This is a genomic window from Desulfitobacterium chlororespirans DSM 11544 (assembly GCF_900143285.1).
Taxonomy (GTDB): Bacteria; Bacillota; Desulfitobacteriia; order Desulfitobacteriales; family Desulfitobacteriaceae; genus Desulfitobacterium; species Desulfitobacterium chlororespirans.
The window spans coordinates 1-57,671 of the sequence record NZ_FRDN01000006.1 but is presented as its reverse complement, the minus strand read 5'-3'; the positions used below and the strand labels follow the sequence as shown (position 1 = coordinate 57,671).

The window sequence follows — 57,671 nt, the reverse complement described above, 5'->3', positions numbered from 1 at the left end:
GCACAAACCGGTTCTCAGGGATATTAACTTCACCCTGACAGACGGAGAAGTTCTTTGCCTGCTGGGCGCAAACGGTGTCGGAAAATCGACGCTGTTTAAGTCCATGCTGGCTCTGATCCCAATCCTTGGCGGTACCCTCAGTATCGACGGTGAAAACATCCTGCGCTGGTCCCGGGCCAAAATCGCGCAAAAGATCGGCTATGTCCCTCAATCCACGAACCCGCCCTTTTCCTATTCGGTCATGGATGTCATCCTGATGGGACGCGCTGCCCATCTCGGCATGATGTCTTCCCCCAAGAAGGAAGATGAAGAGATTGCCGAATCCGTTGTGGAACGTCTCGGCATTCAGTATCTGGTCAACAAGCGGTACCTGGAACTGTCCGGGGGCGAAAAGCAACTCGTATTGATCGCCCGGGCTCTTACTCAGCAGCCCCAGCTGCTGATCATGGATGAGCCAACCACCGCTTTGGACTTTGGCAATCAGCAGCTGGTTCTAAATCAGGTCCATCAGCTCTCCCAACAAGGTCTGGGCATCATTATGTCTTCTCATTTTCCGGATCATGCTTTCCTTTACTCACACAAGGTCCTGATGCTCAAAAATGGCGGGATCTATGCTATGGGTGCTCCTGCTGAAGTTATTTCCGAGCAGACTTTACGCGATCTGTACCGGGTGGAAACCAAAATCATTGCCACCGGAATTATCTCCAATACCACAGGGTCTGAAATCAAGGCCTGCATTTCGATCACCTAAAGGAGGAACGATTGCTTTGCAAACATGCGATCATCCCTGCAGCGCTTGTCAAAGCCGCTGCCACCGGCAGAACACTTCGGCAGCGACCAAAAAAGACGCTTTAGCCAAGCTCGCTTTGGCGGCTGATTTTTCCCTCGGCGTGGAACAGGTTCCTCTAGCCGAGGCCCTTCACCGGGTTATAGGCCAGGATGTTCTGGCGGCCTGGGACTCTCCCGTTGCAGATTATGCAACCCATGATGGGATTGCCATAGTTCGTGAAGAGGCGGGTGCTTCAGTCTCCGCCCTTCTTGCGCCTGACCGCTTTCAGATCGTAGGGATGGGCAATGTTATCCCTGAGCCTTTTGATACGGTGCTGGCCTACGAACTCTGTTCCTTTCAAAGTGATGGCAGTGTCCGGCTGCTGGGCCTATCCGAAAAAGGGGAAGGCATCATCCGCCGCGCTTCCAGCATTCGCAAGGGCGAGTTGGTTTTGGGAAAAGGCTTTCTTCTTGAGCCGCGCCATCTGGCGATTCTCCGCTACAGCGGGATAGAACAGGTTTCTGTATATTGCAAGCCGACCGCAGCCATCATTCCGGTGGGAAGCGACCTTACCCTTCCGGGAATAACGCCTGCCCCGGGGCAGTACCCGGAAGCAGACGGCATACTGGTGGAGTCTGTGATCCGTTTATGCGGCGGTACAGCCAGGCTGAGGCCCCCTGTCCAAGACGATATCGCGGCATTGAAAGGTGCTATCCAATCCGAACTAACCGCCTGTGATATGGTGGTGCTGATCGGCGGCGTTGGCCTGGGAGGAGAAGGTTACCGCGATTTTTCCCGGGCTGCTGTCGAGGATTTGGGCTCGGTTCTTGTTCATGGCCTATCCTTCGGCCCGGGTGGCAAAGCAGCTCTCCTTGGTGTCATCGACAACAAGCCTGTTATCGGAATTCCCGGTCCTCCCCACGCCGCTATCTTGGTGACGGAGGAGCTTATTCCGCCGATTATGGAGCTGTTTTTGGATATTCCCTGCTATGAACGGCCTGTTATTACCGCCGAGGCGGGAGTTGATATTTCCGCTAAAAGGACAAGTGACTTTTTTCCCCGCGTCCGTTTGAGTTCAGACAATGGACGCTATATCGCAAACCCCGTCCGTATGGGAGACAACATCGAGACCTTTGCCCGGGCTGAAGGCATTGCCCGCTACCGGCGGGGAATGGAATATCCTAAAGGTTCTCCTGTAGAGGTAGAGTTGCTTTATAGCGAAAAACAGCTCTCCCGGCAGCTTACAAAAGAATAAGAAGAGTGCCGGACTATGCCCCAACGGTAGTTTTGCAATGTGTTATTTTTAGGGGAACAGATTGCTTAACATATAAAATTTTAACAAAGAGGAGATTAAACATGTTAAAGAAGATGAGAAAGAATGTCGCCTTGTTGCTGTCTGCTGTTTTGCTGCTTGGGTATCTCACAGGATGCTCCGGCACCAAACCTGCCAACCCAGCCGAGACCCCTGGAGCCTCTACCCCGGCCGCTACCCGTGAAATCGTTGACATGCAAGGCAATACCGTGACCATTCCCACCGAGGTGAATAAAATCGCCGTGACCTCGTGGAAAGGGGCTTTTGGCTCCCTGATCCTGCTGGGCCAGCTGGATAAAGTCGCTGTTATGGCGGATGTCGCCCGTTATACATGGCTGAACCAAGCATTTCCTCAGATCAAGGATATTCCCAACTATGGCTCATTTAATGATGTCAACGTTGAGGAGCTTCTTGATGCCAACCTCGACATCATTATCTCCCCTGAACAGGCCGCCGATGCCAACAAAAAAATGCAGGATCTCAAGATGCCTGTTTATGTGGATGGTATTACACCTGCTGATGATAAATCTGTCCTGGCCGTGGCCCAGGCGGAAATCAATGCCATGGCCGATGTGACCGGAACCAAGGATGTTGCAGACGCCTACTATAAGTGGCAGAACGATCTGCTGGCCGAGATCGAAAAACGGGTGGCCACGATTCCCGAAGGGGAGCGCAAGACGGCTTTAGTGGTGCGCACCACCATGGATGAAGTATTCTGCGAAAACATTTCCCTGGGCTATGGCGTCATCCTGGCCGGCGGCAAGCTGGCCACGGAAGGCATCAATCAATACTACACCAAGGTCGATCCGGAAGAGATTGTTAAATGGAACCCCGATTTTATTTTCCAGCAGATCGTAACCAGCCCTTATGGAGAAGAAATGGCCCAGTTCTACAACAACTGGAAAAAGGATGAGCGCTACAAAAATCTTACTGCCGTTAAAAATGGGGATTGCTATATCATGCCGATGGGCATTGTTCAGTGGTCCGGCGATATTGAATTTGCCCAAGGAGTATTGTTGATGGCTAAGATGATGTATCCTGAGGTGTTTGCTGACATGGATGTTAAGAAATACGCTGAGGAGTTCTATCAAAAATTCCTGGGCTATACTATGACCGACGCCGACTGGAAGGTGATGGCGCCTAACTTCGCAGGGGCCAAAACAACAGGTCTTTCCCAATAGTTTGTTTAAAACGCGCCCCCGGCCCTTTGGGCTGCGGGGCGCTTTGGCTTCAGGCTGCCGGCTTTTGTGCAAGGAGTGTTGTGATAAAGGAGTGCTGTGATAATGAAACAAAATATAGTGGTCCCCCCACAAGCCTGCGTTCAGGGCTGTCATAATTGTTCTAATGAATGTGAGCAAAAAGAGCTTGGGGTGTTATCCCCCGTAGCGGCTATGGATCAACTGCTCCTGGCCATCGCCGGGCAGGTGGTTGACAGTGAAATAATCCCCTTGGCGGAGGCCTTGGATCGGGTTACAGCTGAATCGGTTTCTGCTCAGTTTGATATTCCGGTGGCAACCTGTGCGATGCATGACGGCATTGCCGTTGACTGGGAAAACTGTTCCCGGAAGTGGGAGCGGGGAGAAAAGGTTCTTGCTGCCGATGAGTTTTTACACTGCCCTATGGGCAGCGTCATCCCTGCTGAGTTTGATACCCTGCTCCATGCCGAACAGTGCCGCATACGCAAAGACAATACGGCCGTTCTGCTTGCCCTGCCTATCCAATACCAAAGCGTCCAGCTGCAAGGCTCTTCCGTGGCGGAAGGGGAGAAGATCAGCGAGGCAGGTGAAAAGCTTACACCTTCCCACCTGGCCATGCTGCAGTATGCCGGAATAACTCAGATTCCGGTCAAACGCAGGCCCCGCATCTCGATTGTGGCCATCGGCAATGATCTGCGCAGTCCGGGAAGCCGTCCCGGACCTGGCGAGAACATTGACTGCGATAGTATCTTTATTCAAGCCATGGCCCGCCAATGTGGAGCCGAAGCCTTTGTCGCCCCGATCGTTCCCGATTCGGAATCTGAAATCGAAGCAGCTGTGGAGCGTGAGCTTAAACAGTGCGATATCCTTGTTGTGATCGGCGGCGTTGGCCGGGGTGAACAGAATTATGGCGACTTCACCGTAAAAGCGCTGCGCAAGCTGGGAACGGTTTTGTGCCATGGTGCCAGCATCAGTCCCGGCGGCAAGAATCTCGTGCTGGCCTGTGCGGAAGGCAAGCCGGTGCTCGGTATTCCCGGCCCTCCCCATGCGGCGATCATCATGACGGAACGGTTTCTTCCTCCCCTAATCGAGCATTATCTTGGCTGCCTCTGCTACGAGCCACAGGAGATTGAAGTCACTCTGGAAGCAGATCTGCGCCCTCGGGGAAGCAGCATATGGATTCCCCGCCTCTATGTCTTTAAGGGTGATTCGGGATATACAGCCCGGATAGTTGACCGTCTCGGTGATACCGTGGACAATTTTATTAGGGCTATGGCCTCCACCACTGTCCATGGTGATCCGGAACAGTATAAAAAGGGCCGGAAGGTTAAAGTGCGCTTGCTCTACGGTGAAAAGACCTTAAAGCGCAAAGCCCGCAAAATGCTTGAGCAATAGAAAGAGGGTTTCTGGCATTTGCCTTTGCTCCTCTGACGTCTGCCCAGGTGGAATTGCTGCAAATGGTGAAAGGAAAAGTAAAGGAAGTAGGAGCTTTCGGCGGCAAGCAGGAAGAGTACTGATAAGCGCTTAGGCCGGAGGATTAAAACCAACCCCAGGATACTCCCAGTTAAAGGGAGCATCCTGGGGTTTCGCTTACTTGACCCATGATCCCGCCGACTCTCCCCCTAGCCTTGGAGAGGGTCGAACATGTCATCGATGGTCGTCCCGACGATGCGAATATCTCTCTTGCCCGTCAGCTCTCCGCTGGGGGAAAGAAAAATGTTCCGTTGAATCATCGTCTCCATAGCTGCTTCAATCTCATTTGCGGTCAAGCCCGGCTTCGGATCATCCAGGCTGAGGGCAAATGTTTTATTTCCCGTTGTATTAAACGTCAGCCGCAGGACAGTTTTATTCGTAATAGCCATCTCTTCACCTCCTTTCTGCTAAGTGTTGTAAAGATTATTCCTTGACTGAAGGTTTATTAACGTTATTCATCGATCAAATCGTAATTCTTCCTGAGGATGGTCTGGATGACCACACGCTCGCTCAGGCCGAAAAAAGCTGCCGCCACATCATATATATCCTGATCTGTGGCGTCGGCTTTGACGTTGTTCAGGCTTTTTTGCCTGATGATCGGAGCACCGGAAGGGTTTTCCCCAACCTGGTATCGAATGACCACTGTCGAGCTCAGTGGATGCGCAACTACCGCCATGTGTGTTCACCTCCTTTACGCTGTAGTGCATTGACGGCCGGGGGGACCCGTCCCGTCCCTTTATCCTATGGACTTGCTCCTGGGAAGGTGACAGGGGGAGAGCCGTTTTTATAAAAAATAATTATTTTTGGGTATATTGGTTAAATTTGTAACCTTTAGGACCTTGACCACATAGTCTATGAGTAGATCAATCGAAAGGGACGGGTAATGATGATCACGTACTATGCTTTTCCGGCGCTCATGGAGTGCAATGCTCTGTCGGGCCGGTATATCGTCGTTTTCCCGGATTTGCCGGACCTTATTTGCCAGGGGGAAACTCGGGAGAGCGCTTTTCATGATGCGGAGATTTCTTTGGGGCTTCATCTGTATCATATGGAAAAGGACAAGATACACATCCCGCACGCTTCCAATCCCGCCAGCTGGACGAAGGGGGAGGGGGCCGAAGTCATTGAGCTGGAGGCCGATACACTGAAGGTTCGGCAGGTCATTGATAAGAAGAGGGTTCCCAAATGTATCATGATTCCGAAATGGTTAAAGGATTTGGGGGAAGAACACGAGGTGAATTTTGTCCAAATTCTTATGGAGGGGTTAATGGAAGAGCTGGGTATACCTGATTAAAGGCAGGGAGCTATCATGGAAGAGTTGAGTGGGGAACGCACCCCCCTTTTAATAGCTGCTGAAATCAATACAATCAAGAATCAAGTAGGCAAAGTGCTTCTCTACAGTGCTATCGAGATCGGCCGCCGCCTGGCGGAGGCGAAAAGTCTGCTCCCTTATGGGGAATGGGGCCGCTGGCTGGAAGAGTCGGTAAGCTACTCCCATAGAACGGCGACCAACCTGATCCGTCTGTTTGAGGAGTATAAATCCCAGCAAACTGATTTGCCAGATTGGCAAGCGCTTGCCAAACTAACCTATACCCAGGGGATCATTCTACTGGGGGTCCGGGAGGAGGAACGGGCACAGCTTATCGCCGAGCTGGATTTGGAGAACTTATCGACCCGGGAGCTGCAAAAGGCGGTTCAGGAGCGGAATCAGGCCGCAGCGGAGCGGGACCGGGCTGTGGAGGAAAAAGCAGATCTTCAGCAAGTCCTGACAGATCAGGAAGAGCAGCTGACCAGATTGAGCGGCGAACGGGATAATCTGCTGAGCAAAGTGGATGAGCTGAATCAGGTTAAGGAGAAGAGCGAGGCCAGGGTGGAAAAGCTGAGCCTGGATCTGAAAAGCCTTAAACAGGAGACCTCCGCCCAGGCTATCAACCGGATGAGCAGCAGGTTGGATGAGGCCTATCACAAGACTAAGGCCAACAAGGTCGCCTTTTTATATGAAAGCATGGATCGCACCTTCCGGGAGCTTTTGTGGGAGATGAAGGAGTTTGCCAAGCAGGAGCCGGAGAGCTATAAGGTCTACAAGGACAAGATCGTCAACTTTCTGACTGAGAGTTTAAAGAAGGAAATGTAATCAGGGAATATAAAATAATGGAACAATGAGATGATAAAATAAAAGACCCTTGATCCGAGTGGTATACCATCCGGGCCAAGGGTCTTTTCCCGCACTTTCAGAAAATATAACGACCTTGCATACTTTCCTCCAGCATAAGTGCAACCTACGGCTTCGCCTTTCTGGATGTGTGATTAAAAGGCAAACAAGTGGGTCGACAGTGTCTTCGGGCGAAGCAACAAAGTGCGAAAGCAGTGCTTTCGGGGTTTTCTTTATGAGAAAGTAAAAGAAACTATGCACATAGCGAGAAGAGAAGACAAAGTTGTGGTAAACTTATATAAGAATATTGAGAAAATTCGAAATAAAACATTGTAGGTTCACGGCAGACCAACTTGATCAGGAAAGGATGTTTAGTGATGATTGAACAAGTATACCCGGATATTTTTAAAATCCCCATCATTCTTCCCAACAACCCTTTGAAAGCCACCAATGCCTATTATATTAAAGGGAAAGAACGAAATCTCCTGATCGACACCGGCTTTAACCGGAGCGAATGCAAGGAGTCCATGGATCAAGCACTGGCTGATCTGGGTATTGCTATGGAGAATACGGATATCTTCATAACTCATCTGCATGGGGATCATTCGGGTTTAGCCGGTTATCTGTCCCGTCCGGATAACACAATCTATACCGGCAAGTATTGCGCCGATACGCTGCTGGGGTATGCAGGGGCAGGGCTGCATGGCTTCTTAAATGAGCTGCTCGCTCAAAGCGGACTGACCAATATCACGATGTCCCACCACCCCGGGTATACTTATGCCAGCGACATCATCGAAGAGGCAACAAACGTACAGGATGGGGATATTCTTCAAGTTGGCGAATTCAGTTTCCAGTGTATTGAAACCTCAGGTCATGCGCCGGACCATTTTTGTCTTTATGATCAGGAACGAAGAATCCTTTTCTCCGGCGATCACATCCTGGGAAAAATTACTCCCAATAATACCATTTGGGCGCCGCCGGCGACAATCACCAGGGATTATCTGGGCGAATACCTGGAAAGCCTGAATAAAATTGCCGCACTGGATATCAAGGTGATTTTTCCCGGGCATCGGTTTGTGCTTGAGGACGGATATAAACGGATCGAAGAACTGAGAGATCATCACCAACGGCGGCTGGAAGACGTTATGAAGATTCTTGGTCAAAAGAGCATGACGGGAGCCCAAATGGCCGGCCAAATGCAATGGGATCTAACCATTAGGTCCTGGGAGGATTTTCCGCCGGCCCAAAAATTATTTGCCACTGGAGAAGCACTGGCTCACCTGACCCATCTGGTCTTGCAAAACATGGTGGTCAGGGAATTAAAAGACGGGGTGGTTTATTATACAAGGGTATAGCAGACTGGTTTGGTTTACGGAGACCGCATTCTTGCTGAAGGCGGTCTTTCTATTTTTCATGCTGTGTGGCCGGCTGTCTCCTTGCCGCCAGCCATGGTTTTTCCCTGGCGGCTTCCATAAATCCTCACCGACATATGCTATAATATAGAAATGAATGCAAAAAGAGGGGAAATGAGATGGGGTTGTACAGAAAAATAACGATTGTTAAAATAGCGATTGTTTTTCTGCTGGTAGTTATAGTGTTTTGGGGCGCTCGTTCTTCCCAAAAAGAGCTCACTAAGGCTTTCGCTGTCTCATCAGGAGGTGGAAAGGGGTTCACTATTTTGTCAAGTAGTGAAAATGTGGACTTAGAGCCGATGCTGCGCGAGTTTGCCCGGAAACATAAAATAAACTTGAGATTTGAGTATGCGGGCTCAGTAATGATACCTGATATGATCAAATCATCGCCCCAGGATTATGATGCCGTCTGGTCTGCAAACAGTGTCTGGAATGCGTCAATCCCAAGAGATCTTCTGAAAAATTCCAAATCCATCTTCGTTAGCCCCGTCATCTTTGCGGTCAAGGAAAGCAGATATAAAGCCTTGGGATTCAGTAGGGATACGGTTGTCAATGACTTGGCAGAGGCGATTGAAGCAGGAAAATTAACGTTTATGATGCCTTCAGTTATGAAAACAAACAGCGGAGCCTCGGCTTACATAGCCTTTTTAAACGGCCTGACGGGTAAGCCCCTGGTGTTGACTGAGGAAGACTTAACATTACCGGCGCTTCAGGAAAGAGGAGAGAAGATCTTTAAAAAAGTGGTGAAAAATTACGGCGGTGATGAGCATTTAATCGATATCTTCCAGGCAGGGGACTACGATGCCCTTGTGAGCTACGAATCCTCCCTGATCGAGCTGAACAAGCAGCTGATCGCCAGCAACAGAGAACCTTTGCGGTTTATCTATCCCTCGGACGGAGTCTCCGTCTCAGACAGCCCTTTTGCCTATATAGACAATAATGACAGTGAGAAGCTGGAGATATTTAATAAGCTGCAGGATTTCTTATTATCCGCGGATACCCAGCAAAAGCTTGAAGGGTTGGGGAGAAGAACCACCTACGGAGGTCTGGTATCCAACGTTGAGGTGTTTAAAGAGTCCTATGGAATTGACGGAACTGCTTATTTGTCCCCTATTAAATATCCAGCGGTTCCTGTGCTGAAAAGGGCCCTGGCCCTTTACCTGGATATGTCCCGAAAGCCGGCTGCCGTCGTTTTCTGTCTGGATCTTTCAGAACACATGAAAGGGAAGTCCCATAAGCAGCTTGCTGAGGCCATGGAGAAGATATTAATCCGTGAACTGCTGTGGAGGAGCTGATCCAGTTTTCTGAAAAGGATAAGATATTTGTTATTCCCTTTGGCTATGTTCCTGAAAAGGTTTATTCAATTCAATCCGCTGCGGATGCAGAAGCCTTGATTTCCGGGATAAAGGGTGCCACTAAGAGATTTGGAGCGGATATATGCGAACCGGTGGAGCTTGCTATTGAGATATTAAATGATGTTGATTCTGAAATCTATACAAAATCGATCATCCTGATAACCAACGGTCTATCCCGTGATGGCAAGTTCAGTCCTGATATATCCTACGATATTCCGGTATTTTCAATTGTATCAAGTTACCAAATTCCTGAACAGCTGGATGAAATCAGCAGGCTTACAGGGGGTAAGGTATTTAATGAGGACACGGATATTATTGACGCCTTTAAGGAGATAAGAGGATATAATTAGGGGAGATTGCCATGAAAGAAGTATTCATTGGTGCTGCAGCGGCTGCAGCAGCCCTTGCTGTCTGGCTGATCGGGGGCAATATTGTAATATCTGTCTTATGCAGTTCGGCTTGCCTGCTAATAGCTGTGCTGACAATGGAGGCTCTGCAAAAGGAAAAGAACATAGGGATTGAAGTAAAAGGCGATGAGGGAGCCTATGGCAAGGTTTATCAATCGATTCTTGATCACAGCTCCGCTATCGCGCGGTATATGGACAAATTGCAAGAACTGAACGTGGAGAAGGACGTCATAGTTATGTTGGCCTCAATCCATAAGACCTGCCTGAAAATAGCTGAGGCCCTGGAGGAGGACAATTCGCTGTATACGAAGCTGAATGATTTCTCCTTATATTATCTGCCCGGGCTGATTAATATTTTAAATACCTATGAGAATTTGGCTGAAGGCTCATTTAAAACAGAGGAAGCCCAGAAATTTGCTGCAGAATTTTCCCTCTTTTTATCGCAAATAGCGGACGCCCTCCATAAAAAGTATTACAGTCTGTTCTCCAAGGATGTGTTGGACAGCAAGGCTGAAATGATTGCCATGACGGCTGTATTTAAATCAGAAGGACTCATAGACAATCAGGATTTTAAGGGAGGAGGTCTACCCAAAAGCGAGTCCGCGCTTTAGGCGAACGGACTCGCTTTTTTTGTTGTACACGGACAGGTTGTCGAAGGTCAGCATAGCATAAATTCCTTTCCCTTCATAATCTCTAATGAGATGCACAGAAAGCATCTCCAGATGACAAAGGCAGACCAGGCAACCAAATTTTCCTGTCGGCTTTAATAAATCCTTGTTGACATATGTTATAATATATAGAAATAAATGCGAAAAGATGGGAAGTGAGATGGTTTTGTACAGAAAAATAGGGGTTGTCTTTTTGCTGGCAGCTTTAGTGTTTTCTCTGTGCGCCTGTTCTCCCGGGAAGGGGGGAGCAGGGGACGATGGGTTCACTGTTTTGTCAAGTAGTGAAAATAAGGACTTAGAGCCGATGCTCAGCGAGTTTGCCCGGGAAAATAACCTAGAATTGCGATTTGAGTATACGGGCTCTCTGAATATACCTGCCCTGATCAAATCATCGCCCCAGGATTATGATGCCGTCTGGTCCTCAAACAGCATCTGGAACGCGTCTATCCCAAGTTCTGTTCTGAAAAACTCCAAATCCATATCCGTTAACCCTGTCATCTTTGCGGTCAAGGAAAGCAGATATAAAGCCTTGGGATTCAGCAGGGATACCGTTGTCAATGACTTGGTGAAGGCGGTTGAAGCAGGAAATTTAAAGTTTTTGATGCCCTCGGTGACGCAAACAAACAGCGGAGCTTCGGCCTACATAGGTTTTTTAAACAGCCTGGCGGGTAACCCTCCGGTGCTGACAGAGGAAGACTTAACCTCACCGGCTCTTCAGGAAAGCTTAAAGAAGCTGTTTAAGGGCGTGGCACGCAATTCCGGCAGTGATGAGTACCTGATCGACATCTTCAGGGAAGGGGACTACGATGCCCTGGTCAACTATGAATCCTCCCTGATCGAGCTGAACAAGCAACTGATCGCCAGCAATAAAGAACCGTTGCTGTTTATCTATCCCTCGGACGGAGTCTCCGTTTCAGACAGCCCCTTTGCTTATATAGACAATAATGACAGTGACAAACTGGAGGTTTTTAATAAGCTGCAGGACTTCTTATTATCCGCGGATACCCAGAAAAAGCTGGAAAGTATGGGGAGAAGAACCACCTACGGAGGTCTGGTAGCCAACCTTGAGGTGTTTAAGGAATCTTACGGAATCGATAAAAATGCTTATTTGTCCCCGATTAAATATCCGGCCAGCCCAGTGCTTAACATGGCCCTGACCCTTTATCAGGATTTATTCAGAAAGCCCTCAGCGGTGGTCTTCTGCCTTGACTATTCAGGCAGCATGTACGGGGAGGGCAATGAGCAGCTTGTGGCGGCTATGGAGAGGATACTGAATCATGAACTGGCCGCGGAGGATCTGATCCAGTTTTCCGAAAAGGATCAAATAGTGGTCATTCCCTTTGCCGGTGATCTGAAATGGGTGGATTCAACCCACTCCGGCACGGATACAGCAGCTTTGCTTGTCAAGATCAAGGCTACTGAGACAGGAGGCGGAACGGATATCTACAGACCGGTGGAGCAGGCCATTAAACTGTTAAAGGAATTTGATTCCGAAACCTATACCAAATCCATCGTCCTGATGACCGACGGTGAATCAGGCGGCAGATTCAGCGCCGGCACAGCCTACGATACCCCCGTATTTTCCATTATGTTCGGAAAGGCCAATCCGAAGCAGCTGGATGAAATCAGCAGGCTGACAAGGGGCAAGACCTTTGACGGCAAAACAGACCTTATTAACGCCTTTAAGGAGATAAGAGCATATAATTAGAGGAGATTGCTATGAAAGAAATATTCCTTGGTGTTGCAGCGGCAGCCGCATTCCTCGCCGTCTGGCTGATCGGCGGCAATCTATTGATATCCGCTTTAAGCAGTGCGGCCTGCCTGGGAATCGTTATGCTGACCATAAAGGCTCTGGAAAAGGAAAAGCAGGTAAAGGTTGATTTAAGGGGCGATGAGGATGCCTATGACAAGGTTCACCAAGGGATTATGGATCACAGCTCTGCCCTGGCCCGGTATCTGGAGCAATTGCAGAGGCTGAACGTGGAGAAGGACGTCCTGGTCAGGTTGTCCACCATCCATAAAACCTGCCTGAAAATAGGGGAGGCCCTGGCGGAGGACCCTTCTCTCCACATGAAGCTGAATGATTTTTCCTTATATTATCTGCCGGGGCTGCTGAATATCTTAAATACTTATGAGAATTTGGCTGAGGGCTCATTTAAAACAGAGGAAGCCCAGAAATTTGCCGGGCAGGTTTCCCTTTTTCTGCCCCAAATAGCAGATGCTTTCGATCAAAAGTATTACAGCCTGTTCTCCAAGGATGTGCTGGACAGCAAGGCCGAAATGGCTGCCATGACGGCTGTATTTAAATCAGAAGGGCTTATGGACAATCAGGATTTTAGGGGAGGAGGCTCATAAATGAAAAAAGTATTGACCGCCGTCGCTGCTTTTATCGTCGTGATCGTCATCGGAATCGCCGCTTCATCCATGGCTGAGCCGAAGGATACGGCCATCACCGTTACCGGAGCGGTAGGCGGTGGTAAAGAGAACTTTCTGGCGGATCCGGAGATCCTGGGGATCTTACATGACAAATACAATATCAACCTGAAAGTGGACAACTGGAGCAACAACGCCCTGATTAAGGATCCTATCGTAACCAAGGACAATCAGGGCTATGACTTTGTTTTTTTCAGCGACGAGAGATTTTATGAATACTATAAAAAACCTGCCGCAGAAGGCGAAGCGCCCCGGCTGAAAACTTTTAAGTCCCAGATCGCCTTATCCACGCCCATTGTGGTTTACAGCTGGGACAGCATCTGCGATGTGCTCATGTCTAAAGGAATTGTCAAACAATCCGGAGATACTTATTATATTGCCGATATGCCCGCCGTGCTGTCCTATATCGAAAAGAACACCAAATGGTCGGATATAGGCATCGAGGATATTTACGGCAAGATCAATATCGCCAGCACAGATCCGGTGACCTCCTCGCCCGGTGCAACGTATTACGGACTGCTGGCCTCGATTATGAACGAGGGGTATGTGGATGAAAGCAATATCAGTGGGGTTCTGCCCAAACTGAAGGGCTTTTACAAGCTTTCGGGCTTTATGAACAATACTCCCGCCGACCTGTTCGATCTGTATCTCAGAATGGGGAAGGGAGCTTACCCCATGATCGTTGACTATGAAAAATCCATTATTGATTTTGCCAATAAAAATCCTGACGGCTTTGCCAAAGTGAAAGATAAAATCAGGGTACTCTATCCCAGTCCAACCATCTGGAACTCTCACTGCATCATGAGCTTTACGGAGGGCGGCACAGCCTATGTGGACGCCCTGGCCGATCCGGAGATTCAAAAAATAGCCTGGGAAAAATACGGCTTCCGAACCGGTGTGGTCGGCGGGGAATATGACGTTAAGGCTGTGCCGGTACAGGGAATCCCTCAGGAAATAACCTCAGTAACCAAGGGGCTGCAAAAAGAGATTTACGATAAAATCATTGAGGCTCTTAAAAATTAATCGATGTGAAAGGGGCTTGGGATAAACATGACAGAGATAAAGTTAGACTTCGGCAACGACGTACAAGCAGCACCGGCGAAAATCAAGGATGAGCCTGGCTTCCTTAACGACTGAGGAGCAAAAGCAGGTTTTGGAATTTGTGGATAAGATCGATATTGGGGACAGCAACTCCATCGTTACCTATGGTTCCAGTGCCCAGACCAAGCTGGCCAAATTTGCGGACGATACCCTGGCCAATGTCAAAACCAAGGACTCAGGTGAGGCAGGCAAGCTGCTTACGGATTTGGTCGTAACCATCAAGAACTTTGATGCCACCGGTGAAAGCAAGGGCTTTTTAGGCAATCTGTTTGGAAAGGCCAAAACGGAAATTGACAGGCTGATTGCCCGCTACAGCGATGTGGAAGTCAACATTGACAAGATAAGCAGCATGCTGCAGGCTCATCGTCACACTATGCTTAAAGACATTGCCATGTACGATGAAATGTATAAAACGAATCTGGTGTACTTTAAAGAGCTGACCATGTATATCGTGGCGGGCCAGGAAAAAATTAAGGAAATGAATGAAAAAGTGCTGCCGGCATTCCGGGAGCGGGTTGCCGAATCAGGGGATGAGGCAGAGGCGCAAAAGCTGAATGATTTGGCCAATGCGGTCAACCGCTTTGAAAAGAAGGTCTATGATCTGCAGCTCAGCCGTCAGATCTCCCTGCAGATGGGACCCCAGATCCGCCTGATTCAAAACAACGACGCCCAGCTGGCCGACAAAATACAGTCATCCATCGTCAATTCCATACCCCTGTGGAAAAACCAGATGGTTTTGTCTCTGGGTCTGGCCAATGCCAAGGCCGCCCTGGAAGCCCAGACCAAGGTGACGGACATGACCAACGAGCTTTTGAAGAAAAACTCGGAAATACTTAAAGCAGGCACTCTGGGTGTGGCTAAGGAAAGCGAAAGAGGAATCGTGTCCATAGAAACCATCAAAAAGGTCAATCAGGATTTAATCGAAACCATTAACGGTGTGCTGGACATTCAAAGAAAGGGCAAGGAAGAACGGCTGGCTGCGGAGTCAGAGCTTACTGCCATAGAATCTGAGCTTAAGCAAACCCTGCTGTCGATAAGACAGTAAGGATATGAAGAGAAATGAATAGTTTTTGAAGATTAAAGAAAAGGCATGTTTCCGCTGGCTGGGCGGGAAATGCCTTTTTTGATCAATTAATTTGCAAGTATGATTAGTATGATATATCATACTGATAATGGGAGGTAAGAGAAAAATGCATCATGGCAAGTTTTACGGCTCCACAGTGATGGGAGAGCGGGGACAAGTGGTTATTCCTGCGGAAGCCAGAGAAGAGCTGGGGATTGAAGCGGGAGAGAAGCTGGTCGTCTTTGGCAATAAGCGCAAAGGGGTCGTCATTATTTTTAAATCGGAAGTCATGACCCGCTTCGCCGATATGATCTTCAGAAAGAGCCGGTTCTTTGAGGAGATGTTCACTGCTGATCCCCCCCAAGAAAGGGAGAAGAAAGGTGATCCGGAGAAGAAGGGTGATCCGGAGGAATAAGGCAGGCCTGGCAAGGGATAAGGCAGAACAGGATAAGGTAGAACAGTATAGGGTAGAACATTGCAGGGCGGCCAAAGTGTAGTTATAGAAGTAAACGATCGGGGAGGTATCCATGCCGATAATTATTAGGTTTTTCAAAGATAAACGGTTCCGGGTCATCATTACCATGTTCCTGCGGTTTGTCTTCCAACTATGGTGGCTGAGTAAAAAAAGACGTTTTTATGGGGAAGAAGCTTATCAGAAACAACTTAAAGCCGCCTACCAAAAGCAAGCCCGGATCTTTGCCGAGACAGCCATGGGGATGGGCGGATTGCTCATTAAGCTGGGACAATTCTTCAGTTCCCGGGTGGATATCCTGCCTGAGGAATATACCCGGGAGCTTGCCTCGCTCCAGGATGCCGTGAAGCCTGTGCAGACGACGGATATTATCAGGAGGATCGAGGAGGAATATAGCCGCCCGCTGGGGGAGATTTACCTGAATTTTTCTCCGCAACCCATCGCTTCAGCCTCTTTAGGACAGGTTCATATGGCCGAGATCAAAGGCCATGACCAGGTGGCGGTTAAGATTTTACGCCCCGGTATTGAAGAGATCATCAGCAGCGATTTTGATGCCCTGAGCTTTGTGGTCACCTTTGCCAAGCGCTATCCCCGAATCCGGGCTGCGGTGGACTTAGAGCAGATCTATGCTGAATTCACAGAAACCACCCTGGATGAATTGGATTATCTTAAAGAAGGCCGTCATGCCGATCAGTTTCGGGAGAACTTTGCCGGAGAGCCGGGAATTGCCGTGCCGAAGGTGTACTGGGAATATACCACCCGGCGCGTCCTGACCATGGAGTATATCACAGGCCATAAGATCAATGATTTTGCCGCTCTGGACAAGGCGGGGCTGGACCGGGTAAAGCTGGCCGACACCCTGATCACAGCCTATGTGCAGCAATTTCTCAGCGATGCCTTTTTCCATGCTGATCCCCATCCGGGGAATCTCCTGGTCAAGGAAGACGGCACCCTGGTATTCCTGGACTTTGGCATGGTGGGGCGGATCGATGAAGGGATGCGGGAAGAGCTGATCTCCTTTGTCATGGCCCTGTTTAAAAAAGATACGGAACAGATGGTGGAGGTGTTTGCTAACCTGGGTTTCCTGCGCCCCCATGCGGAGAAGGGCACCTTGGCCAAGGGCTTGAAGCTTATACTAGCCAATATTTTTGCGGAGAAAGACCTGAAAAAGGTGAATTCCGAGGAATTTCTCTGGGAGTTAAGGGAATTCATGTACTCCCAGCCCTTTCAGATTCCGGCCCGGACCTTGTTCCTGGGCAAGGCGCTGCTGTCGATTGTGGGAATCTGCGGAGGATTGAATCCCCGGTTGGATCTGATTAAGACCCTGCGCCCTTATGCGGAGGAGCTGCTGGCCGGAAAAGAGCAAGCAGACGGAGCACAAGGCTTTGCCCAAAAGTTTATCCTTGACCAGGCCAAGAAAACCTTCACTGATGTGGTGAGCCTGCCTGAAAGAATCAATCACTTGATCACAGGCTTGGAAGGCGGCAGCATCAGGCTTCATCCCGCGCGGAGTTTTGAACAGAACCTGTTACAGAGCCAGAGGGAACAGGGAAACCGCATTGTCTAGGCAATATTGAGCAGTGGTTTCTTAATTGCCGGCACGATTCTGCTTGAAGGCCCCTATGTTAAGATTGGCATCGGGTTGATTGCCTGCGCGGCCCTTTCTTTCCTCTCTGTCCTGAAAAGCAATGCCGGGAGAGTCAAGGCCCGGCGAGGAGAGAGCGGCAGCCGAACGATGCGCAATGCCTCAGCCACAGGATTCAAGAAACCTCGCTTTCACCCCTAGTCACGCAGAAAAATGCATAAAGATGCTGAGCACTCGTGTCCCCGGGACGCGAGTGTTTTTCTTTACACTATCAGAAAGTATAAGGGCAACCAGCGGCTTCGCCTTTTGTGTGGGGTGTAAAACTATAAAGCTCGGCGAAGCCGGGTTTTCTTTAAATACCCCCGGCAGCCTTTTATTGATTTTAAAAGATCTTTCCTATAGAAAATAAAGATAATATTAACAAAAATTAATAATTCATTATTATTTAGCAATAGAATTCAGATAATTTATTTGTTAAAATTTACACAAAGGTTAACAGGTGTTTTTTATGAAGCTGCTCTGGACTTATAACACTGAACACTTGGTATGAAAGTAAGGAGGAAGGTGCTGTATGGGAAACATTCTTGAAGGTATTGTCAACCGGAAAATCAACCGCAGAAACTTTCTAAAAGCCAGTGCTCTTGGCGCAGCCAGTTTGGCGTTGCCGGGTTGCAGCAGCAACACGCTGACCAAAGCCGGAGCCGACGCCGCCATCGTCAACAATGAGGGTCAGTGGATTACCGCCGGTTGTTGGCATAACTGTGGGGGACGATGTCTGAACAAAGCCTATGTAGTAGATGGGGTTGTCCTCAGACAAAAAACTGATGATACCCATCCCGATTCCCCTGATTATCCCCAGCAAAGAGGTTGTCACCGGGGGCGTTCCCAAAGACATCAGGTGTTTGGAGCGGATCGGATCAAATATCCGATGAAGCGCAAGCATTGGGAGCCTGGCGGCGGGGATAAGGAATTGCGGGGCAAGGACGAATGGGTACGGATTTCTTGGGATGAAGCCCTGGATTCTGTGGCTGCTGAGTTAAAGCGGATTAAGGAAGGTCATGGCAATAAATCCATTCTGGGCACCAGCAGACTGCTGAATTTCTACGGCGGAGGCCTGGTAAGATGGGGCTCCTCTTCATCAGGCGCCTGGGGTGTGGTTCAGGAATGCATGACCGGCTTCTTCTCCTGGAAGGCCAACGACAGACCGGACTGGAGAAATGCGAAACTGATCGTCATGTGGGGGGCTAATCCCGCCCGCTCCAATCTGGGGAATCCCACCTACAACCTGCTGCAGGCTAAAAAAGCGGGAGCAAAGTTCATTTTTGTCGATCCCCTGGTATCCCCTTCAGTAAAGACCTTAGCCGATAAACACATCCCTTGCCGGCCGGGCACGGATACGGCACTGCTCCTGGGCATGGCCTATCACATGATTGAAAACAATCTGCAGGATCAGGATTTCCTTGACCGATGTACCGTGGGATTTGATCAGGATCATATGCCGGAGGGAGCAGACCCGAAAGAGAATTTCAAGGATCATGTTTTAGGCACTTATGACGGGGTTCCCAAAACACCTGAATGGGCTTCGGCCATCTGCGGCACCGACCCTCAGCTGATCAGAGAGTTTGCAACAGAAGTTGCCACAACCAAACCGGTGATTTTCAATTCATCTTTTGCGCCAGCCCGCACTTACCGGGGTCAGCAATTCTGTCAGGCCTTTCTGACGGTAGGCTGGATGACCGGCAACGTAGGCAAGCCGGGTGCCGGAGTATGGACGATGAACTATGCGGCAAGCCAGGGCTACGGGGGCCAAACCCTTGTCAAAGGCGGGGGCAGGGGCCTCCCGCCGGTGGTCAACCCCTTGTTCCCGGATGCCACCTATGGAGCCTATGACGGTTACCGGTGGGCCAATCCCACCAACCCCGATGCCAACGGCATGGCCTATTGCGAGACCTATGACGCCATCCTAAAGGGTGAATATACGGGAACGGGCGGCAGAGGGAAAGTTCCTTGTGATATTCGTCTGATTTGGCTGGTCCGGGATGGCAGCGGTTATAACTTCCTTAATCAATCTTCCGGAATCAATAAGGGGATTGAGGCTTTCCGCAAAGTGGATTTTGTAGTCACCAATGATATTGTTCTTTCCAGCATCTCCAAATATGCGGATATTGTTCTCCCCACAACCACGGAGTGGGAAAAAGAAGGCAAGATCTATCAAGGCAATCCGGAGGCTATCTTTATTAATCAAAAAGTGACGGAACCCCTTTATGAAGCAAAAACTGAAGAATGGATAGACCGTGAACTGGCCAAACGCCTGGGACTGAATCCGGATGAGATCTACCCGCTCACGGAGAAACAGCAATTCTTTAACAGCCTGGCCGGCGCCCAGGTGATTGGCGGGGACGGGAAGACTTACGAGACCCTGATCACCATTACCGAAAAGGATATCCAGGCATGGGGCGTCCAGGGCAAACCCCAGCAAGGAAAGATTGCCTTGCCGGACCTGATGGAGCAGGGTGTTTATCAAGTGAAGAGGACGGCCGGGGATAACTTAACGGTGATTCAAGGGGAAGACTTTGTCAAAGATCCTGCCGCTAATCCCCTGACAACCAAGAGCGGCAAACTGGAAATCCACAGCCAGGCCCTCTCCGATAAGATAGCGTCCTATGGTTTGACCACAGTCCCGCCCATCGCCATGTATGAGCCGCCCTTAGACGGCTATGAAGATACTTTTGAAGATTGGCAGGGCAAAAGGAAGGGCCATTACCCCTTCCAGCTGGTGACCATCCACTACGGAAGACGCTCCCATTCAGTGTTCGATAACATTCCCCAGCTGAGAGAGGCCTATCCCCAGGACTTTGTGATGAACACCAGAGATGGAGAAGCCCTTGGTTTGAAAGATGGGGATACGGTTTTAATCGAGAGTGAATACGGCAAATGCCTTCGCCCTCTGACCCTTTCTGAAGCCTTAATGCCGGGTGTGGTGACTTTAGGGGAAGGTGCCTGGGTAGAGATGGATGATGAAAAAGGCATTGATAAAGCAGGTGCCACCAATACTCTCTGCGGAGCACGCCTGAGCGGGCAAGGGGAAGAGCCTTGGAATACAACGATTGTTCGGGTTGAGAAATACCCAGGGGAACCCTTAAAACCGGATGCCTTGTGGGAACAAAGAATTATATTTTAGGAGGTGACACCTGATGGGACAATTAGGATTTTATTATGATATGACCACTTGTATGGGATGCAAGGCCTGCCAAATCGCCTGCAAAGACAGAAATGACCTTAAAGTAGGGGAGCTGTTCCGCAGAGTCTATGAATTTGAAGGGGGCATCTATCCCAAGGTGGGGGGCTATTACCTCTCCATGGGATGCAATCATTGTGCAGATACTAAATGTGTCAAAGGTTGTCCGACAGGGGCCATGCACGTTGCTGCCGATGGTACGGTTCAGCATGATCAGGAACTATGTATCGGCTGCAAATATTGTGTGTGGAACTGCCCCTATAGTGTCCCTCATTACTTTGAAGATAAAAGTGTGGTCGGAAAGTGTGACTCCTGTAAGGAATTAAGAGATGCCGGGCAAAACCCCGTTTGTGTGGATGCCTGTATTATGCGCTGCTTGAAATTCGGCGATTTAGACCAATTAAAAGGGGAATACGGAGCGGATCTGGTCCAGGAGTTACCCATTCTGCCGGCGGCGTCCCAAACCAATCCTTCCCTTCTGATCCAACCCAAAGATGAGGCCCTGAAGCCTGATTATAAGAAAGTGGGGGTGTAATCCATGGGTGAACATTTTGCTTTGACCGTGTTCTCCATCTGTATCCAAGCCGCCGTAGGCATCATGGTCTTTGTGGCCATCGGCCGGCTCATGAACAAAGAAGGGGTATTCAAAAACGCTGTGCTTACGGCGACAGGCCTGGGGATCATCGGTATGCTGGCCTCGCTGCTGCACTTGGGACGCCCTTTAAGCGCCATGAATGCTCTGTTTCAATTCGGGAGCTCCTGGCTCAGCCGTGAGATTTGGTTTACGGCGATTTTCGTGGGGTTAACCGTTGTGGCGGCTGTACTCCTTTATGTTAAACCTCAAGCCGCCGGAGCCGTCACCGGCTTATCCGCAGGGGCGGCTTTGGTGGGTCTGATCGATGTCTTTGCCATGGCCAAGATTTACAGCTCGGCCAGTGTGCCGGTGTGGCAAAGCGCCGCCACCACCATCGAGTTCTTGGCCGCCGCCCTATCCATGGGAGCCATGCTCTTCCTGGTGCTGAGCCTGAAGGAAGCGGGAAAAATGAAAAAAATCGTGGCTTTGACCGTGGCAGCCGTGGTAGCTGTTCAGGTAGCGGTGGTCGTCCCTTACTTCATCTCTTTAGGGGTGGCCGGCAGCGGTACCGCTCTCCAAGCCAGTCTGATGATTCTCGGCAGTCTGAAAACGGCCGTGGCCATCAAATGGCTGTTCATTCTTGCCGGAGCCGGGTTGGTGCTTTGGCTGGCCAAGGATGAACTGAGCAAATCCGTATCCGGTGCTGTTGCCGGCGGCGCAGTGTTGATTCTGGTCGGCCAGGTGGTGGGAAGATATGTATTCTACGCCGCCATGGTGGTATCCGGAGTAGGGCTGACTTAATTACTTTTTGGAAACCATGGCAACGATAAGTGCCAAAGGGGCCTGCCGCCGACGTTTACGGGTATAAACGTCGGCAGGCAGGCTTATTTTATTAACGAAAATTAATAATTACTAATTTTTTAGAAATAGAATTATTAAGATTGATTTGTTAGACTTTACACAAAAGGTTAAGTGCCTTGATTGTTGAAACAGAGAAAAGGAGGAAGAAAAATGGGAAATATTCTTGAAGGTATTATTAATAAACAAATAAATCGCAGGAATTTTCTAAAAGCCAGTGCCATCGGCGCTGCCGGCTTGGCTTTACCCGGCTGTAGTTCCACACTTACCAATGCCGGAGTTGACGCAACGGCTGGCGGCAATGAGGGCCAATGGATTACGGCGGCTTGCTGGCATAACTGTGGCGGACGCTGTCTGAACAAAGCTTTAGTGGTGGATGGAGTGGTTGTTCGTCAAAAAACGGACGATACCCATGAAGATAGTCCGGACTTCCCTCAGCAAAGAGGCTGTGCCCGCGGCCGTTCTCACCGCAAAATGGTGATGGGCGCCGATCGTCTCAAATACCCCATGAAACGCAAAAACTGGGCGCCAGGGGGCGGCAACAAAGAACTGCGCGGCCAAGACGAATGGGTGCGCATCTCTTGGGATGAAGCCCTGGATATTATGGCTTCTGAATTAACGCGGATTAAGGATGCCTATGGCAACCGCACCTTTTTTGCACCGGTGGGCGGCTCTGACAGTATGCAAGCCGTGCCCCGTCTGCTCAGCGCTTTTGGCGGCTATACGGCCCGTTGGGGAAGTGTGTCCTGGGGATCATGGCCCACAGTTTATTCCAAGGTTACCGGCCAGCCTCACAATGGAGCCAGCGATGGCAACGATCGTTTCCGTTTGCGAGAGTCCAAGCTGATCATTCTCTGGGGAGCTAATCCCGCTCAATCCAGCCAGGGCTTGCCGACTTATAATTATATGCAAGCGAAAAAGGCTGGAGTTAAATTTATCGTGATTGATCCCATCTACACTGAATCGGCAAGAGCTTTGGCTGATCAGTGGATTCCGATCCGTCCGGCGACAGACACAGCCTTGATCTTAGGTATGGCCTACTACATCATTAAAAATAATCTGCTTGACCAAAATTTCCTGGATAACTGCACGATTGGCTTTGATGCCGATCATCTGCCGGAAGGTGCCGATCCGCAAGATAATTTCAAAGATTATGTTCTGGGAACCTATGACAATACGCCCAAGACCCCGGAGTGGGCTGCCGAAATCTGTGGTATTTCTGCTGTCAAGATTGCCGAATTTGCTCAGGAGTACGCAACCACGAAGCCGGCAGCAATTATTTCCGGTGGAGCCCCGGCTCGGATCAATAATGGCGAGCATTTGCCTCATGCCATGATGACCTTAGCCTATATGGTAGGAAATGTGGGTATTCCCGGCGCCGGTGTCAGCCCGAATATGCATAATTCCGCTACAAACGCCGGACCGGCTTTGGTTAAAGCAGGCGGCAACGGCATGCCGAAAATAGTCAATCCGATTGATGACAGTATCAATAGCGGCGAAATGTATGACGCCATTCTTAATGGCAAATACATCAAGCAAAAAGGAGAAATCAGGGACATCAACATCCAGATGATCTGGACCTGGTTCAGTCATAATCTTAATCAAAGGGCAGGGTCCAGCCAGGGTATAGAAGCTTACCGGAAAGTTGAGTTTGTGGTTGCTCAGAACATGTTTTTAACAGCTGACGCTCAATATGCCGATCTAGTGCTTCCTGTGACCTCCGAATGGGAACGGCTGGGCGGACTTTTGACAGGCAACCGGGAAATCCTCATCCATTATCGCCAAATTGTCGAGCCCCAGTATGAAGCTAAGGATGATCTGTGGATCGTCAAGGAGATCGGAAAACGACTGGGCATTGATCCGATGAAAGTTTGCCCCGTATCTGATGGACAGCAACTTTACAATCAGTTGGCAGGGGCTGAAGTCATCAAAGAAGACGGTTCAGGATATGAAAAACTGCTCACCCTAACGGCTGAAGACATCAAGGCCTTAGGTGCAGAGGGCGAACCGCAAACCGGCCGCATCACTTACCAGGAATTTAAGGAAAAGGGCATTTATCAAGTTCCTCGTCACAAAGGAGATAAGTTGGAATTTACCAGCTTTGAAGATTTTGTCGCCGATCCTGCCAATCATAAAGTGAATACTCCCAGCGGCAAGTTTGAAATTTACTGCAAGTCTTTGGCGGACAATATCGAAAAGGTGGGCTTTACCAGCAAATCCCCGATTCCTAAATATGAACCGTCTGTGGAAGGTTACGAAGATGGCCAGAAGAACGGCTATCCCTTCCAATTGATCACGATTCATTACTTCAGAAGATCCCACTCAACCCTGGATAATGTAACCTGGCTAAGAGAGGCTTTCAACCAGGAATGCCGCCTGAGTGCTCAGGATGCCGCTGAATTGGGAATCAAAACCGGCGATATTGTCAGAGTGACCAGCCAGCATGGTTCTGTCATTCGTCCTGTCTATGTCACCGAAACCATTACCCCCGGTGTCGTATCCCTTGGGGAAGGGGCTTGGATTGATATGGATGAAGGCAATGGCGTGGATAAAGCAGGCTGTACCGGAATTCTCAACGGGCCGATTGCCACAGGGCAAGGCCACACCGGTTACAACTCCTGCAATGTGAAGGTGGAGAAATACGATAAGCCCCTTGCCCTCGATGTCAACTGGCCCCAACGGATAATTTTATAGGAGGTGTTAATCAATGGGACAGCTAGGATTTTATTATGATCAAAATGCTTGTGTAGGCTGTAAAACCTGCCAAATAGCTTGTAAAGATAGAAACAACTTGGAAGTGGGGACTCTCTTCCGCCGTGTCCACGAATTTGAAGGCGGCAAGTTTCCCAAGCCCTATGCCTATTATCTTTCCATGAGCTGCAACCACTGCAAGGAAGCCAAATGTGTTAAAGGATGCCCCACCGGAGCCATGCATTTCGGTGAAGACGGCACCGTTCAACATGATAAAGATATGTGTATTGGTTGTAAGTATTGCGTCTGGAACTGCCCTTACAGCGTTCCCCAATATTTAGAAGGAAAAAATATTGTGGGAAAATGTGATTCCTGTAAGGATTTGCGGGAAGACGGACAAAATCCCGCCTGTGTGGACGCCTGTGTTATGCGCTGTTTAAAATTCGGCGATTTGGATGAGCTGAAAGCAGAATATGGCAATGATCTGGTCAGAGAACTGCCCGTCCTTCCCAGCGCCTCCCAAACCAACCCATCCTTCTTAATTAAGCCCAAAAACGAAGCACTCAATCAAACCTATAAGAAAAGGGAGGTGTAACCGGTGGGTGAACATTTTGCTTTGACCGTGTTTTCCATCTGTATCCAAGCCGCTGTAGGCATTATGCTTTTTGTGGCCATCGGCCGGCTCATGAATAAAGAAGGGGTATTCAAAAACGCCCTGCTCACAGCGACAGGCCTGGGGATCATCGGTATGCTGGCCTCGCTGCTGCACTTGGGACGCCCTTTGAGCGCCATGAATGCCCTGTTTCAATTCGGGAGCTCCTGGCTCAGCCGCGAGATCTGGTTTACGGCGATTTTCGTGGGGTTAACCGTTGTGGCGGCTGTACTCCTTTATGTTAAACCTCAAGCGTCAGGAGCCATCACCGGCTTATCCGCAGGGGCTGCCCTGGCGGGTCTGATCGATGTCTTTGCCATGGCCAAGATTTACAGCTCGGCCAGTGTGCCGGTATGGCAAGGCGCCGCCACCACTATCGAGTTCTATGCCGCCGCCCTATCCATGGGAGCCATGCTCTTCCTGGTGCTGAGCCAGAAAGAAGCGGGAAAGATGAAGAAGATCGTGGCTTTGACTGTGGCAGCCGTTGTCGCTGTTCAGGTAGCGGTGGTCGTCCCTTACCTCATCTCTTTAGGGGTGGCGGGCAGCGGTACCGCTCTCCAAGCCAGTCTGATGATTCTCGGCAGTCTGAAAACGGCCGTAGCCATCAAATGGCTGTTCATTCTCGCCGGAGCCGGATTGGTGCTTTGGCAGGCCAAGGATGAACAGAGTAAATCCGTGTCCGGTGTTGTTGCCGGCGGCGCAGCCTTGATTCTGGTCGGTCAAGTGGTGGGAAGATATGTATTCTATGCCGCCATGGTGGTATCCGGAGTAGGGTTGACTTAATTTCCTTTGCAAACATGAGAACAATGAGTAAGAGCTAAAAAGGAGTATCGGAAGAGATACTCCTTTTTGGCAATAAACTGCTATAATGAAACTACATTGAAACTGCCGGGGGTGAAAAGGTTGGGTCTCAGCAATGTTCGGATCAGAACCCGCTTTGTTATATTATTGGTAGGTATTTTGGCGGTTTCCCTGCTTATGAATGTGGTCTGGATTTGGATGACTCAACAAAAGCAAGCTGAAAGGGAAATGCATGAAAAAGCCTATGTCCTCTCCCAGCAGATGGAGGCCGCCTGGGAATTCATGGTGATCAATCAGGATGTCATTAACTATGACGCCAATGGGGAATATAATTTTAAGAAACTCCATTGTTCCCTGGTCGGCAAGAGCATTGGCAAACTATTTGGCAAAAAAACAGGGTATACTATCCGCTATACGAATTTCAATCCCCGCAATAAAGCCGATATCCCTGATGAGTTTGAATTGGAAGCTCTCACCCTCTTTGCCGCTGATGTGAAGACAAGTGAATTCTATAAAGTGTCGGGATATGCGGGGAAAGATGCTTTTCGTTATACCGCACCCATGCGCATCGAAGAAAATTGTCTGGAATGCCATGGGGAACCCGCCGGTGAGCTGGACATTCTGGGCTATCCTAAAGAGGGCTGGAAAATAGGGGACTTAGCCGGCATTGTCAGCATTGTCATGCCCACAGATATGTATACGGAAAATATTCAATCCAATGTGGTCAAACAAGTCGGTTATATCTCCTTGCTTACCTTGAGTATTATCATGGTCATCTATTACGCGATGTCCAAGCTGGTGACCAGACCCCTCAATCAGCTGAAGGATGCCATAGAACATGTTAAAACAGGAGACTTAAAGGTTGATTTAAAGGATATTGATGCTCAGGGGGAAATTCGGGATCTGTCAGACCATTTTGAGATCATGACCCAGGAACTGCAGATGTTATATGACGACCTGGAGAACAAAGTCGAGCTGAGGACCCAGGATTTAGCCCGGGCCAACGATATTCTGGAATCCCAGCAGATCCAGCTGGAGGAAGCCAATCGGCGCTTGCGTGAAGATAATCAATATAAATCGGATTTTCTGGCTATTATCAGCCATGAACTGCGCACTCCTTTGACTTCGATCATTGCCTTTGCCGAGGTTCTGGAAAAAGCAAGGGAAGGCAAATGTCCTAAAGAACAGAAAATCACCCAGGAGATCAGAGACAATAGCCAGGTTCTTTTGCGCATGATCAACAATATCCTGGAAATCGCCCGGATCGAAGCGGGGAAACAAGAACTGATCATCGAACCCATCGATCTTGTCGATGTGATCAATGCCGTGGAAAGCGTTATTGAACCATTAATCGAGAAGAAGAGTATCCAGTATTCCAGTGTCCTGCACTCGGACGTTCCCGTCATTGAGGGAGACAGGGAAGGATTAAGGCGGATTGTGGAGAACCTACTCAGCAATGCTTTGAAATTCACTCCTGAGGGCGGAGAGATCAAAGTCTGGGTGGCCTATGACCAGGAGCGCAATGAAGTGCTGATCAATGTTCAGGATAATGGCATCGGTATCCGCAAAGAGGATCAGCCTTATATCTTTGAGAAATTTGTGCAGAGCGACTCCTCCATCCACCGTCAGTATAATGGCAGTGGCCTGGGCTTGGCCTTGGCTAAGGAGTTGGCGGAACTGCACGGAGGCTGGATCAAAGTCGTCAGTGAGCTGAAGGTCGGGAGTTTGTTCACCGTAGGACTTCCGGCGGGAGAGGATAAAGAGGACTGGCATCACCTGGACTTCTAAACACGGGTACCTGATTATCCGGTTATTTGGTTATTTAGTTATCCGGGCATTTGGGTATCTGGGCATTCGGATACTCGGGCATCCGGGTATCCGGTTAGGATGGGGCAGAGAAAGGGGCGATAGAGGATGAAGATTATGCTAGCTGATGATGAAGAGAGCATACGTATTGTCGTGGAGCATATTGTCACAGAAGACGGCTATGATTTTTGCTATGCAGCGGATGGTGCGGAGGCCTTGGTTGTGTTTGAAGCGGAGAATCCCGACCTGGTGATTCTGGATGTCATGATGCCGAAACTCAACGGCTTTGATGTGTGTACTCAGCTGCGCAAAAAGGGCAGCAATGTCCCCATCATTATTTTGTCTGCCAAGGGAGATATTGTGGACAAAAGTGTGGGTTTTAAGGCGGGAGCCGATGATTATCTTGTCAAGCCCTTCAGCACTTTGGAGTTATCCCTGCGCATCGAGGCCTTGCTGCGCCGGCGGGAGCATCAAACCGGCGGAGCCGGTGAGGCAGAGAAAGAAAGCGTCAAGCTGGGGGAGCTGGAGATCCTTTTCAAGCGTTATGAGGCTCGCTTGAAAGGCAAACGTGTGGAGCTGACACCTAAAGAATTTAAGATTCTGGCCTATATGGCCAGCCATCCCGGGGAAGTGTTTACCCGGGAGCAGCTTCTGACCTATGTGTGGGGGGAGGACTATGTGGGGGAGCTGACCGGTATCGCCGTTTTTATCCGCAAGATCCGGGAGAAGATTGAAGAGGATCCTTCCAAACCCAAATACCTGCAGACCGTCTGGGGCGTGGGCTATAAATTCGGTGAGAAAGAGTGAGCGGGGCGCCAAGTCCCGGCAAGTTGAAGCTGCGGCAGATGTTGAAAGTGGGCAGCGAACATTATACTATAGAAAAGTAAAGACATTGTGGACTCACAGTAAGAGGATTAAGATGGATAGGTGGTATAAGAAATGAATCAACAAAATGAGGCAATCGCAATCTTGCTGGCCAACCGAAGTTATCTCTATAGATTATTGCAGCGGATCTTCGGCGGCGAACCCCAGGCCGAAGTATTAAAGGTTGTGACAGACCCCCATACCCGGGAAGCCCTGCAGCTCCTGCTTCAGGAAGATGAACACCTCTTTGATCAGCATTTCGAGGTTTTAAGTGAGGTGGCCCGGGCCTTGGCGGCTGAACCTGAGCAAACTATGGACAAACTGAAAAGTGAATATACTTATTTGTTCATTGGCCCCAACAACCTGCCTGCCCCTCCCTGGGAATCCGTTTATCTCACCAAGGAGCGGGTTCTGTTCCAGGAAAGCACTTTAAATGTCCGCCGCGCTTATTTGAAATATAGCTTCCTGCCCTCCAACTACCCTCATGAAGCTGATGATCATCTTGGCCTGGAGCTGGATTTTATGGCTCACCTATCGCAAGTGGCCCAGGACCATTTCGATCAGGGCCGGCTGGAGGAGATGAAAGCTATCCTCACAGATCAACAAGCCTTTCTGCGTGATCATCTGCTCCTCTGGATTGGCGATTTCGCTCAGGACATTCAAAAAAGCAAGACCCATTACTTTTATCCGCCGATGGCCGATCTGACCAAGCATATCGTCAAGATAGATGCCGAGCTTTTGGATGAGTTAACGGCACTTTAAGGTTGAGCAAATCTCTGTGAGGAAATCAAACAGCAAAGGGATCCTTTCTAAAATGGAGGGATCCCTTTTCCTGTCTTCATTACAATCATTTACAAAAATTAATCAAAGTGAAACCTTTTTTAAATAGAATTAGGGTTCGCTATTTGTTAATATCTACACATGCAAAGCCTGACGCAATGGCTGGGATGTGATAAAAACATAAATTGAAGGAAGGCGATCCATAGTCCTTGAGGGGATCAATGAAGTATGACTAGTTTAAGGGAGGTTTAAAAGTGTATGGCTGATTTTGTGGGCAAAGCTGCTGGTTTAAGTATTAGCCGGAGAAATTTTATTAAAGCGAGTGCCGCAGCTGCTGCCAGTCTATCTTTGGCTGGCTGCAGCAATTCATTAAGCACTGTAGGCGTAGATGCTGCCTTGGATAATGGCGAGAAATGGGTTTCTTCTGCTTGTTGGCATAATTGCGGCGGTCGCTGCGTCAATAAGGCTCTGGTGAAAGAGGGCATGGTAATCCGTCAAAAAACTGACGACACGCACCCTGACAGCCCTGAATATCCACAGCAAAGAGCCTGTTTGCGCGGCCGTTCGCAGCAGCAGGATGTTTTGGGTGCCGATCGGATCAAATATCCTTTAAAAAGAAAACACTGGCAGCCTGGTGGTGGAGACAAAAGTTTGCGTGGCAAAGATGAATGGGAACGTATCTCATGGGATGAAGCCCTGAATTATGTGGCGGCGGAGATCAAAAAGGCGAAGGAAAATTATGGCCCTCAATCCATTATGAGCTTTGCCCGTAGCGGTTGGACGAAAAATGTACTGTATGCGTACGGAGGAACAACGACGCATTGGGATACAACGTCACTGGGCACATACTATTTTCCTTGGGAAAAAATTGGTATGTTAAAGCAGGGTATGCAGACTGCCAATGATCGTTTTGATCTAAGAAAATCAGATGTCATTATTTTAATGGGAGCAAATTCCGCTTGGTCTACTGCTGGTTTATATTCTTATAGCTTTTTACAGGCCAAAAAAGCAGGTGCAGAATTTATTTCTGTTGGTCCTAATTACAATGCCATTGCGGCAGCTTTGGATGCCAAGTGGATTCCTGTTCACGCCGGCACAGATACGGCATTTTTGTTAGCGGTTGCTTATACCCTGATTACTGAAGATGATCCCGTCAGTAATCCGCTCATTGATTGGGAGTGTCTGAATCGATGTACCTTAGGATTTGATGCAGACCATATGCCTGAGGGTGCAAAGCTAAATGAAAACTTTAAAGACTATGTTCTTGGCAAGTATGATAGTATTCCTAAAACTCCCGCCTGGGCAAGTAAACTATGTGGCACACCGGTAGCGGATATTATTTTTTACGCGCGAAAGATACGTAAAGACAATAAAGTGACAATGCTCCATGGTACTGCACCGGCAAGATGTGCAGGTTCTGAAGATTTTCCACAGATATTTTCTACAATTGGGTTTATGACCGGACATGTAGGCAAGCCTGGACATGCCTGCGGAAACGCCTATAAAGGGCAGTCAAATGCAGGACCGGCTTTAGTGAAAGCAGGAAGTTCCGGACTTCCGAAAGTTAATAACCCTGTTAAAGATTGCATTAATGGCCCGAATTTATGGAAGTCTATCCTTGATGGGAAATATCTTTACACAGGTAATATGGAATGGCTGCCTGGAGAATGGAGGGATATAGATATCCGTGTTCTCTATACTGAAGATAAAGCGACACTTCAAGGTATTCCTTCTATGACATACGGCATTGAAGCGCATCGCAAGGTGGACTTTGTTGTAACCCAGACTTTTAATTTCAATACCCAGGCTAAATACTCAGATATTATTTTGCCTATTACAACCCAATGGGAAAGACCGGGAGTCGTGATGACCTTTGACAAAGAAGCAATCCTCGTTTACTCCCAGGTTATCGAACCCCTTTATGAAGCAAAGTCAGATCAATGGATTGCCGTTGAATTGGCCAAGCGTTTAGGCGTCGATGTCGAGCAGGTTTTCCCTATTGATGAGAAACAACAATTCTTCAATCAAATAGCAGGCAGCACTGTTATTTCAGAAGATGGAAAATCATACAGCCCCCTTGTAACGATTACCGCCGATGATATTGTCAAGTGGGGGGTAAAGGGTGAGCCCCAAGCGGGAAGAATTGGCTTGCAGGAATTTATAGAGCGGGGCGCTTACCAGGTCGAGCGGCATGAAGGAGATAATTACGGATATTACGCCTATGAGGACTTTATAAAAGATCCGGAAAATAATCCTTTGACATCGGCAAGCGGTAAGTTTGAAATTTACAGTGATTGGAAAGCAGACACTCTCAATAATACAGGCATCGCTAATATGACCTTCAAGCCTTATCCCTCCCATACGGTAGCGCCTGAATGCTATGAAGCGACCTTTAGTGATTGGGAAAATCAGGTGAAAGGTGACTACCCTTATGTCGTGACGAATCCTCACTATCTGCGGCGCACCCATTGCAACCAGGATAATCTGCCATGGCTCAGAGAGGCTTGTCTCAATCCGGTATTTCTTAACAGGCAGGATGCTGAGAAGAAAGACATCAAAACCGGTGATACGGTACTGGTGTGGAATGCTCACGGTAAGACTTTGCGTCAAGCCAGTGTATCGGATACCACGATGCCCGGTATCGTTGAGCTGCCCCATGGTACCTGGGTAGATATCGATGAAAAGACCGGCATTGATATGGCCGGTACGGACAATGTTCTTTGCGGTCCGACGACAAGTAATTTAGGGGTCAGTGGCTACAACAACTATGTTTGTAATTTTGAAAAATACCAAGGTGCTCAGTTGATCCCTGATTATTTGAAGCCTCAGCAAGTTCCCAAAGTAATTTAAGAAAGGAGCGATAGACGAGATGGGGAAATTAGGATTTTATTTTGACTCCACAGCCTGTATTGGCTGCCGGACTTGTCAAGTCGTCTGTAAAGATAAAAATCGCTTGGATGTAGGCACAATTTTTCGCAAGGTAAGGACCTTTCAAACCGGTGCCTATCCAACGCCCTTTGTATTTCACTATTCCGGATCGTGCAATCATTGTGCAGAGGCAAAGTGTGTGCGGGGATGTCCGACCGGTGCGATGCATTTCGGCGACGACGGTACCGTCCAACATGATAAAGATATGTGCATCGGCTGTAAGTATTGTGTGTGGAACTGTCCATACAGCGTTCCACAATATATCGAAGCAAGAAATGTTGTGGGTAAATGCGACTCATGCAAGGATTTGCGTGACAAAGGTGAAAATCCAGTATGCGTTGATGCCTGCCTCATGCGTTGTCTTAAGTTTGGTGACTTGGATCAATTAAAGATGGAATATGGGTCCGGATTGGTGAATGAGATTCCAGTCCTGCCACCAGCGGCTACGACAAAACCTTCTGTGCTGATTAAGCCCAAAGACTGTGCCCTTGATTCGAAATTCACAGTGATGGAGGTGTAAATAATGGACCATTTTGCCTTGACAGTGTTCTCCATCTGCATTCAGGCTGCCGTTGGGATGATACTCTTTGTAGCCATTGGCAGATTATCCACAAAAAATAGTACGTTCAAACGTGCTATAATCAGCGCGGCAGGCCTAGGTACTGCCGGAATGATTGCTTCACTGCTGCATTTAGGCCGCCCCTTGCATGCCATCAATGCTCTGTTTCAATTCAGTACCTCTTGGCTCAGCCGCGAAATATGGCTCACCGCAATTTTTGTCGGGTTAACCGTTGTGACTGCCGTACTCCTCTATGTTAAGCCTCAAGCAAGCGGAGCCATCACCGGCTTATCGGCAACAGCTGCCCTGGTGGGTCTGATCGATGTCTTTGCCATGGCGAAGATTTACAGCTCGGCCAGTGTGCCTGTATGGCAAAGTGCTACGACCACTGTAGAGTTTTATGCAGCAGCACTATCCGTGGGGGCCATGCTTTTCTTCGTTCTCAGTATGAAAGAAGCGGGCAAGATGAAGAAATTCGTAGCCTTAGCGGTGGCGGCTGTCGTGGCTATTCAAGTAGCCGCTGTAGTCCCTTACTTCATTTCCTTAGGGGCCGGCACCAGTACCGCATTGCAAGCCAGCCTTGTTATTCTTGGCGGCTTGAAGCCAGCCCTGGCTGTTAAATGGTTGTTTATCCTTGGTGGAGCGGGATTGATTCTGTGGCTGGCTAAAGATGAACTAAGCAAATCCGTATCCGGTGCTGTTGTCGGCGGTGCAGTGTTGATTCTGGCCGGTCAAGTGATCGGAAGATATATATTTTACGCAACAATGGTTGTCTCCGGAGTAGGATTGACATAATTTTAGCTCACCCAGGCACGATGAGTACCTAAAAGGAGTATCAGCCAAGATACTCCTTTTTACAATCAGAGGGCTCAATCAAGCTCATCATGAAGTCCTCATTGATGTTCAGAATAATGCATGTAAGAGGCTCAGCCTTAGCCAAGGCAGGCTCCCCCCAAACTTATAAACCCCAGGGGATATACGTTGGGTGGGGCAGGGAAAGGGGCGATGGAAGATGAAGATTATGCTGGCTGATGATGAAGAGAGCATACGTGTTGTCGTGGAGTATATTGTCACAGAGGACGGCTATGATTTTTGCTATGCAGCGGATGGTGCGGAGGCCTTGGTTGTGTTTGAAGCGGAGAATCCCGACCTGGTGATTCTGGATGTCATGATGCCGAAACTCAACGGCTTTGATGTGTGTACCCAGCTGCGCAAAAAGGGCAGCAATGTCCCCATCATCATTTTGTCCGCCAAAGGAGACATCGTGGACAAAAGTGTGGGCTTTAAAGCGGGAGCCGATGATTATCTCGTCAAGCCTTTCAGCTCTTTGGAACTATCTTTGCGCATCGAGGCTTTGCTTCGCCGACGGGATCACCAGGCCGGTGAAACAGAGGAAAGAGAAAGCATCAAGCTGGGAGATTTGGAGATCTTTTTTAAGCGTTATGAGGCTCGCTTGAAAGGCAAGCGTGTGGAGCTCACACCCAAAGAATTTAAGATTCTGGCCTATATGGCCAGCCATCCTGGCAAAGTGTATACCCGGAAGCAGCTTCTGACCTATGTGTGGGGAGAAGATTACGTGGGGGAGCTGACCGGTATCGCTGTTTTTATCTGCAAGATTCGGGAGAAGATTGAGGAGGATCCTGCCAAGCCTAAATATCTGCAGACCGTCTGGGGAGTCGGCTATAAATTCGGTGAGAAAGAGTGAGCAGGATGCCAAGTCCCGGTAACAGGAAGCCGTGACAGATGTTGAAAGTGTTCAGCGGCATTATAATAATATAGGAAGTAAGGACAAAATTGGGGATGAACAAGGTAAGTCCATTAAGGCGGTAGGTGGTATAAGAAATGAAGTGAGGGGTCCTTTCCCAAAGGAAGGGATCCCTTTTTTGCCTTAATCTGTTATGCTGTTATTGATGTGTTCCATAAGCAATGCATAGGTGAGGGATTAGAAAATCAAAATCAGGCCAATCAAGCGGAGGGATTTTGTGAGTGATTTCTTTGAACAAGTATATGCTATTGTCGGCAGGATTCCTTACGGCAAGGTGGTGTCATACGGTGAAATTTCTTGGATGTTGGGACGGCCTCGTTCAGCACGTGAGGTTGGGCGGGCCATGCGATTCTGTCCAGAGAAGTTGCCATGTCACCGAGTGGTCAGAGCGGACGGCTCTATCACGGGTGGCCCCCATGCAGAGGTAAGGAAAATACTTTTGGAAAGTGAAGGCATTGCCTTCCTGCCAGGGGGCCGTGTGGACGTGAAAGCCCATCGCTGGTCTGGATGAAAGAAGGCCCCGGCGGAGTTATGCCACAATCACCCTTTGGACTCATGATAAGGAGGCACACAATGTATTATTCAACAACCTATTTGTCACCTGCCGGCCTGATTACACTGGCTGGCGATGGTCAGAACCTTGTTGGCCTGTGGATGGAAGGGCAAAAATATCACGGAGGTACCCTATCCGAACAGCTGACCCCCAAAAACGATATACCCGTATTCGCCGCCGCTAAAAAGTGGCTGGACAGATACTTTGCTGGTGAAAAACCTGCTATTTCGGAATTGCCGCTGGCTCCCATCGGCAGCGAGTTTCGCCAAGGGGTCTGGGAGATTCTGTGCGAAATCCCTTATGGTGAAGTCATTACCTATGGTGATATCGCCAGGAAGATGGCTGTGAAAATGAACAGGCCAAGCATGTCGAGCCAAGCGGTCGGCGGTGCGGTAGGGCACAACCCTATTTCGATCATCATCCCTTGTCACCGGGTCGTAGGCTCCAGTGGGAGCTTGACAGGCTATGCCGGGGGCATCAGCTTAAAGGTAAAGCTGCTTGAACTGGAAGGCGTCGATCTGTCACAATTTTTTGTTCCCGCTAAAGGTACGGCACTCTAAGGCGGGAAGCAGCTGGGATTGGCCTGATCCACCCATCAGCAAAGGGATTCTTTCCAAAAGGAAGGGGTCCCTTTTCCTGTCTTCAGAAATAAAGAGCTGTGGGTGAATAAAAAGTGGCAAAAAACAAAAAATAATGCAAATATGATATTGAAAATCATTATCATTTATAGTATAGTTAGAGCAGGTTTACTGAATAGCTATTGCTGAGAATAAGGAAAAAGGAGTGTGGGATTCAATGTCGATATTACTGATCGGCGGGCTTGATCGTATGGAAAAGGATTATATACATATCGGCTCAAAACGTGGGCATAATGTGAAAGTCTATACTCAGCTTCCAACACGTTTTGAAAAAGTAATGGGGGAGCCGGACGGGATCGTTCTTTTTACCGGAACCGTGTCCCATGCTATGGTTAAAGTTGCCGTAAAGGTAGCCAAAAACCGCAACATTCCCCTCATCCGCAGTCATAGCAGCAGTTTAAATGCCTTGGAACGGGAATTGTGTAAGTTAGAAGAATGTGCATGTTGATTAACTAAGGGATTTTTCTCAGGAGGTGGCAGGAATGAGCAAGGCCTGTGTTCATGATTTTTTCAGAGTTTTAGACCGCTTTGAAGATCGGGATTTTCTTCTTTATAAAATTCAATATGATATTGCTCCGACTTTAGCCGAAATTAAGCCATCCTCTTTGATGACCTTTGTTAACCACAAGCGGGAGATGCTGATTCTTTGGGATCGCTATAAAGAGGGAATCTGTCTACAGCTGCAGGTACGTTACTGTGAGCTGCGGCGCAAAGATGACCGGGTGATTGTTTTATTCTATCGGGATGAGACGCTGGCCAACTGTCTGGCGGTCTGGAAGAACCAAAACTTCCTTAAAGGACAGGGGTATGCTGATCTGCCTAAGGTAGAAGACAGTCTCTGTCTGTTAAGGCAACGGTTTGAAGAGGAATGTCCTCATGAACTGGGGATTTTCCTGGGTTATCCCGTGGAAGATGTGACCGCTTTTATGGAGGGCAACGGGGCACCCTGCCTGGCCTGCAAGTACTGGAAGGTTTATCAGGATGTGGAAAACGCCCTGAAGACCTTTGAAGCTTATGATGAAGAACGGGAAAAAGTAGTTCAGGCTGTCCTCAGCATCCCAAGAAAAAGCGCATAGAGCAAATAAAGTTCAAGGAGGCAAGGGCCTCCTTTTTCTGTTTGTACCGTAGCATTTATTGCTTTGTCATATTCTCTCAAGTTTTTCGATGGTCTTATCGTTTATGACGTTGCCAGTGTTTAAGGTACTTTTGAGTTCTATTAAAAGCACATGGACTTCTTCCGGGGCAACGGGCATATGCTCGGTTCCCTTTGGAATAAGCATGATTTCCCCTTCATGCAAGTGGATGTCTTTATCTTTAAATTTTATTGTTAAGATACCTTTAACCACGAAGAACATTTCATCTTCATTGTCATGAACATGCCAAGTAAATTCTCCTTTAAACTTAGCAACTTTCACATAGGAATCATTGATTTCTCCGATAATTTTAGGGCTCCAGTATTCATTAAAAAGCTGAAGTTTTTCTGCTAAATTGATTTTCTCCATTTTGGCACCTCCCAGCGTTAGTATAGTTGCTTTTTTATTTTCATTGTCATATTAAGAGTTTAGAACATTTAGCCTTTATTACGCAACCCCTGAGCCCGGCCTATATAGTCTTTAGAGGCCTGGCGCAAACTGCTTGCGGCACGGTTTAAAGTGATTATTTCTAACAAAAAATTGCTTTATGCATAGGATAAAGGGATGGATGGAGGTGATCGATTGAATTTTGGCAAGAATTTAAGTGATTGTTCAGATAAAGCTCAAACCTATGTATCTGAAGGGGTAGAGCAGATTTTAGCGGATAAGCTTGATCAGGACCATGGTGTTTCCCCCAGCCCCGGGGCGACGGCCCTGGCCTCCCTGGCCCTGCTGGCTCTGGGCCGGGAGTTCAAGGGGGCCCAACAACGGGGGATTCAGTGGTTATGGCAGAATAATCGCGGGGGCTGGGGAAAAGTCCCCGGGGGCCAGCCTGACGAGGAAATCACGAAGATTGCCCGCCTGGCTCTGCAGGGGAGCCAAGGAGGATGGATGGCCAAGCTCCAGGTGCTCTCCCAGGCCAGGCAGTTTTCCCAAATGATTTTAACCTTGGGTCAGCGGGTGGTTCCCGGACTGGAAGGCCCGACTCCTGAAGAAATCATTCTTCCCAACATTCTGGAAGAAAGTGTGCTGGCCAAATTGCCTCTCTATGGCCGGCCGGTAGTGGTGGCAGCTTCCCTGCTCGCTACGGAATCCCAGGAGGGGCTGAATAGGGGAATTCAATATCTTCTTGATACTCAGATGGAAGACGGTTCCTGGTCGGAGGATATTATCGCCACCAGCCTGGCCATTCTGGGGATTATGCGTTTGGGGGGGTACCCGGAGCCATGCCAGCGGGCCGGGCGCTGGCTGATGCAGAAACAGTATGCTACCGGAGCCTGGCCGGCCTTTGATCAACTCAAGAACTGGGCTATGGGGTGGGCGGTCTGCATCGCCGGGGAAACCGGCAAGAGGTGGAAGGGTAACTCCTGGTTGGAGCCGGGAGTCGCTTGGTTAAAGGAGGCGCAGAATGCTGACGGCAGCTATGGCAGCACTCCCCCCTATACCCATCCTGATTTGGACGACACAGCGGTTGCTTTGAACGGTTTTTATCAGGTCGGAGTGGAAAATTCTCCGGGGGCCCAGCTCCTCAAAAGGCTGCAAAACAAAGACGGAAGCTGGAGTACTTTCCCCAGTTTTACCGGTATACCACCCCAGATAACCTCAGAGTTTCCTGTGTATATTCCCAGTGTCGATGTCACCATTCATGCTCTGGAGGCATTATGGCGACGGGGGCGCTCCCAGGAGGATTTCGTCTATAGGGGGTTAAGGTGGCTGTTATCCCAGCAGGATGCTCAAGGGGCTTTCTCCTCATCCTGGTACGAAGGGTCGGTCTACGGCACAGCCCAGGCCCTGGAACTTTTCAGCAAGTGGAAATTTAATTGGCAGCAGCTCTATATGACCCGGGATATCCTGGAGGCGAGGCAAAAAGCCATTCAATTTGTCCTGGAGTCTCAGCAAGAGGACGGAGGCTGGGGTTCTACAGTTGAGACAGGATTGGCTTTGTCCGGACTGCTGAGGTATGACGGTGCTGTTCACCGGGAAGTGCTGGATAAGGGCTGCTTGAATCTTATGGATGCCCAGCATCCCAACGGTTCGTTTAAACCCTCCTATAAGGCCATCTATGCCAAGGGGTGGGACTATGAGGAGCCTATAAGCACGGCACTCACTGCCGTTCGTGCCTTAAGCCGGTATGAGCAGCTGTTCAGGAAATAAATGTAAAAGCCAAGGGGTGTTAAAAAAGAACCCCCTTGGTATTTTTCTTTTCAGGCCTTTGGTTTAGCTTAGCATCTTTAGTATAATTAAGCAGGGAGGGGTCATCCGTGGAAAGGGGGCCAGCCTAATCTCTGCCTGTGAGGGGAAAGCCATGAAGAAATATATCCTTGCCTTAGACCAGGGGACAACCAGTTGCCGGGCCATCCTGTTCGATCGGGAAAGCCAAATCGTCGGTGTGGCCCAAAAGGAATTTACACAAATTTACCCCCAGCCCGGCTGGGTAGAGCATGATCCGGAAGAAGTATGGAGCACTCAATACGGGGTCATTGCCGAGCTGCTGGCCCGCTATCAGGTAAACAGCGAAGAAATTGCCGGAATCGGCATTACCAACCAGCGGGAAACCACGGTGGTTTGGGATAAACATACAGGAAAGCCTGTAACCAATGCCATTGTCTGGCAGTGCCGCAGAACCGCGCCTCTTTGTGACGAACTGAAGCTGAAAGGGTTAGAGCCTTTGTTCAAAGAAAGAACAGGTTTAGTTCTGGATGCCTATTTTTCGGGCACGAAAATCCGCTGGATCTTAGATCAGGTACCGGGTGCTCAGGAAAGGGCCGCCAAGGGCGAGCTGCTTTTCGGTACCATGGATACCTGGCTGGTGTGGAATCTGACCAAGGGCCGCATTCATGCCACGGATTACTCCAATGCTTCCCGCACTCTCCTCTATAATATTAAGACCCTGGCCTGGGACCCGGCGCTGCTTCAGGCGCTCAATATTCCTTCAGCCATGCTCCCAGAGGTAAAGCCCTCCAGCGCTATCTACGGAGAGACAGCCGCCGAGGGCCTGTTCGGGCATCCTATTCCTATTGCCGGCATTGCCGGGGACCAGCAGGCAGCCCTCTTCGGACAGGCCTGTTTTGAACCGGGGATGGCCAAGAATACTTATGGCACCGGTTGCTTTATGCTGCTCAATACAGGAGAAGAACTCTATGAATCCCAGCATGGCCTGATCAGTACCATTGCCTGGGGGCTTGATGGAAAAGTAATCTATGCCCTGGAGGGCAGTGTCTTTATGGTCGGAGCGGTGATGCAATGGCTGCGGGATGAGTTAAAGCTGATCGAAACCGCCGGGGATTCAGAATACTTTGCTGGCAAGGTTGCCGACAATGGCGGAGTTTACCTGGTGCCTGCTTTTACAGGGCTGGGGGCACCTTACTGGGATATGGACGCCCGGGGGGCCATTGTGGGCTTGACCCGCGGCAGCAATAAAAACCATTTGATTCGTGCCGCTTTGGAGTCCATGGCTTATCAGACCAGGGACATTCTGGAGGCCATGGAGGCGGACTCCCGCTTGCCTCTCCAACTGCTCAAAGTGGACGGGGGAGCGGTGGTTAACAACCTTTTGATGCAGTTTCAGGCCGATATTCTGGGTGTAGAAGTGGAACGCCCTCATTGCATTGAAACCACAGCCTTGGGAGCAGCCTATCTGGCCGGGCTGGCCACGGGATTCTGGAGCAGCAAAGAGGAATTAAGAGGCAAGGCAAAAATCGAACGCTCCTTTAAACCCCGGATGGCAGCAGACCTTAAGGAAAAGTATTACCAAGGCTGGCAAAAAGCCGTCAGACAGATCATGGAGTAATAATGGGAAAAAATATTCCAAAGTATCTTATTAACTTCTTTTTTCAACGATCCATTTATTCAACTGTCAGCGAGTACATAAGCTCTGGTATATCGATATCACTGCCTTTATAACGTCTCGTGCCGTCGTCTCTTTCAAGGCATAGTCCAATCTTGTGCATAACATGAAAAGACGGCTCGTTTCGATAATCACAGTAAGCCACAATCTTTTTGACTTTTAACTCATTTATTGCCCAATCGAGAACCGCTTTTGCTGCCTCAGTCCCATAACCATTTCCCTGATGCATTTTACTGATTAACCAGCCAAGTTCACCTTCTTGTCTGCTTTCATCAAGATATACTGAAACAGCACCAATATGTTTCCCGCCGAGAATAATTGCATATTCATAAAAGGATGGATTGTCTTTCTCCCATTCGGCAGCTATTCTTTGTAAAAACTGCTCAGTTTCTTTTATCGTGTTGTTTGGAAGATGAATCATATATTTCGTATTTTCTACATCGCCTGCATATTCATGTGCAGTATCTAAATCATTTCGCTCTAAGGGTCTTAAGATAAGGCGTTCAGTTTTAATCGCAAACCCTTTCTCAGCCATGAATGTTCCCCCCATTCAACTATTACTTTATCATAATAAAAAGAAAGAAGTTGACTCTCCTTTAGGAATCAACTATGCATCAACTTCTTTTCGATAATAGATTGCGTTTCATTAGTACACTATAACTGCGATAAAACAGCAACAGACATGAAGCCTATCGCTGTTTTATCGCAGTTATAGCGTAAAAAAATTTTCTCCTTAATTTTACTCATTTTCTACACAAGCAATGCAACACTATTCCATCTTCAGGCTTATATATTTCTCCCTGTCCATAAAGCATAACCGAAAATCCTGCATTTTCAGCATAACTTGTAAGTTCTTCGGGTAAGAATGTTTCCCAATAAATTTCGGCATTAGCGTATGGATAAAACCTCCTGCCATTTGTATAGTGTTTATAATGTTCCAGCGCATATCTGTAATCATGACCGGAGAAACTTAGCAAGCCGTCTTTCTTAAGAACCCGTTTGCACTCATTCAGGAAGTCGCTCTTATATGTATCCCCATACATTATGCCAAAAGTCTGCGCCCATATAATTATCACGTCGAATGAAGCGTCGTCAAATGGCAACGTATGCCCATCATAAATCGAGAACGGAATATCATAACAGTTTTGCAAAGATAATTGCATGACTTGTTTAATAACTTCTTCCGAAATATCAATGCCCATAATAGAAAATCCCATGTCAGAAAGTGCAAATGCCTCTCTTCCCATTCCACATCCAACATCAAGAATTTTTGCTTTTGGGGGAAAAAATTCAGCGACCGCCTGCTCCCATTTCTTGAGTTTTCCTTTACTCCAATGAACCATTTCATCTACGTTTTTCCTATCCCCATACCATTCATAAACGATATCCTTCATAATATGTTAACCTCACATAATATAAATAATCACATTTGATTCCCTCTCCTCGAAAACGGTTGCTATGACCGTTACGACAATAATACTATGTTTTTTATGCATAAAGAAAGACATACCTTCCCCTTGGCGGAAGATATGTCTTTCTGGAGTAATAGTGGGAAAAAGGTTTTGTGAGCCAAGAAATTATAAGAAGGTAATTTAATATATCACTCTGCAATTAAGAGAAATCATTGAGGTACCATGTTGGAACAGGATTTTTCATATCATCAAACCAACGCAGTATGTCTGTATTTAACTTTAATATATCTTGTATTCTTTCAGGGGCAAAATATTTTGCCCATACAATAGAAGTTATGGCGCTTGCTGCAAGATAATAAGCTAATAGACTCCAAAATTTCTCTGGTATTTTATGGTCAAAATAACCATCAATTTGACCTGACGCAAATGCCGGAAACTCTATACCTATACGATTAAACTCATACCATGGGTCTCCACAATTATTAAAGTCAACAGTATGCCAATCAATAATTGATAATCGCCCAGTGTCAGAGTGTATCATATTACCCATATGGTAATCACCATGATGATGACACTGGGGCCGATTGTTTAGTAAAACTCCATTGCTTTCGAGATAATTCAAAATAATAGTATCTCCGACAAAAGGAATACCCTCAGAGCGAAAGGCTTTCAATCTTGGATTAATTACAGAATAGTATCGTTCGGCCCAATTATCAGCAATATCTGGTGAAGAATGCGTATGAATTTTTCGAAGAATTTCACCCGCCTCAATCCCCAGCGTATATTGTTCTGCCTTGGATAAGGCGGGCAAAATAGCTTCAACCTCAACTCCATCAACCCAACTGAGCAACGTATACACACATTTGCTATTATTACAAGTACCAAAATCAATTGGGGAGGGCATTGGAACACCCCGTGCAACCAAATGTTTCATGACCTCAAATTCAACTTCTTTTTGAGAATACTCAGAGAAATCCGCAATACGAAGCAGAAAATGTTTTCCTTCAACAGTTTCAATATAGTATTTTTTATCTCCTGACATACCCTTAATAATTGGTTCAATCTTTGAGAAAGTATCATAAAGAGGTATCTCTATCATAGTCCTCACTCCATTTCTTATTTCATCCTATAAATTCCAGATTATCTGCATGAAACAGTAGGATTTATATTACAATACCATGTTTTTCTAACTCAAAAAAGGCATACCTTCCTCTTGGCGGAAAAGTATACCTTTTTCTGAGTTAGACGGCGGGAGTCGAATCTACCGCTGAAGGAAGTCTCATTTACAGAGCCTTGATCTTTTTGCCTTCCTTAAGTCCGGCCAGATCGGTATCCAAAAGTATCTGCTCCCCTGATGTAAGCCCTTCCAGGATAATGACTTCCTTGTCGTTTTCCATCCCCTTAACCACCGGCCGGATCCGGGCTTTACCCTCATCAACAGCCCAGACCGCTTCCCCGTTTTCATAGGGGAAAAGAGCGGTTTTGGGGATCATAAGCTGAGCCTCTGCTCGGTGAGTGATAAATTTAATATCTACCGTGCTGCCAATAATCACGGTTGATTCGCTGTGGAGAAAGACGGTTACTTTAACCCGGTTTTCTTTCAACCCCAGGGGAGAAATGCGCTCCACGGCTGAGGGTTCCACACTTTCGATGTCCCCGCTGAGAATTTGATCCCCGGAATTAGTATCCAGAATGATCTCCACAGAATCTCCGGCCTTAAGGGAGGGAGCTTCCTTGGCTAAGATATAGCCTTCCGCCTTGTAGCCTTTAAGGGCAAAGACATTCAAGAGAAGTTGGCCGGCGGCGGCAAATTCTCCTTCTTTGAGATGAGCATCTTTAATCAGACCGTTTTCCGGGGCCGTAACCTTAGCTTTGCCAATCCGATCCTCCAGTTGGCTGATCTGTGCTTGCAGTGCATCTTTTTGGCCGGCATAGATCTGTTCGGTCCCGGGCAGGGATTGCTGCTCGTAGAGCAAGGCCAGCGCAGCTTTCTGTTGCTCTAAAAAGTTCCGGGCTTTTTCAGCCTGAAGCCGGGCTTCTTCATATTGGGTCAGGGGAATTGCCCCCGCGTCATAGAGAGCCTTCATCCGGCTGTGGCTTTGCTCAAGAGCCTGCGCATCCCGTTCAGCTTGTTCAATGAGCAGGGTTTGCTGCTGTACCAAGGCTTTGATGGGATCGCCGGTTGTTTGGAGATGCTGGCCTTCCACGCTTTGCAGCTGTGCCTTTAAAGCAGTCAACTGATAAACCAAATCGGTGGTATCCAGTTCCAGCAAGGGCTGTCCTTTGCTCACGGAATCGCCGTTCCGGACATGAACAGCCATGACTTTTCCATCCACAGAAGTGTACAGAGGCCATTCCTGGGCCGCCAAAACCTGCCCCTCTTCCGTAAATCCCCGGACAAATTCCTTGGGCTCCACAGTGAGCACGGTTCCTGCAAGGGGCTTAAGGCTCGAAGCCAGCACGGAGGCGAGAACAAGGACGGCAATGATTCCGTAGATGATGACCCTGCGCTTACGGGTATTTTTCTGGTTGTTTTTTTTGGTTCCTGGCATCCGGCCCTTCCTGAAGAAGGAGAAAGGAAAGCCCTTGGCTGAAGATGGTTCAACAGACATAGGAAGACCTCCTTAATTAGAGTTAAGTTTGAGTTGAGCCGCCCCACGGGGAGGAGTTACTCTTTCGTAGCTAAAATCTCCACAAAAGGCATGGCGACAATCTTCCGGTAAGCCCGTGTTTGGGCAAACCATACGGACAATGCCGTTCCCAGCACTGCACCGCCCAGAGCCGAGAGAGGAACTTCCGTGGGGAGGGTGTACAGATCGGAGTTCAAGGATTGCCCCATCGCTTGGGAGAGAGCGAAAGAAAGGGGGATCCCCAGGAGAACGCCGAGGAGGGTTAACAGCCACTGCTCCGAGGTGATCACTTTGAGAACTTCCTTGGGTGTCATACCGAGAACCCGCAAGGAGGCCAGCTCCCGCTGCCTTTCCGAAAGAGAGATAATGCTGGAATTATAAATCAGGGCGAAGCCGGCAATGCCGGCCAGGATGGCCAGAAAGTAGATAGTAAAGCCATAGGAGCCCATCATTTCCTCAATTTTGGCTAAGCTTTCTTTGGCGGATTCGATGGAACCCACTTGACCGGCATCCCGGTACTTGCTTTTCAAGGCGGAGACATCTTCTTCATTCATCCCGATGAGCATGGACGTGGCGATCTCCCCTTGCTGCAAAAAGTTCTGCAGGGCACCAATGTCCATAAAAGCATTAAGCCCTATATATTGGGGGATGACTCCTCTGACAATCAGGGTTTCCTCTTGTTCGGCAACCAACTCACGGCTGAGGGAGCTTTTCACTTGAATGGAGTCCCCCGCCTGCACCTGCAGGAGCTGAGCCAAGCGTTGGGAGAGCAGGATCCCATCAGAGGGCAGGGGGACTTTATGGCCTTGTTGATCAAGCACATGATAAAGGGTGGAATCCGGGGAGAGGCCTAAGACAGCCACTTCTTTCTTATGCCATTGATGCTGCAGGGTAGCCGGGATTTCTAAAAGGGGTTCCAGCTCGGTGACGCCCGGCTCATGGGCCAGTGAATACTGAAGGGAGCGGGCAGAGGCGGGACTGTTTAAAGCAATCTTCACATCATAGGTTTGCACCTGTTGGAATTGAAAGGTCGTGAGTTTATCGATCATATTTTCCATGGACCAGGAAACAGTCATTAAGCTGAAGACCACCGCCATGCCCACCACAGTAAAAGCGCTGCGCACAGGGGCACGAAAAACATTGCGGATCCCCATCTGGGTTTGGGAAGCGAAGGAGCGCCACAGCCTGGGCAGTTTCTCCAGAGGTGTTTTCCTGGCTGAGCCTGGAGCCGCGGGACGCATGGCCTCGGCCGGATCCAGGCGGAGGATGTCCAGGCTGCCTTTAATGCCACTAAGCAAACTGAAAATCAGGGCAAGAGCGATCCCTAAAAAGAGATATTTCCAGGAAAAGGTGCTTTCCAAACCAGGCAGAGCAAAAAATTCTTCATAGAGAGCCGTTAAGGGAAAAGAAAGGGCAATCCCGGACAGCCCTCCCAACAATCCTCCCATCCCGCCAATCAGGAGGGGATAAGATAAATAATGAAGGACGATTTCCTGATTGGTAAAGCCGAAAGCCTTTAAAGTGCCGATGCTCCCCCGTTGTTGTTCAATGAGGCGGCGCAGCATGGTATAGAGAATAATGCTGGAAACCCCCAGAAAGACCATGGGCAAAGCCTGGGCCATACTGCGCAGGCTGTTCAGCTCCCCTTCGAGGATGGCGTGGCTGGTTTGATCCTTGCGGGGGAAGATGCTTTGGAGACCGTAGGGCTTAAGTTCCTCCTCCAGGAGCGCTTTAACATCCTCAAACTTGGTGTCCGGCTCCAGGGAGAAGACGATGTCATTGACCTGGCCGGACTCCTTGACTAAGCTCTTGAGGGAAGTGTAGGGAAGATAAGCCATGCCAAAGGTCTGGGGATCAGGATAAAGATCCTGAGCGGAGCGCATAGCATAGATGAATTCAGGGCTTTGGGCAGTTCCCACCACAGTGAAGGTGGAACGCTTCCCTTCCAGAATCAGGGTGAGTTGATCCCCCAGTGCCAGTTCATTGGCAGCAAAGAATTTGGGATCCACCAGGATCTCCAAGGAGCTGTCCACTGGAAAACGGCCGCTGAAGAGCAGAATCTGATTCAGCTCCGGCGGCGTTTCAAATCCCATGGAAACCAGGCGCAGGGAACGGTTGCTGTCGGATTGCTCTTCAAAAAGCCGGGCATCCTTGACGATTCGTCCCTCCGCATCAGCCAGCCCCTCCAGCTGAGCCAGCTTTTTCACCTGACTTTCAGGATAGCCGGTGACTTTAATGAAACCATCGGCAAAGTGGGTATCGGCATAAAACTTGCTTTGCGCCCGTTCTAAATTTTCCAGAACGATGGACATGGAGGTATAAGAAAGAAGCCCGATGATGATCACCACAATGCAGGCCAGATAGACCCCTTTGTTGGCTTGGATTTCCCGGAACAGTTTCTTTCTCAGCACTACCATAAAAGTTCCTCCGGCTGGAGAGGATGCTCATTGATCTGGATTTTTTCCAGCATCCCATCCTTGATAAAAAACACACGATCAGCCATCTTGGCAATCTCCCCGTTATGGGTAATGATAATAATCGTTTTCTGGTAATCCCGGTTAAGTTTTTGTAAAGCTTTCAACACCTGAATACCCGTTTGAATATCCAAAGCACCGGTAGGTTCATCACAAAGCAGCAAGGCAGGATTCTTAACGATAGCCCGGGCAATGGCCACCCGTTGCTGCTGCCCGCCGGAGAGCTGGGAAGGAAAATGCTCCGCCCAGGGCTCCAGCCCCACGTCCCGAAGGACTTCATCCACAGACAGAGGGTCTTCAGCGATTTCGGCGGCCAGCCAAATGTTTTCAAAGGCGGTCAGGTTGGGCATCAGATTGTAATGCTGGAAGACAAACCCCACGGCCTGACGCCGGTAAAGAGTCAGCTCCGTGTCACTGGCCTCATGCAAAGGCTGCCCCCGGTAATACAGCTCCCCGGCGGTAGGCGGAGTCATACCGCCGATAATATTGAGGAGGGTGGTTTTCCCGGAGCCGCTTTGGCCGAGGATCACGATGAATTCAGCGGCGAAGATTTGAAAATCCAGCCCTTTCAGGACCTCCAATTCAATCTCTCCCGTTTGATACACCTTGCGGACACCTTTTCCTTCAAGCAAAAGCGTCACGGTATCGCCTCCTTAGCTTTCAAACCATGGGCAAGGAGATAAAGAACCTTATGGATGGTCTCCTGATAGGATTCATCTTCGAAGAATTGGTTTTGATCGCTTGGGCCCAAAGCCAGATAAGCATCGGTCAATGCAGTATGCATTCCACGCATAAAGAAAAGTGCAGTTGTGTAATCCACGGCAGGATCCAGCTGCCCCAGTTCGAAACCCCGCTGCAGCATAGCTCTGTAAAAGCCGGTGGTTTTAGAGGCTTGTTCAGCCATCACTTCTTTGCGCAGCTGGAGGTTGCTTTCTTTAATAAACCGATCACCAAGGGCCAAAAGTTCGGGATGATCCTGAGCAAACTCCAAGCCTACTGCGAAAAGCCTCTGTAAGGTGGAGAAAAACTCAAAGCCATCCCCATGCAGGTCGGGGACTTTGGCATCAAAATAGAGGAGCTTCTTCTCCACAGCAAGGTTAAAAATATGCTTGTATAAGTCCTTGAGATTTTCAAAATACTGATAGAAGCTGCCCCGGGGAATCCCCGCCTGCTCAATGATGCGGGCAATGCTGGCCTGGTCAAAGGCATAAGCAGCAAATTCCTGGGTAGCGGCCTCCAGGATGCGGTTTCTTTTTTCTTCAGGCAGATTAAAAAAGGTTTGTGTAGGCAAAGAACCCTCTCCTTTCGCTGACCTACTATTCCCTATGTGGGATAGTTACAAAAGATGACACTCCTGTCACTTTTATAATATGACAGGAGTGTCATGTCGTCAAGAACAAACTATTTTTACTCATTCATATGGTAAGCCTGGAGTTTGCGATAGAGATTGCGCACACTGATTCCCAATAAATTGGCTGTTTGGGTTTTATGTCCTCTGGTCTTTTTCAGGGTAGACAGGATAAACGCTTTTTCCACATCCTCCAAAGAAGGATAGGAGCCATTCGCAAAGATAGGGAAGAAGCCCTCTGCCGAATCGGCAGCGGCGGGGGGGTTGAGAGCTTGAGCAGACCTTTCCGGCCAGATGTCATGGGGGGAGATGGTACCGTCGGAGGAGAGAATTTGCCCCCGTTCAATAAGATGGAAAAGTTCACGGGTATTGCCGGGAAAGCTATAATTCAGCAATTGCTCCTGAGTCTCCGGCAATAAGCTGTACTGCTTATGGAGCAGATCCTTGCGGCGGGAGTTCAGGAAATGATGGACAAGGGGGATAATATCCCGGCGCCGTTCCCGCAGAGGCGGAACCAGAAGAGTTAAGCCGTTTAAGCGATAAAAGAGATCCTCCCGGAACCTGCCCTGAGTTATTTCCTGTCTCAGGTCGCGGTTGGTCGCCGCCACAATCCGCACATCAACCCGCCGCAGCCGGGTGTCGCCCACCCGCCGGAATTCGCCGCTTTCTAAAAAGCGGAGCAGCTTGACTTGAATCGCTAAAGGCATTTCCCCAATTTCATCGAGAAAGAGGGTGCCGTTGTCGGCCATTTCCACTAAGCCGATTTTTTGAGTTCCGGCGCCGGTAAAGGCGCCTTTTTCGTGTCCGAAAAGCTCGCTTTCGATGAGAGCTTCCGGAATGGCCCCGGCGTTGACAGGGATGTAGGGTTGATTGACCCGGGAACTCCAGAAATGGATAGCCTGGGCGATCAGATCCTTGCCGACCCCGCTCTCCCCCTGGATCAGGACAGAGGTATCCGTCTGAGCAACTTTACGGGTTATTTCCAGGAGTGCAACCATGGCTTCGCTTTCCGCCACGATTTTTAACTCTGACGTTTGCCGGTTGACCACCTGGCGCAGGCCGGTATTTTCCATCAGCAGCTTGCGCTTTTCCAGGGCTTTTTGCAACGTGATTTCCAGCTCTGCTAAATTGCAGGGCTTGGTCAGGTAATCATAGGCCCCCAGCTTCATAGCCTCAATGGCGGACTCGATGGTCCCGTTGCCGGTCAGCATAATGACCTGCAGATCCGTTTGCATCTGCTTGATTTGGGGCAGCAGAATCAGCCCGTCACCATCCGGCAGCTTGATATCCAACAAGACGGCGTCAATGAGAGTATCTTTAAGGAAAGACAACCCTGCACTGGCCGTGCCGGCCTCCAGGACGTCATAGCCTTTGCGCTTTAAACGCTGAGCGATAATGCCCCGCAACGTAGTTTCATCATCGAGGATTAAAATTTTTTGACTGTGCTTCATGGGCTTTGCTCTCCTGCTTCATGGAAGGGCAGGGAAATGGTTACCTTAGTCCCCTGTCCTTCCGTACTTTCTAAGATCATTTCGCCATGCATCTTGGCAATAATACCGTAACTCACGTATAACCCCAAGCCTGTGCCCTGGCCCAAGGATTTGGTAGTAAAAAACGGATCGAAAACTTTCTTGAGATGGTCTTGAGGAATACCCTCCCCATAATCCTGAATGATAAACTGGATTTTAGGGCCCTCCCGGTAGCTCCACAGTTCGATGATGCCTTCTTCGGCGGAAGCATCCAAGGCGTTGGTAACCAGATTGAGCACGACTTGCTGCCACTCGTTTTCATTGCCCAGGGCGAAGAGACTGTCTTCCCCCTGAAAGTGCATGTGAAGATGCTTTTGCCTGGCCTTATGCTCCAAAAGCCCCAGAGTCTGCGCGCTGGCGATGCCAATATCAATGAGGTCGCTGCCGGAATCACGTTTGCGGGCAAAGCCCAGCAGCTGAGCGGTGATTTGCTTGCAGCGGACAATTTGCTCCAAAACCGTTTTAAAGCCCAGCTTAATCTCTTCCTGGCTGGGAGCGGCATTCTCTTCATTTAAACGATCAAGCAAATCCTCACTATAGGCGGCAACCACAGCCAGAGGATTGTTAATCTCATGGGCTACTCCTGAAGCTAAAAGTCCGATGGCCGCCATCTTGTCCGTCTCAATCATGCGGGCTTCCATCTCCACTTCCTGAGTCACGTCATCAAGAAGCAGGAGATAAGAGGCATTTTCAGGATTATCCGGTGACAATTCATAATACATCTGGCGGAAATGCCGGCGCTCCCCCTGGAGAAGAACCGTGATGGTCCGGCCGTTTTCCAGGAGGACACCCTCTGTCCCCTGTCCGGCAATGACCTGCTCACAGGGGAGATTGGCCAACTGCTGACCAAACCACTGAGCGAACTTAGTATTCCACCAGAGTATTTTCGTTTCCGAATTTAACAGCACCATGCCGGCGTCGACTCCGTCCACCACGGTGGCCAGGAGTTGCTGCTCGTTCTTTAAGTTTTCATTTTTCTGATCCAGGGAATTGAGCAGCTGGTTAAAGGATTTGACCAGCCTGCCGATTTCATCCCAGCTTTCAATGGGGATATGGGATTCCAAATCCCCCGTCCGGATAATCTGCCTGACTTGAGATTCCAGATTTTCAATGGGGTGAACGACTTTTAAGCCGAAGGAAATGCTGATAATCATCACCAGGGTCATGATTAGAATGGCGATCATAACCAAACGAAGAGCCAGCTCAAAGATGGGCTTATTCGCTTCATGGGCAGGCTGCTCGATAAATACCCCCCAGTTCGGGGTATCCATAGCGGCAAAGGCGCCAATCACATGCATACCGGCATAATTCTTATAGTCGCTTCCTGTCGAAAAAGCTTCCCCCGCCATGAAACTCTGGACGGCAGGATTCTGGCGAAGAACTTCCTGATGCCCAGGGAGAGCAGGGTCTGTCTGGCCGATCAAGGTTCCGGACCGGTCAACTAAGAAGACATACTTTCCCTCATCTAACTGAAAATTATAATAGCGGCTGATCATAGTGGTTAGGTCGATAGTCCCCTGCAGATACCCCAGAAGCTTACCGTCCCTAGGGTCTTGAACAGCCACAGTAAGGCGGATTTCAGGTTGACCCTCCGGAGAAAAGTACAGGTCGCTGATCGCCGAAGAAGATTCTGCAGAAAGGGGAGGCGCTGCAGAAAGAAGAGGCTTTGTAGGGAGAAGAGGCTCTGCAGAGAGGGTATGTTCAGGTCCGGTGGCTGCCGAATCCGGCAGAACACTTGCCTGACGCTGGAGATGGGCGATGCTTCTGAAGTTGCGATCATAAACCTTAAGCTCTTTAAGGGCAGGTTCCTTCTGCAACAGGGTTTCCAAAATCAACTGGCGCGGCGTTTCCTCGTCCCCCGTCAAGGCCCGGGCAGTGGTTGGCTTCGTAAAATTTAGGCTGCTTTCGACAGTGGCTATGGCATCCTGGATTTCATGGGCAAGTACGGAGACCTGGTTAAAGTTTTGTTCGTAAATATCCATCTGAAGATTCTGCCGTACCGATGTAAAACCTAAATAGCCCAGAAAAAACAGCGGGAGAATGGACATGGCGATTCCAAACAAGAGGAAATGTACTTTTATGCGCATCCACCAGGGAATTGAGTTTTCTTTCAAGGGTTTGGCCTCCATCCCAATGCTTCATCATCGCCGCAATAAGACCTTTAGGAATGTTCAAAACGTCATGTTCTAAGCTTTTTCATGTCCCAAGCTTCTTTAAGTATATAATATACCCCTTTAATGTTCACGTCGAATTTTTTCAGGCCTGTTATTGTTAGCCCCTTCATTAGAAAAAGCCCTCCAGGTTGTGGAAGGCTTTTTCCGGATGGACTGCACCGTTCACGGCGCTTGAGGTTATTGGACCATTGCCCAGTAACCGCCCATGACGACGACAGAAAGAATATAGCCCAGAGGTACATTGACTAAAACCCCGGTGGTAAAAGCGGCAAAAGGTTTCCAGCCAACGGAAGTGAGATCTTTGAAGCGGGTGGTCAAACCAATACAGAGGAAGGTAAAGATGAAGGCCCAGTTTCTTAACTCTTTGAGGGGACCAATAACCTGGGCTGTGATATCTTTGGAAACAGCAGGATCCACTCCTGCTACCAAGGCAGTGATAATAATGGAAGCGACAAAAAATCCTAAAACAAATTTGGGGAAACGAGTCCAGATTTCACCGGCCTTAGGCTTGGTTCCGTCCTGGCGTTTTTCCCATTTGGTGATGGAGATGAAAGCCATGATGAAGCACCAGATGCCAACGAACATATCCCGTCCCACCACCTTCATGAGAGTAAAGGTTTTGATGGCCTGTTCGTTGATGGAGGCTGCCGCAGCCATGCCTGCCGCGTCAGCGAATTCAGAGGTGCCAATCCAGGCTCCGGCAGGACCGGGAGGAATGTTTAAGGCCTTAATGAAAATGGGCAAAGCAAAGATCATAACAATAGCCCAAACGACAACTAAGGAAATGGCGATGGAAACATGCTGCTTCTCAGCCTTAACAGAACCCCCGATGGCAATGGAAGCGGAGACGCCGCAGATGGAGCCGCCGGCAGCCAAAGTAGCCGCAAAACGGTTATCTAAGCCAAAGAGGCGGGTTCCAGCCCAATAAATGGTCAGATAAGTGGTGACGGCAATAATGGTGGCCTGCAGAAAAGCCACGGGGCCGGATTGGAGAATTAAAGTGAAAGGAAGGGTAGCTCCCATCAGGACAATACCGGTTTTAACAAAGAACTCAGTTCTCAGGGAAGCATCCATAAATTTGGGAAGCTTAATGAAGTTACCGATAATCAGGCCAACGGCCAGAGCCAGCAGGGGAGCTTCCATATTGAATTTTTTCATGACATCCCAGGAACCCAGGATGGTGACAGCGAGGCTCATAATAAAGACGATGGTAAATCCAGGAATAAATTGGCTTAATTTATGGCCGAGAATTTTTACGGCAATGGAGAAAAGGACGATAAAAAGTAGGTATAGACCGATAATACCGCCGACATGAGTGCTGACATAACTTGCAGCTTTGCCGAATTCCGAATAACTTGGCACACTGATGGCCAACCATTTCATAGCAGTGCTGCCTGAAGACCAGAGTATAATAGCCACTAAGACTACCCCTAAACCAAGCCAAACTGCCCAATAATCTTCCTTTTTCCAAAGATCGGACCAACCGCCGGAAGGAGAGGTTGGTTTATTTGTTTCAACTTGTGCCATCTTAAAACCCTCCCAAAGTAGTTTTTAAGTAGTTTTTAGACCGGTTTGTTAAAGGACTGGATTCAGCCTGAGGAATGAAGTGCCTGTCATCTCCTTTCGCCGTGGTTTGCTCAGGTAATATTTGATTTCGTAAACTTAATAATAAGCAATTTCTATGCCAACAAGCTTGCTCTTGTGAATGCTAGCATAAATAGAGGGTTTCAGGGTGATCGGCCAAGCAAAAGAGGCCATAAAAAATCAGGCCAATTTGTCACAATCAGACAAATTGGCCTGACATTATGTCAGATACCAGGTCATAAAAAACCCAAGGATCGCTAATCGAGAGAAAGCCCTTGGGCCTTGGCGAAGATGGCAGCCTTCCGGCCTGAACCGTAGTGTCAGTGGTTTAGCAGTTTAGTAGGTTAGCGGTTTAGTGTTTAGTGATGTTAGAGGACGCCCCATTTACGGGTATATTCAACTTTAAGGATAAATTCCTTATCCGTAAAGCCATGGTCCTTGAGGAGCTTGAGAGCCTCATTGAAATCATAAGTTTCCGTTTCCAAAAGGATATACTCTTTTTTGCCCGTCATCGCCCAATCATCGTGGGCTTCGGTCAGAAGCTCCAACATAGCGGCGATCCGTTCCAAGCGGCAAGCCAAAAAGTCCTTTAAATTGCGGACAGCCTGGGGGCTGATGTTCTTAGCTTTTAAGATGTCTGCTAAGGGCGGCTTTTCTCCGGGTTCCCAGGTTTTCTCATAAAAATAGAAGAAAAATCGTGCCCTTTGTACGCAGGTTTCATTATCTGGGTGCATGCTTTTACTCTCCTTACTTTATATAAACTAGCCACAAAGCCTTGCCAGGCCAAGGTGGCAGTTTTAACCATGTTGCTCACTTGATTGTTGTCCAATAGTTGCCCATAATGACCACCGATAAGAGGTAACCTAAGGGGATATTCACCAGAACCCCGGCCGAAAAAGCGGCAAAAGGTTTCCAGCCCACTGAAGCCAGCTCTTTTAAACGGCTGGACAGCCCAATGGAGAGAAAGGTAAGAATGAAGGCCCAATTCCTCAATTCGATAATCGGGTTGATGACATGATCATCGATAGCTTTGGTGGTCACGGCATCAGTGGAAGCGGCCAAAATCGTAATGATAATGGAGGCGATAATAAACCCCAACACAAATTTCGGGAAACGGAACCAGATATCCGAAGCATTGGGGGTGGTTCCCGAATAGCGTTTTTCCCAGCGGGTGATGGAGGTGAGCGCCATGACAAAACACCAGATGCCGATAAACATGTCACGGCCGACCACTTTCATCAGGGTAAAGGTTTTAATCGCTTGTTCGTTGATGGCAGCGGCGGCAGCCATTCCCGGAGCATCGGCAAATTCTGCCGTACCAATCCAGGCTCCCGCCGGCCCGGGGAGAATGGCTAAAGCTTTAATAGCTAAAGGCAGGATGAAAATCATGACAATGGAGTAAAGAATAACCAGCGAGATGGCAATGGACACATGCTGCTTTTCCGCTTTCACCGCACCGCCGATGGCGATGGAAGCCGAGACACCGCAGATGGAGCCTCCGGCAGCCAAGGTAGCCGAAAATCGTTTATCGAGACCCAAAAAGCGTGTGCCCGTCCAGTAAATGGTGAGGAAGGTGGCCACAGCAATAATGGTGGCTTGGGCAAAGGCGGTTGAGCCGGCTTGAAGAATCAGGGTAAAAGGCAGGGAAGCACCCATGAGCACAATCCCAAATTTAACATAAAACTGAGTCTGCAGCGCAGTGCTCAGCCAATGGGGAATCCGCAGGAAGTTGCTGATTAACAGACCCGCTAAAAGGGCCAGTAGGGGAGTCTCGATATTATAGTGCTTCATGATATCCCAGGAACCTAAAAAGGAAACCAAAATACTTAAGCCAAAAAGAAAGGTAAAGCCTACTAAGAAGCCTTTGACTTCTCCGGTTAAGACTTTGATAGCTGCCGAGCATAAAACAAGTAAAAACAGATAAAGTGCCAAAAGAGAGTTTTTATGAGTGAAGAGATAATCCAGCCCGGTATGATAATCGCTGTAGTCGGGTATTTTCAGGACAATCCAATTCATAAAATGATTGCCGGTACTCCAAAGCAGGATAGCCAGAAGCACGATGGTCAGACCCAGCCACATGGCCCAGTAATCTTCTTGCTTCCAAAGATCAGACCAGCCGCCTGAAGGAGCCGTAGGTTTTTTGGTTGTGGATACATAGCCCAATGGTTTATCCCTCTCTTTTTCCAGCCATTTAAGCCTATTGTCACATGTTCGTTCGCTGTCGTCAACAAGGGGTGTTGCGAGTGCAAGATATGGCAAGTTTTTTTGCGCTGATGGTTAGATTGGCAGAGGAGAATTACAATTTATGGAGAAGAATACTTATGGAGAAAAATATTATAATGAGGGAAAATGAACCGCTGCCCAAGCCGCTGTTGTGAGCAGTTGAACTAAGTCTATTTTGACACGGCACCGGAACCTTTTTCAAGACGTATCGAAAATTTTGGCTACAATCTTTACAATTCAGGTTATGGCACTAGGAATATCAATGGTAATAAGAGTAAAAATGTAAAACAGGAAAGAGGGATGAAGATGGATCATTTAAAGGATAACCTAAACAAAATGGTCGATGCCGCGAAAGAGCGCATTGACGGTGCAGTGAAAAAGACAGAAGAGTTTTTGGATAAATCTGAGGTAAAAGAAAAGGTTGAAGGAATTAAAGATTTGGCCGAGGATAAAGCTGAGGTTATAGCGGGGCGGGCGGAAGAAATTAAAGATTACATCGAAGATAAGCTGGAAGGCGTGCTGGAACGTGCCGAAGAATTAAAAGATGCAGTAGAAGACAAGGCTGAAGGAATTGCTGATAAATTAGAAGACCAAGCGGAGAAATATAAGGATAAGATTGAGGGGCTGTTAAAAAAGAAACAGCCTTGAGGAACTCAAGTCTATATAAGACTATAAGACAAGTCTATAATGTAGGTCTATAAGATAAATCTAGTAAGATGGGTCTATAAGAAAATAAGTCTACAAAAAATGCCATGGCACCTTGATTGGGGATGTGGCATTTTTTGCTTTTTATTTACAAAAATATTCTTTTTTCCGCAAAGCCCCTTTTTGTTTATGTTTTTTTAACTATATTAAAGGGAACTTTTTTTTACAAATAGGCTAGAGACTGACTAAACACCCGTGTAAATGGCAATAATCTCCACATAAGACAAAAGTGGAGGTTATGGAATGAAACAGTCAAAAAACATTCTTACAGACAAGGAAATGGAACTGGTCAACTTACTGATGCAAGACTGCCAAAGCACAGGGGATATTCAGTCGAAACTGAAAAGACTGTTTGCCGGAACCATTGAGCAGATGCTGGAAGCAGAGATGCAAGACCATCTGGGGTATGAAAAAAACAGCATTGAAGGAAACAACTCCGGTAACAGCCGAAATGGCTATAATCGCAAGACCATCATCAGCGATTACGGCGAAAGTGAAATTGCCGTC

The 57,671-nt window shown here is 48.6% G+C and carries 53 protein-coding genes (1 of these 53 running past the window's edge); 38 read left to right on the top strand and 15 right to left on the bottom strand.

Features of this window, described 5'->3' with window-relative positions:
• The 4 genes from BUA14_RS08500 to BUA14_RS08485 form a co-directional block, all read left to right on the top strand.
• Nucleotides 1-751, top strand: partial view of an ABC transporter ATP-binding protein gene (locus BUA14_RS08500; protein ID WP_072772213.1) — the 3' portion only. 41 nt of this gene lie to the left of the window's left edge; the window shows 751 of its 792 coding nt (coding positions 42-792); its start codon lies off the left edge, out of view; it ends in the stop codon at nt 749-751.
• Between the two features lie 16 nt (nt 752-767).
• Complete coding sequence (locus BUA14_RS08495) at nt 768-2,024, top strand: molybdopterin-binding protein (RefSeq protein WP_072772212.1); 1,257 nt, start codon at nt 768-770, stop codon at nt 2,022-2,024.
• Nucleotides 2,025-2,125: 101 nt separating this feature from the next.
• Nucleotides 2,126-3,262, top strand: a complete 1,137-nt coding sequence (locus BUA14_RS08490; protein WP_072772211.1) for an ABC transporter substrate-binding protein — start codon at nt 2,126-2,128, stop codon at nt 3,260-3,262.
• A 102-nt stretch (nt 3,263-3,364) separates the two neighbouring features.
• Entirely contained in the window at nt 3,365-4,672 is a 1,308-nt protein-coding gene (locus BUA14_RS08485) for a molybdopterin molybdotransferase MoeA (RefSeq protein WP_072772210.1), read from the top strand.
• A 227-nt stretch (nt 4,673-4,899) separates the two neighbouring features.
• On the opposite strand, the gene BUA14_RS08480 is transcribed toward BUA14_RS08485, so the two are convergent.
• Together BUA14_RS08480 and BUA14_RS08475 are read right to left on the bottom strand one after the other, a co-directional pair.
• Nucleotides 4,900-5,139: a DUF2922 domain-containing protein gene (locus BUA14_RS08480; RefSeq protein WP_072772209.1), complete on the bottom strand. Its 240-nt coding sequence runs from the start codon at nt 5,137-5,139 to the stop codon at nt 4,900-4,902.
• A 62-nt stretch (nt 5,140-5,201) separates the two neighbouring features.
• A complete protein-coding gene (locus BUA14_RS08475; RefSeq protein ID WP_072772208.1) occupies nt 5,202-5,426 on the bottom strand; it encodes a DUF1659 domain-containing protein in 225 nt (74 codons plus the stop codon).
• A 210-nt stretch (nt 5,427-5,636) separates the two neighbouring features.
• Between BUA14_RS08475 and BUA14_RS08470 the strand changes: the two genes are divergently transcribed.
• The 30 genes from BUA14_RS08470 (at nt 5,637) to BUA14_RS08335 (ending at nt 37,181) form a co-directional block, all read left to right on the top strand.
• Nucleotides 5,637-6,044 (top strand): type II toxin-antitoxin system HicB family antitoxin, encoded by a 408-nt coding sequence (locus tag BUA14_RS08470; RefSeq protein WP_072772588.1) that lies wholly within the window; start codon nt 5,637-5,639, stop codon nt 6,042-6,044.
• A 15-nt stretch (nt 6,045-6,059) separates the two neighbouring features.
• Entirely contained in the window at nt 6,060-6,884 is an 825-nt protein-coding gene (locus tag BUA14_RS08465) for a DUF3102 domain-containing protein (RefSeq protein ID WP_072772207.1), read from the top strand.
• Nucleotides 6,885-7,279: 395 nt separating this feature from the next.
• On the top strand, nt 7,280-8,257 hold the full coding sequence (locus BUA14_RS08460; protein WP_072772206.1) for an MBL fold metallo-hydrolase: 978 nt from the start codon (nt 7,280-7,282) through the stop codon (nt 8,255-8,257).
• Between the two features lie 323 nt (nt 8,258-8,580).
• On the top strand, nt 8,581-9,609 hold the full coding sequence (locus BUA14_RS28480; protein WP_242954608.1) for a substrate-binding domain-containing protein: 1,029 nt from the start codon (nt 8,581-8,583) through the stop codon (nt 9,607-9,609).
• On the top strand, nt 9,597-10,019 hold the full coding sequence (locus tag BUA14_RS28475) for a vWA domain-containing protein (RefSeq protein ID WP_242954607.1): 423 nt from the start codon (nt 9,597-9,599) through the stop codon (nt 10,017-10,019). Before BUA14_RS28480 ends, BUA14_RS28475 begins: the two co-directional genes overlap by 13 nt.
• 11 nt (nt 10,020-10,030) lie before the next feature.
• Nucleotides 10,031-10,687 carry a 5-bromo-4-chloroindolyl phosphate hydrolysis family protein gene (locus tag BUA14_RS08450; RefSeq protein WP_072772205.1) on the top strand — a complete coding sequence of 219 codons (657 nt, stop codon included), beginning with the start codon at nt 10,031-10,033 and terminating at the stop codon, nt 10,685-10,687.
• Between the two features lie 217 nt (nt 10,688-10,904).
• Complete coding sequence (locus BUA14_RS08445; RefSeq protein ID WP_072772204.1) at nt 10,905-12,452, top strand: substrate-binding and vWA domain-containing protein; 1,548 nt, start codon at nt 10,905-10,907, stop codon at nt 12,450-12,452.
• A gap of 11 nt (nt 12,453-12,463) precedes the next feature.
• Nucleotides 12,464-13,099, top strand: a complete 636-nt coding sequence (locus tag BUA14_RS08440; protein WP_072772203.1) for a 5-bromo-4-chloroindolyl phosphate hydrolysis family protein — start codon at nt 12,464-12,466, stop codon at nt 13,097-13,099.
• Nucleotides 13,100-14,200, top strand: a complete 1,101-nt coding sequence (locus BUA14_RS08435) for a hypothetical protein (RefSeq protein WP_072772202.1) — start codon at nt 13,100-13,102, stop codon at nt 14,198-14,200. It abuts the gene before it with no gap.
• 88 nt (nt 14,201-14,288) lie between these two features.
• Complete coding sequence (locus tag BUA14_RS08430; protein ID WP_242954606.1) at nt 14,289-15,323, top strand: toxic anion resistance protein; 1,035 nt, start codon at nt 14,289-14,291, stop codon at nt 15,321-15,323.
• A gap of 145 nt (nt 15,324-15,468) precedes the next feature.
• On the top strand, nt 15,469-15,756 hold the full coding sequence (locus tag BUA14_RS08425) for an AbrB/MazE/SpoVT family DNA-binding domain-containing protein (protein WP_072772201.1): 288 nt from the start codon (nt 15,469-15,471) through the stop codon (nt 15,754-15,756).
• Nucleotides 15,757-15,868: 112 nt separating this feature from the next.
• Nucleotides 15,869-17,380, top strand: coding sequence for an ABC1 kinase family protein (locus BUA14_RS08420; RefSeq protein ID WP_242954605.1), 1,512 nt, complete (start codon nt 15,869-15,871; stop codon nt 17,378-17,380).
• A 6-nt stretch (nt 17,381-17,386) separates the two neighbouring features.
• Nucleotides 17,387-17,599 (top strand): hypothetical protein, encoded by a 213-nt coding sequence (locus BUA14_RS28470; RefSeq protein ID WP_242954604.1) that lies wholly within the window; start codon nt 17,387-17,389, stop codon nt 17,597-17,599.
• A gap of 370 nt (nt 17,600-17,969) precedes the next feature.
• Nucleotides 17,970-20,579, top strand: a complete 2,610-nt coding sequence (locus BUA14_RS08415) for a molybdopterin-dependent oxidoreductase (protein ID WP_072772200.1) — start codon at nt 17,970-17,972, stop codon at nt 20,577-20,579.
• A gap of 13 nt (nt 20,580-20,592) precedes the next feature.
• Nucleotides 20,593-21,171 (top strand): 4Fe-4S dicluster domain-containing protein, encoded by a 579-nt coding sequence (locus BUA14_RS08410; protein WP_072772199.1) that lies wholly within the window; start codon nt 20,593-20,595, stop codon nt 21,169-21,171.
• A 3-nt stretch (nt 21,172-21,174) separates the two neighbouring features.
• Nucleotides 21,175-22,011: a dimethyl sulfoxide reductase anchor subunit family protein gene (locus BUA14_RS08405; protein WP_072772198.1), complete on the top strand. Its 837-nt coding sequence runs from the start codon at nt 21,175-21,177 to the stop codon at nt 22,009-22,011.
• Nucleotides 22,012-22,221: 210 nt separating this feature from the next.
• The gene (locus BUA14_RS08400) at nt 22,222-24,762 is read left to right on the top strand and encodes a dimethyl sulfoxide reductase subunit A (protein WP_072772197.1); all 2,541 of its coding nucleotides are present in this window, start codon (nt 22,222-22,224) and stop codon (nt 24,760-24,762) included.
• A 13-nt stretch (nt 24,763-24,775) separates the two neighbouring features.
• Nucleotides 24,776-25,354, top strand: coding sequence for a DMSO/selenate family reductase complex B subunit (locus BUA14_RS08395; protein WP_072772196.1), 579 nt, complete (start codon nt 24,776-24,778; stop codon nt 25,352-25,354).
• A gap of 3 nt (nt 25,355-25,357) precedes the next feature.
• On the top strand, nt 25,358-26,194 hold the full coding sequence (locus tag BUA14_RS08390; protein WP_072772195.1) for a dimethyl sulfoxide reductase anchor subunit family protein: 837 nt from the start codon (nt 25,358-25,360) through the stop codon (nt 26,192-26,194).
• A 111-nt stretch (nt 26,195-26,305) separates the two neighbouring features.
• Nucleotides 26,306-28,000 carry an ATP-binding protein gene (locus tag BUA14_RS08385; RefSeq protein WP_178371672.1) on the top strand — a complete coding sequence of 565 codons (1,695 nt, stop codon included), beginning with the start codon at nt 26,306-26,308 and terminating at the stop codon, nt 27,998-28,000.
• 126 nt (nt 28,001-28,126) lie between these two features.
• A complete protein-coding gene (locus BUA14_RS08380; RefSeq protein WP_072772194.1) occupies nt 28,127-28,825 on the top strand; it encodes a response regulator transcription factor in 699 nt (232 codons plus the stop codon).
• A gap of 132 nt (nt 28,826-28,957) precedes the next feature.
• Nucleotides 28,958-29,644: a TorD/DmsD family molecular chaperone gene (locus tag BUA14_RS08375; RefSeq protein WP_072772193.1), complete on the top strand. Its 687-nt coding sequence runs from the start codon at nt 28,958-28,960 to the stop codon at nt 29,642-29,644.
• Nucleotides 29,645-29,920: 276 nt separating this feature from the next.
• Complete coding sequence (locus tag BUA14_RS08370) at nt 29,921-32,512, top strand: molybdopterin-dependent oxidoreductase (RefSeq protein WP_072772192.1); 2,592 nt, start codon at nt 29,921-29,923, stop codon at nt 32,510-32,512.
• A gap of 19 nt (nt 32,513-32,531) precedes the next feature.
• A complete protein-coding gene (locus tag BUA14_RS08365) occupies nt 32,532-33,110 on the top strand; it encodes a 4Fe-4S dicluster domain-containing protein (RefSeq protein WP_072772191.1) in 579 nt (192 codons plus the stop codon).
• Between the two features lie 3 nt (nt 33,111-33,113).
• Entirely contained in the window at nt 33,114-33,944 is an 831-nt protein-coding gene (locus BUA14_RS08360; RefSeq protein WP_072772190.1) for a dimethyl sulfoxide reductase anchor subunit family protein, read from the top strand.
• Nucleotides 33,945-34,161: 217 nt separating this feature from the next.
• The gene (locus BUA14_RS08355; RefSeq protein WP_072772189.1) at nt 34,162-34,854 is read left to right on the top strand and encodes a response regulator transcription factor; all 693 of its coding nucleotides are present in this window, start codon (nt 34,162-34,164) and stop codon (nt 34,852-34,854) included.
• Between the two features lie 277 nt (nt 34,855-35,131).
• Entirely contained in the window at nt 35,132-35,425 is a 294-nt protein-coding gene (locus BUA14_RS08350; protein ID WP_072772188.1) for an MGMT family protein, read from the top strand.
• 62 nt (nt 35,426-35,487) lie between these two features.
• On the top strand, nt 35,488-36,027 hold the full coding sequence (locus BUA14_RS08345) for a methylated-DNA--[protein]-cysteine S-methyltransferase (RefSeq protein ID WP_072772187.1): 540 nt from the start codon (nt 35,488-35,490) through the stop codon (nt 36,025-36,027).
• 235 nt (nt 36,028-36,262) lie between these two features.
• Complete coding sequence (locus BUA14_RS08340; protein ID WP_072772186.1) at nt 36,263-36,553, top strand: DUF2325 domain-containing protein; 291 nt, start codon at nt 36,263-36,265, stop codon at nt 36,551-36,553.
• 34 nt (nt 36,554-36,587) lie between these two features.
• Nucleotides 36,588-37,181, top strand: a complete 594-nt coding sequence (locus BUA14_RS08335; RefSeq protein WP_072772185.1) for a DUF3793 family protein — start codon at nt 36,588-36,590, stop codon at nt 37,179-37,181.
• A gap of 66 nt (nt 37,182-37,247) precedes the next feature.
• On the opposite strand, the gene BUA14_RS08330 is transcribed toward BUA14_RS08335, so the two are convergent.
• On the bottom strand, nt 37,248-37,607 hold the full coding sequence (locus BUA14_RS08330; protein ID WP_072772184.1) for a cupin domain-containing protein: 360 nt from the start codon (nt 37,605-37,607) through the stop codon (nt 37,248-37,250).
• 195 nt (nt 37,608-37,802) lie between these two features.
• On the opposite strand from BUA14_RS08330, the gene BUA14_RS08325 reads away from it, so the two are divergent.
• Together BUA14_RS08325 and glpK are read left to right on the top strand one after the other, a co-directional pair.
• A complete protein-coding gene (locus BUA14_RS08325; RefSeq protein ID WP_072772183.1) occupies nt 37,803-39,392 on the top strand; it encodes a prenyltransferase/squalene oxidase repeat-containing protein in 1,590 nt (529 codons plus the stop codon).
• Nucleotides 39,393-39,543: 151 nt separating this feature from the next.
• Nucleotides 39,544-41,028, top strand: a complete 1,485-nt coding sequence (gene glpK, locus BUA14_RS08320) for a glycerol kinase GlpK (protein WP_072772182.1) — start codon at nt 39,544-39,546, stop codon at nt 41,026-41,028.
• A 55-nt stretch (nt 41,029-41,083) separates the two neighbouring features.
• Here the strand turns inward: glpK and BUA14_RS08315 are convergent, their stop codons facing one another.
• From BUA14_RS08315 to BUA14_RS08260, 12 genes are all read right to left on the bottom strand, one after another.
• On the bottom strand, nt 41,084-41,620 hold the full coding sequence (locus tag BUA14_RS08315; protein ID WP_072772181.1) for a GNAT family N-acetyltransferase: 537 nt from the start codon (nt 41,618-41,620) through the stop codon (nt 41,084-41,086).
• 208 nt (nt 41,621-41,828) lie between these two features.
• Nucleotides 41,829-42,479 carry a class I SAM-dependent methyltransferase gene (locus BUA14_RS08310; RefSeq protein ID WP_072772180.1) on the bottom strand — a complete coding sequence of 217 codons (651 nt, stop codon included), beginning with the start codon at nt 42,477-42,479 and terminating at the stop codon, nt 41,829-41,831.
• 217 nt (nt 42,480-42,696) lie between these two features.
• The gene (locus BUA14_RS08305; RefSeq protein ID WP_072772179.1) at nt 42,697-43,596 is read right to left on the bottom strand and encodes a phosphotransferase family protein; all 900 of its coding nucleotides are present in this window, start codon (nt 43,594-43,596) and stop codon (nt 42,697-42,699) included.
• Nucleotides 43,597-43,780: 184 nt separating this feature from the next.
• Nucleotides 43,781-45,109, bottom strand: a complete 1,329-nt coding sequence (locus BUA14_RS08300; RefSeq protein WP_072772178.1) for an efflux RND transporter periplasmic adaptor subunit — start codon at nt 45,107-45,109, stop codon at nt 43,781-43,783.
• Between the two features lie 56 nt (nt 45,110-45,165).
• A complete protein-coding gene (locus BUA14_RS08295) occupies nt 45,166-47,544 on the bottom strand; it encodes an ABC transporter permease (protein ID WP_072772177.1) in 2,379 nt (792 codons plus the stop codon).
• The gene (locus BUA14_RS08290) at nt 47,538-48,242 is read right to left on the bottom strand and encodes an ABC transporter ATP-binding protein (RefSeq protein ID WP_072772176.1); all 705 of its coding nucleotides are present in this window, start codon (nt 48,240-48,242) and stop codon (nt 47,538-47,540) included. Before BUA14_RS08290 ends, BUA14_RS08295 begins: the two co-directional genes overlap by 7 nt.
• Complete coding sequence (locus BUA14_RS08285) at nt 48,239-48,892, bottom strand: TetR/AcrR family transcriptional regulator (RefSeq protein ID WP_072772175.1); 654 nt, start codon at nt 48,890-48,892, stop codon at nt 48,239-48,241. The genes BUA14_RS08290 and BUA14_RS08285 overlap by 4 nt, the downstream gene beginning before the upstream one ends.
• Nucleotides 48,893-49,008: 116 nt before the next feature.
• The gene (locus BUA14_RS08280) at nt 49,009-50,400 is read right to left on the bottom strand and encodes a sigma-54-dependent transcriptional regulator (RefSeq protein ID WP_072772174.1); all 1,392 of its coding nucleotides are present in this window, start codon (nt 50,398-50,400) and stop codon (nt 49,009-49,011) included.
• A complete protein-coding gene (locus BUA14_RS08275) occupies nt 50,397-52,607 on the bottom strand; it encodes a PAS domain-containing sensor histidine kinase (protein WP_178371656.1) in 2,211 nt (736 codons plus the stop codon). The genes BUA14_RS08280 and BUA14_RS08275 overlap by 4 nt, the downstream gene beginning before the upstream one ends.
• A gap of 222 nt (nt 52,608-52,829) precedes the next feature.
• Nucleotides 52,830-54,179, bottom strand: coding sequence for a YeiH family protein (locus tag BUA14_RS08270; protein WP_072772173.1), 1,350 nt, complete (start codon nt 54,177-54,179; stop codon nt 52,830-52,832).
• Nucleotides 54,180-54,604: 425 nt separating this feature from the next.
• A complete protein-coding gene (locus BUA14_RS08265; protein WP_072772172.1) occupies nt 54,605-54,970 on the bottom strand; it encodes a hypothetical protein in 366 nt (121 codons plus the stop codon).
• A 76-nt stretch (nt 54,971-55,046) separates the two neighbouring features.
• Complete coding sequence (locus BUA14_RS08260) at nt 55,047-56,399, bottom strand: YeiH family protein (protein ID WP_072772171.1); 1,353 nt, start codon at nt 56,397-56,399, stop codon at nt 55,047-55,049.
• 360 nt (nt 56,400-56,759) lie between these two features.
• On the opposite strand from BUA14_RS08260, the gene BUA14_RS08255 reads away from it, so the two are divergent.
• Complete coding sequence (locus tag BUA14_RS08255) at nt 56,760-57,107, top strand: mannosyltransferase (protein ID WP_084078522.1); 348 nt, start codon at nt 56,760-56,762, stop codon at nt 57,105-57,107.
• A 336-nt stretch (nt 57,108-57,443) separates the two neighbouring features.
• The coding region (locus BUA14_RS08250; protein ID WP_427846685.1) for a transposase at nt 57,444-57,671 on the top strand (228 nt) is incomplete at its 3' end.

What these genes read in the sequence shown, in the direction of transcription:
- BUA14_RS08490 (WP_072772211.1), top strand. Translation starts at nt 2,126, where the DNA reads ATGTTAAAGAAGATGAGAAAGAATGTCGCCTTGTTGCTGTCTGCTGTT.
- BUA14_RS08485 (WP_072772210.1), top strand. Translation starts at nt 3,365, where the DNA reads ATGAAACAAAATATAGTGGTCCCCCCACAAGCCTGCGTTCAGGGCTGT.
- BUA14_RS08480 (WP_072772209.1), bottom strand. Translation starts at nt 5,139, where the DNA reads ATGGCTATTACGAATAAAACTGTCCTGCGGCTGACGTTTAATACAACG.
- BUA14_RS08475 (WP_072772208.1), bottom strand. Translation starts at nt 5,426, where the DNA reads ATGGCGGTAGTTGCGCATCCACTGAGCTCGACAGTGGTCATTCGATAC.
- BUA14_RS08470 (WP_072772588.1), top strand. Translation starts at nt 5,637, where the DNA reads ATGATCACGTACTATGCTTTTCCGGCGCTCATGGAGTGCAATGCTCTG.
- BUA14_RS08465 (WP_072772207.1), top strand. Translation starts at nt 6,060, where the DNA reads ATGGAAGAGTTGAGTGGGGAACGCACCCCCCTTTTAATAGCTGCTGAA.
- BUA14_RS08460 (WP_072772206.1), top strand. Translation starts at nt 7,280, where the DNA reads ATGATTGAACAAGTATACCCGGATATTTTTAAAATCCCCATCATTCTT.
- BUA14_RS08450 (WP_072772205.1), top strand. Translation starts at nt 10,031, where the DNA reads ATGAAAGAAGTATTCATTGGTGCTGCAGCGGCTGCAGCAGCCCTTGCT.
- BUA14_RS08445 (WP_072772204.1), top strand. Translation starts at nt 10,905, where the DNA reads ATGGTTTTGTACAGAAAAATAGGGGTTGTCTTTTTGCTGGCAGCTTTA.
- BUA14_RS08440 (WP_072772203.1), top strand. Translation starts at nt 12,464, where the DNA reads ATGAAAGAAATATTCCTTGGTGTTGCAGCGGCAGCCGCATTCCTCGCC.
- BUA14_RS08435 (WP_072772202.1), top strand. Translation starts at nt 13,100, where the DNA reads ATGAAAAAAGTATTGACCGCCGTCGCTGCTTTTATCGTCGTGATCGTC.
- BUA14_RS08430 (WP_242954606.1), top strand. Translation starts at nt 14,289, where the DNA reads ATGAGCCTGGCTTCCTTAACGACTGAGGAGCAAAAGCAGGTTTTGGAA.
- BUA14_RS08425 (WP_072772201.1), top strand. Translation starts at nt 15,469, where the DNA reads ATGCATCATGGCAAGTTTTACGGCTCCACAGTGATGGGAGAGCGGGGA.
- BUA14_RS08420 (WP_242954605.1), top strand. Translation starts at nt 15,869, where the DNA reads ATGCCGATAATTATTAGGTTTTTCAAAGATAAACGGTTCCGGGTCATC.
- BUA14_RS08415 (WP_072772200.1), top strand. Translation starts at nt 17,970, where the DNA reads ATGGGAAACATTCTTGAAGGTATTGTCAACCGGAAAATCAACCGCAGA.
- BUA14_RS08410 (WP_072772199.1), top strand. Translation starts at nt 20,593, where the DNA reads ATGGGACAATTAGGATTTTATTATGATATGACCACTTGTATGGGATGC.
- BUA14_RS08405 (WP_072772198.1), top strand. Translation starts at nt 21,175, where the DNA reads ATGGGTGAACATTTTGCTTTGACCGTGTTCTCCATCTGTATCCAAGCC.
- BUA14_RS08400 (WP_072772197.1), top strand. Translation starts at nt 22,222, where the DNA reads ATGGGAAATATTCTTGAAGGTATTATTAATAAACAAATAAATCGCAGG.
- BUA14_RS08395 (WP_072772196.1), top strand. Translation starts at nt 24,776, where the DNA reads ATGGGACAGCTAGGATTTTATTATGATCAAAATGCTTGTGTAGGCTGT.
- BUA14_RS08380 (WP_072772194.1), top strand. Translation starts at nt 28,127, where the DNA reads ATGAAGATTATGCTAGCTGATGATGAAGAGAGCATACGTATTGTCGTG.
- BUA14_RS08375 (WP_072772193.1), top strand. Translation starts at nt 28,958, where the DNA reads ATGAATCAACAAAATGAGGCAATCGCAATCTTGCTGGCCAACCGAAGT.
- BUA14_RS08370 (WP_072772192.1), top strand. Translation starts at nt 29,921, where the DNA reads ATGGCTGATTTTGTGGGCAAAGCTGCTGGTTTAAGTATTAGCCGGAGA.
- BUA14_RS08365 (WP_072772191.1), top strand. Translation starts at nt 32,532, where the DNA reads ATGGGGAAATTAGGATTTTATTTTGACTCCACAGCCTGTATTGGCTGC.
- BUA14_RS08360 (WP_072772190.1), top strand. Translation starts at nt 33,114, where the DNA reads ATGGACCATTTTGCCTTGACAGTGTTCTCCATCTGCATTCAGGCTGCC.
- BUA14_RS08355 (WP_072772189.1), top strand. Translation starts at nt 34,162, where the DNA reads ATGAAGATTATGCTGGCTGATGATGAAGAGAGCATACGTGTTGTCGTG.
- BUA14_RS08345 (WP_072772187.1), top strand. Translation starts at nt 35,488, where the DNA reads ATGTATTATTCAACAACCTATTTGTCACCTGCCGGCCTGATTACACTG.
- BUA14_RS08340 (WP_072772186.1), top strand. Translation starts at nt 36,263, where the DNA reads ATGTCGATATTACTGATCGGCGGGCTTGATCGTATGGAAAAGGATTAT.
- BUA14_RS08335 (WP_072772185.1), top strand. Translation starts at nt 36,588, where the DNA reads ATGAGCAAGGCCTGTGTTCATGATTTTTTCAGAGTTTTAGACCGCTTT.
- BUA14_RS08330 (WP_072772184.1), bottom strand. Translation starts at nt 37,607, where the DNA reads ATGGAGAAAATCAATTTAGCAGAAAAACTTCAGCTTTTTAATGAATAC.
- BUA14_RS08325 (WP_072772183.1), top strand. Translation starts at nt 37,803, where the DNA reads ATGGATGGAGGTGATCGATTGAATTTTGGCAAGAATTTAAGTGATTGT.
- glpK (WP_072772182.1), top strand. Translation starts at nt 39,544, where the DNA reads ATGAAGAAATATATCCTTGCCTTAGACCAGGGGACAACCAGTTGCCGG.
- BUA14_RS08315 (WP_072772181.1), bottom strand. Translation starts at nt 41,620, where the DNA reads ATGGCTGAGAAAGGGTTTGCGATTAAAACTGAACGCCTTATCTTAAGA.
- BUA14_RS08310 (WP_072772180.1), bottom strand. Translation starts at nt 42,479, where the DNA reads ATGAAGGATATCGTTTATGAATGGTATGGGGATAGGAAAAACGTAGAT.
- BUA14_RS08305 (WP_072772179.1), bottom strand. Translation starts at nt 43,596, where the DNA reads ATGATAGAGATACCTCTTTATGATACTTTCTCAAAGATTGAACCAATT.
- BUA14_RS08300 (WP_072772178.1), bottom strand. Translation starts at nt 45,109, where the DNA reads ATGTCTGTTGAACCATCTTCAGCCAAGGGCTTTCCTTTCTCCTTCTTC.
- BUA14_RS08295 (WP_072772177.1), bottom strand. Translation starts at nt 47,544, where the DNA reads ATGGTAGTGCTGAGAAAGAAACTGTTCCGGGAAATCCAAGCCAACAAA.
- BUA14_RS08280 (WP_072772174.1), bottom strand. Translation starts at nt 50,400, where the DNA reads ATGAAGCACAGTCAAAAAATTTTAATCCTCGATGATGAAACTACGTTG.
- BUA14_RS08275 (WP_178371656.1), bottom strand. Translation starts at nt 52,607, where the DNA reads ATGGAGGCCAAACCCTTGAAAGAAAACTCAATTCCCTGGTGGATGCGC.
- BUA14_RS08270 (WP_072772173.1), bottom strand. Translation starts at nt 54,179, where the DNA reads ATGGCACAAGTTGAAACAAATAAACCAACCTCTCCTTCCGGCGGTTGG.
- BUA14_RS08265 (WP_072772172.1), bottom strand. Translation starts at nt 54,970, where the DNA reads ATGCACCCAGATAATGAAACCTGCGTACAAAGGGCACGATTTTTCTTC.
- BUA14_RS08255 (WP_084078522.1), top strand. Translation starts at nt 56,760, where the DNA reads ATGAAGATGGATCATTTAAAGGATAACCTAAACAAAATGGTCGATGCC.